We start from the raw sequence: 57,671 nt of genomic DNA, 5'->3' as shown, positions 1-57,671 counted from the left end.
CTCCGAAAGAAAAAGTGTCTTTTGAAAAAAAGGAAGCAAAACCTGTTGCCGAAATTAAAGTAGTAAAAGAAGCTCCAGCCAAACCAATAGAGGCTGTAACTCCTGCGGAAGCTCCGGTTGACGAAGCTTTTACTACACAATATCAAAAATTATCAGGGGCTACTTTAACAGGTCAAGTGATTGATTTATCTCAATTCAATAAACCGAAAAAGAAAAAAGAAGAACCTAAAATTACGCCAAATAAACCCGGAGCTCCTGGAGCAGCTGGTTCAGCGGCTAGTAATGCTAATAAAAACAAAAGAAAAAGAATTGCTCCAAAACCTGGAACTCCAAGACCTGGAGGAACTGCAACGCCTGGCGTACCTGGAGCAAGTAATCCAAATAAAATTACACCAAATGTTGGTGGTGGTTTCAATGCCAACAGAAGTGCAAGACCTGGTTTCGTAAAAGGAAACAGACCTGCTATTGTTGCCAAAGTGGAGCCAACCGAAGAAGAAGTTAAAAATCAAATCCGTGAAACTTTAGAGAAACTGCAAGGAAAAGGTGGAAAATCTAAAGCGGCAAAATACAGAAGAGACAAAAGAGATACACACCGTCAGAAATCTGATGATGAACAAAGATCTATCGAAGAAGGCAGTAAAACCATTAAGGTAACCGAGTTTGTTACTGTTGGTGAGATTGCCATAATGATGGATGTGCCGATTACGAAAGTTATCGGAACCTGTATGTCTTTAGGAATCATGGTTACCATGAACCAACGTTTGGACGCAGAAACCTTAACGATTGTTGCTGATGAATTTGGTTATGAAGTTGAATTTATCACTACTGAATTGGAAGATTCCATTCAACAGGATGAAGACAGACCGGAAGATCTTGTTTTCAGAGCGCCGATCGTAACTGTAATGGGTCACGTCGATCACGGTAAAACATCTTTGCTGGATTATATCCGTAAAGAAAATGTTATTGCAGGTGAGTCAGGTGGAATTACACAACATATTGGAGCTTACGGAGTAACTCTTGATAATGGTCAAAAAATCGCATTCTTAGATACACCGGGTCACGAAGCGTTTACAGCGATGCGTGCGCGTGGTGCTCAGGTTACCGATATCGCGATTATCGTGATTGCTGCTGATGATGACATCATGCCGCAAACCAAAGAGGCCATCAGTCATGCGCAAGCAGCGAATGTGCCGATTATTTTCGCCATCAATAAAGTGGATAAACCGAATGCCAACCCTGAGAAAATCAAGGAAAAATTGGCAGGAATGAATTTATTGGTTGAAGATTGGGGTGGTAAATTCCAATCGCATGATATCTCTGCAAAAACAGGTACTGGCGTAAAAGAATTGTTAGAAAAAGTATTATTGGAAGCTGAAGTCCTTGACTTGAAAGCGAATCCAAATAAGCCTGCATCAGGAACGGTTGTTGAAGCCTTCCTTGATAAAGGAAAAGGGTATGTTTCTACTATTTTAGTACAAAACGGAACTTTGAAAGTGGGTGATTATATGCTTGCCGGGAAAAATCACGGTAAGATTAAAGCCATGCATGACGAAAGAGGAAACATTGTTAAAGAAGCCGGACCATCGACACCAGTGTCAGTTCTTGGACTTGACGGATCGGCTACAGCCGGTGACAAATTCAATGTTTTTGAAGACGAGAAGGAAGCAAAAGCAATTGCTGCCAAACGTACACAGTTGATGCGTGAACAATCTGTTCGTGTACAACGTCATATTACGTTGGATGAAATTGGACGTCGTATTGCATTAGGTCAGTTTAAAGAATTGAACATTATCCTTAAAGGGGATGTGGATGGTTCTGTTGAAGCCTTATCTGATTCGTTCTCTAAATTATCTACTGAAGAAATTCAAATTAATATCATCCATAAAGGGGTTGGAGCGATTACTGAAACTGACGTAATGTTGGCTTCTGCTTCAGATGCAATCATTATCGGATTTAATGTTCGTCCTGCAGGAAATGCAAGACAATTGGCTGATAAAGAAGAAATCGATATCCGTTATTATTCTATTATCTACGCTGCTATCGATGATTTGAAAGATGCGATGGAAGGAATGTTAGCGCCAGTGATGAAAGAAGAAATTACCGGAACTGCAGAAGTAAGAGAGATTTTCAAAATCTCGAAAGTGGGAACTATTGCAGGATGTATGGTTATGGACGGAAAAATTGCCAGAGCTTCTAAAATTAGAGTGATCCGTGAAGGTGTTGTAGTGTTTACAGGCGAATTGCTGGCGCTGAAACGTTTCAAAGACGACGTGAAAGATGTTTCTAAAGGATACGATTGTGGTATTCAAATAAAAGGATATAACGATGTTGAAGAAAGAGATGTTATTGAAGCGTATCATGAAGTTGCAGTAAAAAAGAAACTTAAATAGTTTCAAGAAATATATTTAAAATAAAAAATCCCGATTCGTCGGGATTTTTTTATTTCTTTATGGAATCAAGTTGGATTGTGGAGTGATTTATAAGTTATTTTTTAGATTTGTTATAAAGTTACGGAGTGGGCACGGATTGCAAATTCGAACAATCGGGGTCAGATACTAATATATATTTACTCAAACTAAAAAGGGATATTATATTAAATCAAATTTTAATAGAATCTCATTTTAAAAGATAAATAACTATAAAAATTAATTTGTTGACTTAAAGTGATATGAAAATAAAAAAAACTTGTCTGATTTATTTTTAATAAAACCAATCGTTTCTATATTTTTCCCTTTATCATAATATGCAGTTACTTCAATTTTATACTCAATGTTCATATTTTCATCATTAAGTTTTTCATTGGAAGTTTCAATTTTATTAATATCCACTTTATTTAACAAACCTGAGGCTAAACTATTAATTTTTAATAAATCATAAAATTCAGATTTACTTATGGTCTTATCTAAGTAGCTATAAATTTTTAAAGCATCTTGTTTTGACAAATCTTCATAAAATTCTTTAGTTAGAGCTTCTGCATTTTCTATATCTTCTTTTGAATTTCTAACTATTTCCTTTTTTTGACAGGAAATAGTTAGAATAATCAAAATTATTAGGTATATTTTATCATTCATATTTTGATTGTGTCCGTTAAAAGCATTTCTTGGTTTTCTTGTTATTCTAATTAAGATTTTTAAAATAATAAAACTAATAGATTTTAACTTTCTCGTCTAAAAAAATCTCAGATGGCGCGTATATGTCCTCGGAACGATAGTTCGGATTTGCAATCGGCGCCCACACAAAAGCTCAAGTACTATAAGTAAAAAACAAAAAGCAACTCGTAAATGTGTTGCTTTTGTTTTTATAGGATTAAAACACATGCTTACGGATTATTGGAAAAGTAATTTAATATCGAATCTCATAATCACTTAATATGTAGTATCGGTCTACTTATTCGGCTTAATTAATAAAGCATTTGGATACCGTTGCTTTAATTCGGCTAAATTCCTTTCCGCATCAATTCTGGTCTTAAAATTCCCCACCCATACTTTATAAGCCGGAGTATAAAAAACGATGGTCCCGTCATAGTTTTTAAACTCGCGTTTAAACTCCATTAAGGTTTTTTTGGAAGTCTCGCTATCGCCATTATAAATTTGGATTTTATACCGCTCATTTACAGTGATGGAAGAGTTTATTTTTCTTTTTTCGTTTAATAATTGTTCAAATTTCGGGTCTTGATTAACCGTTACATTTCTAGCCTGGGCATATAAATTTGAGCCTGAAAGACATAAAATTGCAGAGCAGAAAAAAAGGGTTTTGAATGTTAAAATTCTCATAAAGCGGTGATTTTTATACAAATGTACTTATTAATGAATTAAGCAAAACGACATTTTTATTTAGAATTGATATAAATTGATATTTAAGACTATTTTAAGGTTTTGAGAATAGTTCTTAAATCGTATTTTTGTCCAAGTTTTAAAGAAAGTATCGGTTTTGCTGTATATGTTTATAGAAAAAACCATACCAATTTTTAGTCGATAATCATTATACTATATGAAAAAGGTGGGTAACCATAATTCGATTTCAAGGAATTTATTTTTTAGTCTGGCAGTACTGCTGACTTTCTCCTTATCTTCATTTGCTCAAACAGGAGATCCTGTAAAGGGTAAAGAACTATTCAATGCTCAATGTGCGGCTTGTCATAAGCTAGATGGAAAAGCAACAGGGCCTGCTCTAAGAGGGGTGGCTGCTAAGTACGACATGGCTTGGATTTACAAATGGGTTCGTAACAGTTCTGAATTAATTAAATCAGGAGATGCGCAAGCTGTAAAAGTTTTTGAAGAAAACAATAAGTTAGTAATGTCTGCTTTTCCTCAATTGTCTGAAGGGGATATTGACAATATTATTGCTTATACTTCTGAAGTAAAAGCTGAAGCTCCTGTTGCTACTGCCGGTACTGCCGGACCTCCGGGAACTAAAGCAGATTCTGGAATTTCCAACAATGTAATCCTTGCTGCCTTAGCGGTGGTGATGTTAATGTTGGTGGTGATGTTGTTTTTAGTAAATAGCGTTCTTGGTAAAGTTGCTAAAGCAAACGGTATTGAAGTAGCTAAAAAAGAGCCAACAACTCCAATCTGGAAAGCTTTCGCAAGAAATCAATTTTTAGTGTTGGTAACATCAATATTTTTATTGCTTGCGAGTGGTTATTTTGTTTATGGATTCTTTATGCAGGTTGGTGTGGATCAAAATTATGAGCCAATTCAACCAATTCATTTCTCACACAGAATTCACGCAGGAAGCAATGGTGTAGATTGTAAATATTGTCACTCTGCTGCTCGTGTAAGCAAAAATGCAGGTATTCCTTCAATGAATGTTTGTATGAACTGTCATAAAAGCATTTCTGAAGTGGCGGATACTACTGCTACGGCCGATCATTCAAAACCTTTTTATGATGGTGAGATTGATAAATTATATGCAGCCGTAGGTTGGGATAAAGTAGGTCAAAAATATACTGGTAAAACACAGCCGGTTAAGTGGGTTCGTATTCATAATTTACCAGATTTCGTTTATTTCAATCACTCTCAACACGTAACTGTTGCTGGTGTTGAATGTCAAACTTGTCACGGTCCGGTTCAAGGATATGAAATTCAAAAACAATTTGCTCCTTTAACAATGGGATGGTGTATCGATTGCCATAGAAAAACCGACGTTAAAATGGAAGGAAATGAATACTATACTAAAATTCACGAAGAGCTTTCCAAAAAATATGGTGTAGACAAATTGACTGCAGCGCAAATGGGAGGTTTAGAATGCGGTAAGTGCCACTACTAATTTGTGGATTTGTCATTCGGTTATCTGACCGAATTAACAAATAACCAAATTACCGATTAAACAAAAATAATTTAAGAAGCTAATATTTATATACATGTCATCAAACAAAAAATACTGGAAAAGTGTTGAAGAACTAAACGAAAATAGTTCTATTGTTGAGGCGCTTAGAAATAACGAATTTGTTGAAGAAATTCCTACAGATGAATTTTTGGGAGATAAAGCATCTTTATCCTCTTCATCAACAACCCGTCGTGATTTCTTGAAGTACGTTGGATTTTCTACTGCAGCAGCATCGCTTGCAGCTTGTGAAGGTCCTGTGCATAAGTCAATACCTTATATTTTACAACCAGAACAAATAATTCCAGGAGTTGCGGATTATTATGCAACATCTGTTTTTGATGGTTTTGATTTTGCGAACCTTTTAGTGAAAACACGTGAAGGCCGTCCAATCAAGATTGATAATAATACTATTGCCGGAGCAAAATTTGCTGCAAATGCGAGAGTTCACGCATCGATTTTATCTTTGTATGACAGTATGCGTTTGAAAGAGCCAAAAATTGCCCGTAAAAATGCAACTTGGGCAGATGTTGATACAAAAGTAAAAGCAAGTTTGGCTGATGCGAAAGCAAAAGGCGGTCAGGTTGTATTGTTGACTAGTACATTAGCAAGTCCGTCAACTGAAAAATTAATTGGGGAATTCATTGCAGTAAATCCAGGTGCAAAACACGTGGTTTATGATGCGGTTTCTTCTTCAGAAGCTTTAGATGCATTCGAAACCGTTTACGGAGAAAGAGCATTGGTTGATTATGATTTTTCAAAAGCATCTTTAATCGTTTCTGTCGGAGCAGATTTCTTAGGAGATTGGCAAGGTGGAAGCTATGATTCAGGTTATGCGCAAGGCAGAATCCCGAAAAACGGAAAAATGTCTCGTCATTTCCAAATGGAAGCGAATATGACATTGTCCGGAGCTGCTGCTGATAAGCGTATTCCGATGTCAACTGCAAATCAAAAACAAGCTTTAGTTAAAATATACAATGTAATTACAAATTCAGCTGTTGCCAGTAATCTGGACAAAGAATTTGATGCAGTAGTTACAAAAGCAGCCCAACAATTAAAAGCGGCTGGAAACAAAGGAGTATTGGTTTCTGGAATTCAGGACAAAAATGCTCAGGTGTTGGTTTTAGCAATCAATCAAGCCTTGGCTAGTGAAGCTTTCATAACAACTGGAACAAGACAAATCAGAAAAGGATCTAACGAAAAAGTGGCTCAGTTAATTAAGGATATGAATGCAGGAAGCGTTCATACTTTAATCATGAGTGGTGTTAATCCGGTTTATACTTTACCAAACAGCAAAGAATTTGTTGAAGGGTTGAAAAAAGTACAAACTTCTGTTGCTTTCTCATTAAAAGAAGATGAAACTGCTTCTGTTGCAACAATTGCAGCGGCAGTCCCTCATTATCTCGAATCTTGGGGAGATGTAAGTATCACAAAAGGATCTTACGCTTTGACTCAACCAACGATTCGTCCATTATTCAATACAAAACAATTTCAAGAAGCATTATTATCTTGGAATGGAAATACAGTTCCTTTTTACGATTATTTAAAAGCAAACGCATCAAGTATTACTTCAGGATCATCTTGGAATAAAATTTTACATGATGGTGTTTTTGTTTCTGCAATAGCTTCAGGAGTTTCTGCTGCTGGTGCTAATTATAGTGCTGCTGCAAATGCTTTGGCACAATCAAAAGCTGCAGAAGGATTTGAATTGGTTTTATATACAAAAACTGGTTTGGGTGATGGACAACAAGCAAACAATCCTTGGTTGCAAGAGTTTCCGGATCCAATCACGAGAGTTTCATGGGATAATTATGTTACAGTTTCAAAATCAGATGCTATTAAGTTAGGACTGTCAAATGAAATTGTTGCTAATGGAGGTCTTAACGGTAGCTATGCAACGCTTACTGTTGATGGAGTGAAATTAGACAATGTACCAGTTATAGTTCAACCGGGACAAGCTAAAGGAACTTTAGGTTTGGCTTTGGGTTATGGTAAAAAAGCGGCTTTAAAAGAAGAAATGCAAGTAGGTTTAAATGCTTACTCATTATATAAAGGTTTCAATGATGTTCAATCTGCAAAATTAACAAAAGCTTCTGGAGAACACGAATTTGCGTGTGTTCAAGGACAAAAAACGTTAATGGGTAGAGGGGATATTATCAAAGAAACGACTTTAGAAATATTCAATACCAAAGATGCTAAAGAATGGAATGTTGTTCCTATGGTATCTTTAGATCACAAAGAAGTGGAAGCAACATCAGTAGATTTATGGGATTCATTTGATCGTTCAGTAGGACATCATTTTAATCTTTCAGTCGATTTGAATGCTTGTACTGGTTGTGGTGCCTGTGTTATTGCCTGTCATGCGGAAAATAACGTGCCGGTTGTTGGAAAAATGGAAGTAAGAAGAAGTCGTGATATGCACTGGTTGCGTATTGACAGATATTATTCTTCTGAAGATACTTTTGCGCAAGACAACGAAAAGAAAGAAAATTTCGATGGATTGTTTGGTGAAAAAGGTTCTTTAGGTGGATTTGGAGACATGGAAATTGCTGCGGAAAATCCACAAGTATCTTTCCAGCCTGTAATGTGTCAGCACTGTAATCATGCTCCTTGTGAGACTGTTTGCCCAGTTGCTGCAACATCACACGGTCGTCAGGGTCAAAACCAAATGGCATACAACAGATGTGTGGGTACTCGTTATTGTGCAAACAACTGTCCTTATAAAGTACGTCGTTTTAACTGGTTCTTATATAACGGAAACAGCGAATTTGATTACAATATGAATGACGATTTAGGTCGTATGGTATTGAATCCGGATGTGAATGTTCGTTCAAGAGGGGTTATGGAAAAATGTTCTATGTGTATTCAAATGACACAAGCCACTATCCTGAAAGCAAAACGCGAGGGAAGAGCTATCGTTGATGGTGAATTCCAAACTGCTTGTTCAAATGCTTGTTCTACAGGAGCAATGGTATTTGGAGATGTAAATGATAAACAAAGTCATGTCGCTAAATTAGGCGAAGATGACAGAATGTATCACTTGTTAGAGCATGTTGGAACAAAACCAAATGTGATTTACCACGTAAAAGTTAGAAATACCTAGTATAAAAAAATTAAATAAGTAACAATTTAAAGGATTATGTCTCATATATACGACGCACCCATTAGAAAACCCTTAGTTATTGGTGATAAATCTTATCACGATGTAACAGTAGATGTAGCTGCACCGGTTGAGGGTAGAGCAAATAAACAATGGTGGATTGTATTTTCAATCGCATTAGCTGCATTCCTTTGGGGATTAGGCTGTATCATTTACACTGTTTCTACCGGTATCGGAACATGGGGATTAAACAAAACAGTTGGTTGGGCTTGGGATATTACTAACTTCGTTTGGTGGGTTGGTATTGGTCATGCAGGAACTCTGATTTCAGCAGTACTTTTATTATTCCGTCAAAGATGGAGAATGGCCATTAACCGTTCTGCGGAAGCCATGACTATTTTCTCGGTAATTCAAGCGGGTTTATTTCCAATTATTCACATGGGTCGTCCATGGTTAGCGTATTGGGTATTGCCAATTCCGAATCAATTTGGTTCGCTTTGGGTAAACTTTAACTCACCATTACTTTGGGACGTATTTGCAATTTCTACTTATCTTTCTGTATCATTGGTTTTCTGGTGGACAGGTTTATTACCGGATTTTGCGATGTTAAGAGACAGAGCTGTAACGCCATTCAACAAAAAAATATATTCTATTTTGAGTTTTGGTTGGAGCGGAAGAGCAAAAGACTGGCAACGTTTCGAAGAAGTATCTTTGGTTCTTGCAGGTTTAGCAACGCCACTTGTACTTTCTGTGCATACGATTGTATCTATGGACTTTGCTACCTCGGTTATACCGGGATGGCATACAACGATTTTCCCTCCGTACTTTGTTGCCGGAGCAGTTTTCTCTGGATTTGCAATGGTGAACACCTTGTTGATCATCATGAGAAAAGTGTCTAATCTAGAAGCTTATATCACTGTTCAGCATATCGAATTAATGAACATTGTAATCATGATTACGGGTTCTATAGTTGGTGTTGCTTATATCACAGAGCTTTTCGTAGCTTGGTATTCTGGTGTTGAATACGAACAATATGCATTTTTAAACAGAGCAACCGGACCTTACTGGTGGGCATACTGGGCAATGATGTCTTGTAACGTTTTCTCTCCGCAATTCATGTGGTTCAAAAAATTAAGAACAAGTATCATGTTCTCCTTCATTATTTCTATTGTTGTTAATATTGGTATGTGGTTCGAACGTTTCGTAATTATCGTAACTTCATTACATAGAGATTACCTTCCATCTTCATGGACGATGTTCTCACCAACATTCGTAGATATTGGAACATTCATTGGAACTATTGGTTTCTTCTTCGTTTTATTCTTATTATATGCCAGAACATTCCCAGTGATTGCTCAAGCAGAGGTAAAAACAATTTTGAAAGGAACTGGAGATAATTACATAAGAGAAAGAGAAGCAAATAAAGATTCACATCATGAGTAATAAAGTAATATACGCCATTTATAATGACGATGATATTTTGATGGATGCGGTTAAAAAAACACGTGCAGCTCATCATCATATTGAAGAAGTTTTCACTCCTTTTCCAGTTCACGGATTGGATAAGGCTATGGGAATTGCCCCAACAAGATTAGCAATTTGTGCTTTCATTTATGGTTGTATTGGTCTAGCGGTTGCTACAGCAATGATGAATTTCATAATGATTCAGGATTGGCCTCAGGATATTGGTGGAAAACCTAGTTTTAGTTATGTTGAAAACATGCCGGCTTTCGTGCCAATTATGTTTGAATTAACTGTGTTCTTTGCTGCGCATTTAATGGTTATTACTTTTTATATGAGAAGTAAGTTATGGCCTTTCAAGCAAGCAGAAAATCCAGATGTAAGAACTACCGACGATCATTTCCTAATGGAAGTTGCTGTAAATAATAACGAAGAAGAATTAATTTCTTTTTTCCAGAATACAGGTGCGGTAGAAGTAAAAGTAATCGAAAAGCATTAATTGAAGATATGAAAAGCGTATATAAAATAATGATTTTATTAGGTATGTCAGCATTAGTAACTTCTTGCCATGATAAAAAAAACCCTAACTACCAATACATGCCTAATATGTATGAAGGTGTAAGTTATGAAACCTATTCTGAGTCTAAAGCATTCAAAAATGGCAAAGAAGGTCAACTTCCTGCCAATGGATCAATAAACAGAGGTTTTGAAGTATATGAATATGAAAACTCAACGGCTGGTTATGAATTGGCAAAAGCGAATTTAAAATCACCACTAGATTCATTATCTACAACAGATATGGAATCAGCAAAAGGGCTGTTCGAAATATACTGTGCCATTTGTCATGGAAATTCTGGAGACGGTAAAGGAAAATTGGTTAAACAAGAGAAATTCCTGGGTGTACCGAGTTATAAAGACCGTGTAATAACAGAAGGAAGTATTTTTCATGTTGAAACTTATGGATTAAATTCAATGGGTTCACATGCCAATCAATTGAGCGCGCAGGAACGTTGGTTAGTAGCAGCTTATGTGCTGAAATTGAAAAGCGAATTATAATTGTAGAACAAACTCATCGTAATAGATATGTACACATTTTCAAGTAAATTAAAAACATTTTCTTTTATCCTAATGCTATTAGGTGCTCTTGGGATAGGATATGGTTTTTTAACTGCCCCGAAAGATATTCAAGAAGTAGAGAAAATTCTTGCTGCCGAATCGCATGGAAGTCATCATGCCGAAGCAGTAGGCACGGCTCACGAGGCTAAACCAGCAACAGCTGCAGCAGAAGTAGGTGCTGAACCACACGGAACTATCGTCGAAACAAAAGGATTAGATTCAATGCATGTTGATACAATTGCAGTTGCAGGAGCTCATACAACTACTGCAGCAGTAAATCATGATCAGGCAGATACCGCAGTACACAAAGTAAAAGCAGAAACTCATGATGCTCACGCGGAACATCAGGCACATTTGGAGCATGTTTTGCACCAATTGCAAAATAAACCATGGGCTGCATTATATGTTGCTTGTATCTTTTTCATGCTTGTTTCTATGGGAGTATTAGCTTTTTATGCGATACAACAAGTGGCACAAGCAGGATGGTCTCCGGTTTTGTTTAGAGTAATGCAAGGGATAACTGCTTATTTACTACCTGGATCAATCATATTTTTTATCATATTAGTTCTTTGCGGAATGCATTTCAATCATTTATTCATTTGGATGGATAAGGATGTGGTGGCTCATGATAAATTAATACAAGCTAAATCAGGTTATTTGAACTTTCCTTTTTGGATTATTAGAGCAGCAATATTTTTAATTGGATGGAATTTATACCGTCATTTTTCAAGAAAAAACTGTTTGGCACAAGACGAATCAAATGACAATAGTTTCTACAAAAAGAATTTCAACATATCTGCTATGTTTTTAGTATTCTTTATTGTTACAGAATCTATTATGTCTTGGGACTGGATTATGTCGGTAGACCCGCACTGGTTTAGTACCTTATTTGGATGGTATGTGTTTGCGAGTTTCTTCGTAAGCGGAATTACAACCATTGCTTTAGTTACTTTATATTTGAAATCAAAAGGATATTTAGAGCATGTAAATACAAGCCATATTCACGATTTAGCGAAATTCATGTTCGGTATCAGTGTTTTTTGGACCTACTTATGGTTCTCCCAATTTATGTTGATTTGGTATGCTAATATTCCGGAAGAGGTAACATATTTCATTACGAGAATTGAACAATATAACCTTCCATTCTTTGGTGCTGTAGTAATGAATTTTGTATTTCCGATTTTGATTTTAGTCAATACCGATTTCAAAAGAATTACATGGGTAATCGTTATGGCGGGAATTGTAATTTTGGCAGGACATTATATTGATTTCTTTATCATGATTATGCCAGGTACAGTTGGAGACCAATGGTTTATTGGCGTTGCTGAAATTGGATCAGTACTTTTCTTCCTTGGTTTATTTATTTTTGTTGTTTTCTCAGCATTGACTAAATCACCATTGTTGCCAAAAAGAAATCCTTTCATTGAAGAAAGCAAACATTTTCATTATTAATATAAAAAAGTAAAAACAGATGACAAGTTTGTTGGTAATTATAGTTCTAGTTTTATTATCTATTGCATTATGGCAGTTGACGAAGATATTTGATTTAACTCAAGTAGGCGAACACTCGGATAATTCTCAAGTTGCAACTGATAACGATAATAACATTCAAGGTTATTTGATGTTTGGATTCTTAGCGTTCATTTATATTTTTACAATCTATGGATTGTTTAAATGGGGACCTTTAGTTCTGCATACACCTGCTTCTGAGCATGGAGGTGAGGTAGATTATTTGATGAATATCACTTGGGTTTTAATATTTGTGGTTCAAGCCATTACACAAGGGTTGCTTTATTATTTTTCATTTAAATATAAAGGGAAAAAAGATCAAAAAGCATTATATTTTGCAGATAATAACAAACTTGAGTTTGTATGGAGCGTTATTCCTGCTGTTGTTCTTGCTGGTTTAATCCTTTATGGATTGTATGCATGGACTAATATTATGTTTGTTGATGAAGATGAAGAAACAATAGTTATTGAATTATATGCCAAACAGTTCAGCTGGGAAGCAAGATATGCAGGTAAAGACAATGTTTTAGGAAAAGCCAACGTAAGATACATCGAGGGTGTTAATACCATGGGTGTTGATTTAGCTGATCCAAATGCACAGGATGATATTACTGTAACGGAATTGCATATCCCGAAAGGGAAAAAAATTCATTTCAAAATGCGTTCGCAAGATGTATTACACTCAGCTTACATGCCGCATTTTAGAGCTCAAATGAACTGTGTTCCTGGTATGGTTACTGAATTTGCTTATACGCCGATTTATACTACTGCAGAATATAGAGAGATGCCTTATATGATTGAAAAAGTAGCCAACATTAATGCGCTCAGAGCAAAGAAAAGCATAGCCCTTGTTGCCAATGGTGAAACGGCTCTTGATCCTTATACTTTTGATTATTTATTGCTTTGTAATAAAATTTGTGGTGTTTCACATTACAATATGCAAATGAAAATTATTGTAGATACGCCAGAAGATTACAAGAAATGGTTGAGTGAAAAAGCAACATTAGTTCAGGTTTATAAAGAATCAACAGTAGTGCCTGCTGATGCAGCACCTGTAAAAATGGTTAAAGATTCTTCTAAAGCTAAAGACACAACTTCGGTTGCTTTAGTGGTGGAAAAAAAATAATTAAGAAAATTTAAAGTTAACATATATGTCAGCAGAAGGTCACGATCACGGACACGAACACGAACACGAACATCACCATAAAGATACTTTTATTACAAAATATATCTTTAGTATCGATCATAAAATGATTGCCAAACAATATCTTATTACAGGTATTATTATGGGAGTTATTGGAGTTGGTATGTCATTGCTTTTTAGAATGCAATTGGCTTGGCCAGAAGAATCTTTCAAAATATTCAATTTCCTATTAGGTGATAAATTTGCTCCCGATGGCGTAATGTCAAATGATATTTATTTAGCATTAGTTACCATTCACGGAACCATCATGGTCTTCTTTGTATTGACTGCCGGTTTAAGCGGAACTTTTAGTAATCTATTGATTCCACTTCAAATTGGAGCAAGAGATATGGCTTCCGGATTCATGAATATGATTTCCTATTGGTTGTTCTTTTTGTCTGCGGTTATTATGATCGGTTCATTATTTGTTGAAGCTGGACCAGCATCTGCAGGTTGGACAATCTACCCGCCATTAAGTGCATTGCCACAAGCAATCCCTGGATCAGGTTTAGGGATGACGTTATGGTTGGTTTCAATGGCTATTTTTATCGCATCTTCTTTGATGGGTTCTTTGAACTATATCGTTACAGTTATAAATTTAAGAACTAAAGGAATGTCTATGACTAGACTTCCATTAACAATCTGGACTTTCTTTGTAACGGCAATTATTGGTGTGGTTTCATTCCCGGTATTGTTATCAGCTGCTTTGTTATTGATTTTTGATAGAAGTTTTGGTACTTCTTTCTTCTTATCTGATATTTATATTGCTGGAGAAGTTTTGCATTATCAAGGTGGTTCACCAGTTTTGTTTGAACACTTATTCTGGTTCTTAGGCCATCCTGAAGTTTATATTGTAATCTTGCCTGCAATGGGTATTGTATCTGAAGTTATGGCTACGAATTCACGTAAACCTATTTTCGGATACAGAGCAATGATCATGTCAGTTTTAGCGATTGCCTTTTTATCAACTATTGTTTGGGGTCACCACATGTTTATATCAGGTATGAATCCTTTCTTAGGTTCCGTATTTACATTCACCACTTTGTTGATTGCAATTCCGTCTGCTGTAAAAGCGTTTAACTGGATTACAACTTTATGGAAAGGGAACTTACAGTTTAATCCTGCGATGTTGTTTTCAATCGGAATGGTTTCTACCTTTATTACAGGTGGTTTAACAGGAATTATTCTTGGAGACAGTACGTTAGATATTAATGTTCATGATACTTATTTCGTTATTGCTCACTTCCACTTAGTAATGGGTATTTCTGCTCTTTACGGAATGTTTGCCGGAATCTACCACTGGTTCCCTAAGATGTACGGTAAAATGCTTAATAAGAATTTAGGATATGTCCATTTTTGGGTAACTGCGGTTTGTGCTTATGGAGTATTTTTCCCAATGCACTTCATCGGTTTAGCTGGTTTGCCAAGACGTTATTATACCAATACAAACTTCCCATTATTTGATGATTTACAAAACGTAAATGTATTGATTACAATTTTCGCTTTAGTTGGAGGTGTTTTCCAATTGGTATTCTTGTACAACTTCTTCAGTAGTATTTTCTACGGTAAGAAAACGGTTCAAAATCCATGGAAATCGAATACATTAGAATGGACTGCGCCAATCGAACACATTCACGGTAACTGGCCAGGAGAAATTCCTCACGTTCACAGATGGCCTTACGATTACAGTAAGCCAGGACATGATACAGATTTCGTTCCTCAAAACGTTCCTATGAAAGAAGGTGAAGAAGTTTTACATCACTAATATTTCAAATGATATATAAAAAAGCCTTTCTAATCAGAAAGGCTTTTTTTATTACTACTATATGATGATATTTTTCTATATTTAGAGGAATTAATTGCAACAAGTATTACCATGGAAACTACAAAAGAATATTCAAACGGAGAAGTAACGATTGTATGGAAAGCCGAATTGTGCATCCATTCCGCAATTTGTGCCAAAGGCCTGCCAAATGTCTTTAAACCCAAAGAAAAACCTTGGGTAAATGCCAATGGAGCCAGTTCTGAAGAAATGATCAATCAGGTTAAAAAATGCCCTTCCGGAGCATTGTCATTTTATTATAACAAAAAAGAAAAAAAAGATGAGTAACGACTATTCCAATTGCGAATTGATAATGAATCAGGAAAAGAAATGCTTTGAATTGCAAGTAGCAGATCATACGGCTTTCATTGAATTCATACTTAATAATGAAAACATCCTTTTCCTTACCCATACCGAAGTGCCAAAAGCATTGGAAGGAAAAGGAGTCGGTTCTGCAATTGTAGAAAAAACATTGAATTACATCCAAGAACAGAATTATACGCTGGCGCCACTTTGTCCTTTTATCGCGAAATATCTGATTAGACATCCGGAATGGAAATCTATTTTAGCCAATGGATATCACGTTTAACATATCAAATCAACGAAACAACAAATCCACCACTAAACTTTTTCTATCTTTGTTCGATGAATGAAAATTTAGACCCAACAAATCAAAACTACAATCCCGAAGAACTGGATCTTGAAAAAAAGTTAAGACCCCTTTCTTTTGATGATTTTTCAGGTCAGGAACAAATATTAGAAAACCTAAAAGTTTTTGTTCAGGCTGCCAATCAACGTAATGAAGCGTTGGACCATACCCTTTTTCATGGACCTCCAGGATTAGGAAAAACCACTTTGGCTAATATCTTAGCCAATGAACTGGGCGTAGGTATCAAAATTACTTCAGGGCCAGTATTGGATAAACCCGGAGATTTAGCAGGATTGTTAACCAATCTCGAAGATCGTGATGTTTTATTTATAGACGAAATCCACCGTTTGAGTCCCATTGTCGAAGAATATTTATATTCCGCCATGGAAGACTTCAAAATCGACATCATGATTGAATCCGGACCCAATGCGAGAACGGTTCAAATCAACCTGAATCCGTTTACCTTAGTCGGCGCCACCACACGTTCCGGATTGCTGACAGCGCCAATGCGTGCTCGTTTCGGAATCCAAAGCCGTTTGCAATATTACACCACTGAACTTCTGACCACCATTGTCGAAAGAAGTGCCGCCATAATAAAAATGCCAATTACCATGGAAGCCGCCGTCGAAATTGCCGGCAGGAGCAGGGGAACACCGCGAATTGCCAACGCTTTGTTGCGACGTGTGCGTGATTTCGCCCAAATCAAAGGCAACGGAAAAATCGATATTGAGATTGCTCGTTATTCGCTGAAAGCTTTAAATGTAGATGCCCACGGTTTAGACGAAATGGACAATAAAATCTTAACGACCATTATCGATAAATTCAAAGGCGGACCGGTAGGCTTATCGACTTTGGCAACAGCCGTTTCCGAAAGTAGCGAAACCATCGAAGAAGTCTACGAGCCCTTCTTAATCCAGGAAGGTTTCATCATGCGAACGCCAAGAGGAAGAGAAGTAACCGAAAAAGCATACAAACATTTAGGGAGAGTAAAAGCCAATACCCAAGGCGGATTGTTTTAGGGCATTACCCAAGGGTCGGGCTATCCGCTAAATCTTTTTGAGGTTAAAAAACCTCAAAAAGGATACCGCTTCTATCCCTAATGCTATAGCTAAATAATAAACTATCCGTATTGTAAATTCAAATTTTCACACGAAATATCCGAGTATTGATTAACAACAAATCAAAATATACACAATTCATAAAATCCGAAGCCCAACGCCTCGGGTTTTTGTCTTGTGGGATATCACAAGCAGGATTTCTAGAACAAGAAGCACCGCGATTGGAAAATTGGCTGAACAAGAATAGGAACGGCCAAATGTCCTACATGGAAAACAATTTCGACAAACGATTAAACCCAACTTTATTGGTGGATGATGCCAAAAGCGTGGTTTCTCTTTTATTGAATTATTATCCTTCTGAATTGCAAAATCCAGATTCTTATAAAATCTCCAAATATGCCTATGGACAGGATTACCATTTTGTCATCAAAGAAAAACTCAAAGAATTGCTGTTCTCCATTCAGTCAACCATCGGGGAAGTTTCCGGTCGTGCTTTTGTAGATTCGGCACCCGTGCTAGATAAAGCCTGGGCAGCCAAAAGCGGTTTGGGTTGGATTGGCAAAAACAGCAATTTGCTAACCAAACAAGTAGGTTCTTTTTATTTTATAGCCGAACTGATTATCGATTTAGAATTAGAATACGATTACGCCACCACTGATCATTGCGGCAGTTGCACCGCCTGTATCGACGCCTGTCCCACCGAAGCCATTGTGGCGCCTTATGTCGTTGACGGTAGCAAATGCATTTCCTATTTCACGATAGAACTCAAAGAAAATATCCCACAGGAAATGAAAGGAAAGTTTGAAGACTGGGCTTTTGGCTGTGATATTTGTCAGGATGTTTGCCCTTGGAACAAATTCTCAAAAGCACACAACGAACCATTATTTAATCCCAATCCGGAAATTTTATCGATGTCCAAAAAAGACTGGGAGGAAATCACCGAAGAAACCTTCAAAGCCGTTTTCAAAAACTCCGCCGTAAAAAGAACCAAGTTCGAAGGTTTGAAACGGAATATACATTTTTTGAAATGAGTTTTTTGATAAAACTTACTTTGTCAATACCATACTATTATAGCCTCATGAATCGCTTATAGGGCAAATAAGTTAGAACTACTGTTATTATTCTTATAAGCCAATAGCAAAGCCAGTTTAAAAATTTTGAGAAATAATGTTGCTCTGTTATTAGAGATTCAGAAGTTACCCTTTGGCATTGCGAAATGATTTGATTCAAGTGCGATAAGTACGTTTTAGAAAATGTCGCAGAATTAATTTCAACATTCATTTCGATACTTCCATACGAACTCAAATTGTTCAGGTTGAAAGAGCCAATAGTGGTCCAGTGGCTATCAATTACCGCGGCTTTTCCATGCATGACAGATTTGTCCCATTCGTAGATTTCAATATTATAACGCAGAATTTTAGAATAAAAATGAAGGGAAGCACCTCTTAGCAAAGGAACGTCTGATATCCCGGACAGAATTAATTTAATCGTCACCTTGTTTTGAGAAGCTTTTTTCAAAGCACCAATTAATTTTCTTCCGGGTAAAAAATAACTGCCAACAATAATGATTTCCTTTTTGGAATTGCGAATGGATTTGATGTAGGCGTTATTAATCTCATTTTTCTTTTTCAGCCAGTCATTTTGAAGAATGCTAACATGGATTTCTTCTGTAGTATAAAAAACAGATTCTATTTTTTTTCTTCGGATTTGTCTTTTTTTATAATAAATATCCAGGCACAGTTCCTGAAGCGGTGCCGCAATTTGTTCATTATTTAACTGCACAGCATAATCGAGCCAGGGTGTAACAGTTGGAGTTCCGTGATATTTGTCGGCGATATTTATTCCTCCAATTAATACCACTTTTGCATCTGCAACAACAACCTTATGGTGTAATCTTCTGCCGATATAAAATGAACTTGCCGAAAATAAAGGAGCGAAAAGACGAACATTAATTCCATGGCGTCTGAAGTCCTCAATAAATTCTTCTGAAAGCGATTTAGATCCGAATCCATCCAGTAAAAGATAAATTTTTACATTTCGGGAAGCCGCATTTTTTAATGCTTCGGCGATTTTATTTCCTATAAAGTCGTCATCAAAAATATAAATCTGAATATGGATTTCAAATTGGGCATCCAAAATAATTCGTTCCAAACGGGAAAAATAGTCCTCACCACCATGAACAAGGGTTATGCTTTTGGAAGCAGAAAGAGTATCATTTAACATTATTTCTTCAGATTTTTATTGATTTCATTTTGCATGTTATTAATCGATAAAGAAATCATTTCGTCAATTTTAATTTTATTCGATTCATGCAAAATGGTGTTACAGGTAATCACTTCTTCAGCTCCGGCAGTAAGCAAATCTGAATAAGCATGGTTTGCAAATATTCCGTGAATACCGATGCAATTGGGTTTTTTCATTCCTGCTTTTTTTAAATGTCCAATAGTTACAATCATAGTCCTTGCAGTGGAGATGATGTCATCTACCAATACCGGCGTGTGATCTTTATACTTCTCCAGATGAGGAACAGATATTTCAACCTCTTCATCGCCTTTTCTTATTTTTTCAAGAATAATGAATGGAGCAGCTGCCTTATCTGCAACTTCAGAAACCCATTGTTCGCTTTCACTATCCGGACCGACTAATACTGGTTTTTTAATATTACTTCGAATCCATTCTGAAATGAGGTCCGCGGCATGAATTACAGTGGTCGGAATAGTATATATTTCGGACAGGGAATTTCTTCTGTGCAAATGAGGGTCAATAGTTATAAGTGAATCAGCGAATGACGAAATGAGTTTTGCGAAATAAACAGAAGTAATTCCTTCTCCTGGTTCAAAGCGCTTGTCTTGCCGCATATAAGCCAGATAAGGCGAAACGATACAGGTAGATTTTGCTCCTAATTCTTTTGAAGTCTTTGACAAATAATATAGTGGCAATAATTTTTTGTCAGGATGATCCAGGGTACAAATCAAAATTACTTGTTTATTCTTTACATCAGATTCGATTTTGATATAGGTTTCTCCATCAGGAAATTGCCGGATAATTGCCTTGCCCAATTCTGCGTGACATTTTCCTGCCAATGATTTTGCCAATACATCATTTCCTGGTAGAGCAAAAAATATTTTTTCCATGCTAGACAATTTTGATTATTGGATTCACGGATTTCAAATAATCTTCTGCGTAGAGCAGTTCTCCTTCCGATTCAGAATAAATAGTGAAGAGTGTCTGCCCTTTTTCTACTTTAGTTCCAATAGGGGAATTGAAGTAAATTCCTGCTGAAGGAGATTGCGGTGCTCCTGCGAGTTTGGCGACCTTGGCAAGCTTCCTGTTATCAATGAAAGTTACGGTTCCGGCACTTTCTGAATTAATATCGATTTTATATTTAGCAAAATTTGGTTCGGTGATTCTTCCTTGGGCCAGACATATTTTTTCAAACTTCTCATACGCTTTCCCGTTTTCCAAAATTTGTCTTGCTGCAGAAAGGCCTTTTCCTTTTTCGAATTTTGTTGATAATTCCAGCAGAACGCCCGCAATCATCAACGATTTTTCTTTTAAACTGTTTGGAGCATCTTTTTGATTTCTTAAGACCGAAAGAACATCCATTGCTTCCAATGAAGGGCCAATACCTCTTCCTATGGGTTGTGAGCCATCGGTAATCAATACTTCGACATTTAAATTTATAGCATCGCCAACGGCTCTAAAATAATATTGCAACTTCAATGCTTCATCACGCGTTCGCACTTTTGCCGTTTCACCGAAAGGAATTTCAATGACAACATGGGTTGAACCTACAGCCGCTTTTTTCGAAAGGACGGAGGCAATCATTTGCGCAGTACTATCAATATCCAAAGCCTTTTCAACCGAGATTAGTATATCATCAGCCGGACTCAGCCTTGCCAGGCGACCCCATGCAAAACAGCCTCCTTCCACATTCACCACTTCTTTAATCTTTTCAATGGACAGATTTACAATAGTTATGGTTTCCATTGTATCGGATGTTCCGGCTGGAGATGTAATGGCGCGTGAAGATGTTTTTGGAATGGTGAGTCCCGCTGCAGCCACGATTGCCACTACAATGGGCGTTGTACGGTTTCCGGGTAAGCCGCCAACGGAATGTTTATCCATAATTATTTTTTCGTCCCATGTTAATTTTGATCCGGAATCTATCATTGCTTTGGTGAGCCATATGATTTCTTCCAAATCGAGATTTTCACCTGCACATCCGGCAATGAAAGCAGCAATCTCAATATCCGAATAAAAGCCATTGGTGATATCATTGATGATTTTACGATATGCAGCTTCGTCGATTTTTTTGTGATATATTTTTGCACGAACAGCACTTAGTGATTCAATCGGTTTAAGATGGGAGACGGTAATTAAATCGCCATCTTTTACATTGAGACGCTTTAATGCCATGTCGGAAAGTGAAGCTTCATTTTTTTGTAATAATTCCGAATGGACTACGTTCAGAGTTGCAATTATACTTTTTTCATTGTGATGGACAACGAGTCTGGTGAGTGCCGTAAAACCTTCTGAACGACAAATGTGACAATCGCTTCGCATGAAAATATTATTTTCGAGGTACGTATCAATACCCAGTGATTTTATCTTTAACGCGTTTAAGTAACTAGGTTGTTCCATTATTATATCGATTGTTTTTCATTGTTTTTCATTGTTTTAATTCTTGCGGGATGCTCTCGGTAATTTCATTTTTCTTTAATTAAATCTCCTTTAATGATTTTTGTTTCCATAATATCGGATGTTAATTATGAGTTTTTTTTCAAAAAACTGTTATTGGCCGTAGGTCTGGCAAAGTATTGTAGAGGGGTAGTTTTTTCTTTACTAATTTACAAAATAAATCCTTCCAAATGGTTAAACGACAGAAGCCATTTTTTAATGCTTTTTTCACTAATTTGGATGTAATTGCTATCAGTTTTCTCTGTAAGATTAAACGCTAAACGTTACCATAAAAACTTTACAAAACTATTCTGATAAAACTTTACTTTTTACCCTCAGACTTTTATCTTTGTAAGTCGGAATAAAATCTACAAAATGAATAAGTACAGCAAAAGAAGAGAAGCACTATTATACCATGCCAAACCAACTCCTGGAAAAATTCAGGTCGTTCCAACAAAAAAATATGCCACACAAAGAGATTTGTCATTGGCCTATTCGCCCGGTGTTGCCGAGCCTTGTCTGGAAATTGCAAAAGACATTAACAACGTTTATAAATATACTGCCAAAGGCAATCTGGTTGCCGTAATTACTAATGGAACTGCCGTTTTAGGACTGGGTGACATTGGTCCGGAAGCTTCAAAACCTGTAATGGAAGGTAAAGCTTTGTTGTTTAAAATCTTTGCAGATATTGATGTTTTTGACATCGAGGTGGATGCGCGTGACATCGACAAATTCGTGGAAACGGTAAAAGCAATTGCTCCAACTTTTGGAGGAATCAACCTCGAAGACATTAAGGCACCCGAATCTTTTGAAATCGAAAGACGATTGGTCGAAGAACTGAACATTCCGGTGATGCATGATGACCAACACGGAACGGCGATTATATCCTCTGCAGCATTACTCAATGCATTGGAATTGGCTGGCAAAAAAATCCAAGATGTAAAAGTCGTTATTTCCGGAGCAGGTTCTGCAGCTTTGGCTTGTGCCAATCTTTATGTTTTGTTAGGCGTAAACCCAGACCAAATCATCATGTTTGATAAAGATGGTGTTTTGTCAAGCGACAGAACCGATTTATCACCCTTACAACAAATATATTCCAAAGGATTAAAAAATAGTACACTTGGCGAAGCGCTTCAGGAAGCGGATGTTTTCTTGGGACTTTCGGCAGGAAATATTCTTTCTTCAGAAATGTTACTTGGAATGGCCAATGACCCTATCGTTTTCGCGATGGCTAATCCAACTCCGGAGATTGATTACGATGTGGCAGTTGCTACCAGAAAAGATATTATTATGGCAACGGGGCGTTCTGATCATCCAAACCAAGTGAATAATGTGCTTGGATTTCCTTATATTTTTAGAGGCGCACTCGATGTTCGTGCCACAAAAATAAACGAAGCGATGAAAATGGCAGCCGTAAAAGCTTTAGCGGCTTTAGCCAAAGAATCCGTTCCTGAGCAGGTAAATATTGCTTACGGAGAAACCAAATTAATTTTCGGAAGAGATTATATTATTCCAAAACCATTTGATCCAAGATTAATTTCGACAGTGGCTCCTGCAGTTGCAAAAGCAGCGATGGAATCTGGTGTGGCATTAAATCCAATTACAGATTGGGGGAAATACGAGGAAGAATTACTGGAAAGATTAGGTTCTGATAATAAAATGGTTCGCCTTTTGGCCAATAGAGCTAAAACGGATCCAAAACGCGTCGTTTTTGCCGAAGCAGATCATTTAGATGTGTTGAAAGCAGCTCAAATCGCGTATGAAGATAAAATTGCTTTTCCAATCCTGTTAGGAAACCGGGAAACGATTTTAGAGCTTAAAGAAGAGATTGGTTTTGAAGCGGATGTGCCGATTATAGATCCAAAAACATACGAAGAAGACCAGAGAAGAAATCACTATGCAGATATTTACTGGAAATCGAGACAAAGAAGGGGAATCTCGCTTTTAGATGCTCAAAAATGGATGCGAGAACGTAATTATTTTGCTGCGATGATGGTCAATGAAGGGGATGCAGATGCCATGGTTTCTGGCTATTCGCGCAGTTATCCAACCGTTGTAAAACCGATTATGCAATTAATAGGGAAAGCGCCTGGCGTATCCCTAATTGCCTCAACCAACATGATGATGACCAATCGTGGCCCGATGTTTCTATCCGATACCGCGATTAACCCGAATCCAATGGCTGATGATTTGGCGAAAATTGCTTTAATGACAGCAAAAACGGTAAGGATGTTTGGTTTGGATCCGGTTATTGCGATGATTTCGTTTTCTAATTTTGGTTCATCAGGTTACGAAAGTGCAAATAAGGTTCGTGAAGCAGTAGCCTTTTTGCATAAAAATCATCCGGAGCTAATTGTTGATGGTGAATTGCAAGCCGATTTCGCTTTGAATCCGGAGATGCTGAAAAATAAATTCCCGTTTTCTAAATTAGCAGGGAAAAAAGTAAACACATTGATATTCCCTAATTTAGAAGCTGCCAATATTACCTATAAATTATTAAAAGAGCTGTACAAAGTTGATTCTATTGGACCAATATTGTTAGGGATGGAAAAACCGGTTCATATTTTTCAATTGGGTGCAAGTGTCGAAGAAATGGTGAATATGGTAGCAGTTTCCGTTGTAGATGCCCAAGAAAAAGAGAAAAGAAATAAACCAAAATAAATGCGCTGCAGAACGTATATTTCTGTAGATAATCCGGAAGAATATTTTCCATTGGAGATTTTTCTTATATTTGGAAACAACTAAACAAAATGATAGCACACTTACAAGGAAAATTAGTAGAAAAAACACCAACAGATGTCATTATTGACTGCAACGGCGTTGGATATCATGTGAATATTTCCTTGCATACGTACTCTTTGCTTCCGGCTTCTGATGCGATAAAATTGTTTACCTATCTTCAAATAAAAGAAGATTCCCATACCTTATTTGGATTTGTAGAAAAATCTGAGCGAGAAATATTTAAAATGCTGCTTTCAGTTTCTGGAATTGGAGCCAGTATTGCGAGAACCATGTTGTCATCATTAGATCCTAAACAGATTATTCATGCAATAGCTTCTGCGGATGTAGTTACAATTCAGTCCATAAAAGGAATTGGAAGTAAAACAGCCCAAAGAGTTATTCTGGATTTAAAAGACAAGGTGTTAAAATTGTACGATTTAGACGAAGTTTCGATGAGTCAAAGCAATACAAATAAAGATGAAGCGTTATCTGCTTTGGAAGTGTTAGGTTTTATTAGGAAATCAGCCGAAAAAGTAGTGGAAAAAATCGTTAAGGACAATCCAGACGCAACCGTAGAGACAATTATAAAACAAGCTTTAAAAAATTTATAGTACTTGAAAACATTTTATTTAAAAGGTTCGGGAGCCATTCTTAAAATTAGTATTTTCTTACTAGTTCTTCTTTCTAATTTCAGTTTGCACGCTCAGGTGGACGAAGAAGTTCAAGACACTACAAAAACAGGCTATTCTACCGGTAAGGTAGATATAAAAAATCCACCGAGTATTCTGGAGGCTTATACTTATGACCCTGTAACCGACCGGTATGTTTATACCAATACTGTGGATGGTTTTAACATTAATTACCCTATTATTCTTACTCCAAAAGAATACGATCAATTGGTGATGCGTGAATCCATGCGAGATTATTTCAAGAAAAAATCGGATGCAATAGATGGTAAAAAAGAAGGAAGTGAAGCCGCCAAAAAAGATTTGTTACCGCGTTATTATGTTAATTCCGGTTTTTTTGAAACTATTTTTGGTGGCAATACCATCGATGTAAAACCAACCGGTTCCGTAGAATTGGATTTGGGTGTACGTTATTCAAAACAAGACAATCCTTCGATTTCTCCAAGAAACAGATCCAGTACCAGTTTTGATTTTGATCAGAGAATCAGCATGAGTCTGATGGGAAAAGTAGGGACAAGACTTCAGGTAAATGCCAATTACGATACCGAATCTACCTTTGCATTTCAAAATTTGATAAAATTAGAATACACGCCAACGGAAGACGATATTATTCAAAAAATAGAAATAGGAAACGTGAGTTTGCCTTTGAACAGTTCCCTGATTCGCGGGGCACAAAGTTTGTTTGGTGTAAAAGCACAGCTTCAGTTTGGTAAAACGACCGTTACGGGAATTTTCTCGGAACAAAAATCACAAACCAAAACTGTAACGGCACAAGGCGGCGGAACGATTCAGGATTTTGAAATGTTTGCGTTGGATTACGATTCGGACAGACACTTTTTCTTATCCCAATATTTCAGAAGCAAATACGATACCTCGCTTAGAAATTATCCATATGTAGATAGCAGGGTTCAGATTACCCGAGTGGAAGCTTGGATAACCAACCGACAAAACAGAGTTACCACAACCAATAATAACCTTAGAAATATTATTGCGCTTCAGGATTTAGGGGAATCACAATTAACAGGTTTGAATGATGATGAAGTAGTGGTTGTAACGCCTACAACCAATTTTTTTATTGCTCCAATTAATACCCCATCAGATAATAAAAACAATAAATATGATCCTGCACTGATAGATGCGGGTGGATTTTTGAATGGAAATATTCGAGAAATTGTAACTGCAAATTCTGGTTTTACCGGAGTTACCGTTAGTGAAGGACAAGATTATTCAAAGTTGGAAAATGCCAGAAAATTAAATCCAAATGAATTTACTTTTCATCCCCAATTGGGTTATGTTTCCTTACAGCAGCGTTTAGCAAATGACGAAGTGCTTGCCATTGCCTATCAATATACCATTGGAGATCAGGTGTATCAGGTTGGAGAATTTGGTACAGACGGAGTCGATGCCACACAAACAGGGCCTACTGATCCAAATACTGGCCAGCCGACAACCGTTTCAACTCAGAGTCTGATATTGAAAATGCTGAAAAGCAGTTTGACAAGTGTGGAGGATCCGGTTTGGAACTTGATGATGAAAAATATTTATCAGATTCCGGGGGCATTTCAATTGCAACAGGAAGATTTTAAATTTAACATTCTTTATACAGATCCTTCGCCTTTAAATTACATTGATATCGTTCCGCCGTTACCACAACCTGAGGATTTAGTGACCAGCACGCCTTTGTTAAAAGTATTTAATGTCGATAAATTAAATTACAATAACGACCCACAAACGGGTGGTGATGGTTTCTTTGATTTTATTCCGGGACTTACTGTTGATGCGCAAAGCGGAAGATTAATATTTACAACCGTAGAGCCTTTTGGGCAACATTTGTTCGAAAAATTAAGAAGTAATCCGGGAGAGGATTATAATGAGGGTGAAAGTACCGGAGGTATTTATAATGCCAATCAGACAAAATATGTTTTTGGAAACATGTATCGCCTAACACAATCTGCGGCATTGCAGGACAGTGATAAAAACAAATTTCAGTTAAAAGGAAAATTCAAATCTTCCAGTGGGGACGGAATTCCAATCGGAGCTTTTAATGTGCCGAGAGGTTCTGTAGTGGTTACGGCAGGCGGAAGAGTTTTGGCAGAAGGTATTGATTATAGTGTAAATTATCAATTGGGAAGGGTTCAGATTTTGGATCCATCGCTTCAGGCATCTAACACGCCAATTGAAGTTTCTGTAGAAAACAACTCTGTTTTTGGTCAGCAAACCAGAAGATTTATGGGAGTTAATGTAGAACATAAAATTTCTGATAAGTTTTTAGTTGGTGCCACATTTTTAAAAATGACCGAAAAGCCATTTACTCAAAAATCAAATTACGGTCAGGAATCTGTCAACAATACTATTTTTGGTTTTAATACAAATTACTCTACTGAAGTCCCTTTCTTGACAAGACTGGTTAATAAATTACCATTCATGGATACGGATGTTCCTTCTAATATTTCCTTCAGAGGAGAGGTTGCTTTCTTGAAACCGGATACTCCAAAAGGAGATCAATTTGAAGGAGAATCTACCATTTATGTAGATGATTTTGAAGGTTCGCAGACCACAATAGACATGCGGGCACCTTCTGCCTGGAGTTTATCATCAACCCCGGTAACTCCATTGACTCCTTCGCCTTTTGGAAGCTATAATTTTAATGAAAATGCCGTTGGTTTGCCTTATGGTTTCAAAAGAGCTAAATTGTCATGGTACTCTATTGACCCTACATTTTATGCTTCAAGACCGACAGATATTTCTATTCAACAAATTTCCCTGAATGCAACCCGAAGAATTTATAGTGAAGAATTGTATCCGCTAACTGACATTGCTGTCGGACAAACTCAGGTTATTAATACATTAGATTTAACCTATGATCCACGAAAAAGAGGGCCTTATAATTTCAATACCGCTGCATCGGGAACTAATGACTTACCAAATCCTGAAGAGAATTTCGGTGGAATTATGCGTTCTATAAATTCAACAAATTTCGAGCAAGCCAATGTGGAGTATATCCAATTTTGGATGTTAGATCCTTATTATACTGGAGATCCGACCACTGTAGTAAATCCGGGTAAAATCTACTTTAACTTAGGTTCAATTTCTGAAGACGTGCTGAAAGATGGTAGAAAACAATTTGAAAACGGACTTGGACCAGATCAAATATTAGTGACACCACAACCAGATTGGGGAAATGTGCCAGCATCACAATCCCTAATTTATGCTTTTGATACCAATGCCGCAAACAGGGCAAATCAGGATATTGGTTTGGATGGATTAAATAATAACGATGAAGCAGTTAAGTTTCCTGGTTTTGCTGGTCTGGAAGATCCTGCAGCAGATGATTACCAATATTTTTTAAATGCTTCCGGAGACGTTCTGGAACGGTATGAAAAATATAACGGAACCGATGGAAACTCTCCGATAGAGGTTACGGATACCAATAGAGGTTCGTCTACAATTCCAGATGTTGAGGATATCAACAGAGACAATACCATGAACACCATTAATGCCTATTATGAATACAGCATTGATTTGTATGATGGTATGGGAATAGGGGATAGATATGTAACCGATGTAAGATTAACAACAGCTGTCAATTTGCCTCCCGGAGCTACTCCAACCGCTGCAAGATGGATACAATTCAAAATTCCTGTATTGGCCCCGGAAAATACTATAGGCAGTATTTCTGATTTCAGAAGTATCAGTTTTATGAGAATGTTTATGACCGGGTTCAATGATCAAATTACAGTTCGTTTTGGGGCTTTAGATTTGGTAAGAGGCGAGTGGAGAAGATATACCAATACGCTGGATGCTGACGATACAAATCCAAATGATGACGACACGGATTTCGATGTATTGGCTATTAATATTCAGGAAAACGGAGACAGAGAACCAATAAATTACGTTATTCCTCCAGGAGTAGTTAGAGAGGAATTGTATAATAACAATACCGTTATCAATCAAAATGAGCAGTCATTATCATTGAGAGCTTCTGGCGACGGATTAGAGCCAGGCGATTCAAGAGCAGTTTTTAAAAATGTAAGTGTAGATATGCGTCAGTTCAAAAACCTAAAAATGTTTTTACATGCCGAAGCACTTCCTGCACCAACTGATCCTACGCCATTGCAAGATGATCAGATGATTGGTTTTATCCGTTTTGGAAATGACTTTACGCAAAACTTTTATCAAATTGAAATTCCTTTAAAAGTTACTGCTGAAGGGGCTTTAGATCCAGAAGATATTTGGCCTGAAATGAATGAAATCGACTTGCCCTTGTCATTGTTAACCCAATTGAAAATTTTGTCGATGGGAACTGCGGCACCACCTGAAGATATTAATGGAATTCGTTTTATTGATGACGATGTGTTGGACCCATCATTAGCAAATAATACCAACAGAGGAAAACTGAGATTAGGGATTAGAGGAAATCCAAATTTTGGATTGGTGCGGACCTTAATGATTGGTATAAAAAATAAGGAAACAAACACTAGTGATATTCGCGGAGAAGTTTGGTTCAACGAGCTTCGTCTGTCAGACATGGACAACAAAGGCGGGATGGCCGCAGTAGTGAGTCTGGATTCGAATCTTGCTGATTTCGCAACGGTTTCTACTACCGGAAAAATGAGCACGATAGGTTTTGGAGCATTGGAACAAGGACCGAATGAAAGAAGCAGAGAAGATATCCAGCAATATAATATTGTTACGAATCTGAGTCTTGGTAAATTATTACCAAAAAAATGGGGTATTAATTTGCCATTCAACTATGCTGTTGGCGAAGAAATTATAACTCCGGAATACGATCCGTTTAATCAGGATATTAAGCTGCAACAGCTGTTGGATGTGACCACTGATGAAACCGAAAGAAATAATATCAGAGACAGAGCAATTGACTATACTAAGCGCAAAAGTATCAACTTTATTGGCGTTAAAAGAGAAAGAGCTCCGGAGCAAAAGCAACGTGTGTATGATCCTGAAAATTTAACCTTGTCGTATTCTTACAACCAGGTAGATCGTCATGATTTTGAAATTGAAGATTATATTGACCAGCAGGTAAATACCACTGTTGATTATGCCTTTAGTTTTCAGCCAAAATCTGTGGAACCTTTCAAGAAATCCAAAATACTCAAGAAAAGCGACTATTGGAAATTGTTAAGTGATTTTAATTTTAATTATTTGCCGTCTAATATTTCTTTTAGTTCTAATATAATAAGACAATACAACAAACAACAATTTAGACAGGTTGATGTTGCGGGAATTGGTCTGGATCCATTGTACAGAAGAAACTTCCTGTTTAATTATCAATACGGTTTCAATTATAATTTGACCAAAGCATTAAAATTAAATTATACGGCTTCATCAAATAATATTGTGAGAAATTATATGAATGAAGATAATGTACCTGATAACACCGTTACAATCTGGGATGATTACTGGAGTATTGGTGATCCAAACCAGCACATGCAACAACTGGTTGTGAATTATGAGTTGCCAATTAACAAAATACCTGTATTTTCTTTTATAAAATCGACCTATTCTTATACTGGAAATTATAGCTGGCAGCGTGCATCGATAGCATTAACAACCATCGAAGACGAAAACGGAACGCTTTTTAATCTGGGTAATACTATTCAAAATTCGGCATCACACAAATTGAACACCGCATTCAATATGGATAGCTTTTACAAATATGTAGGGTTAACTAAAAGAGCAAAAAAACCGGCAAAAGCAACACCGGCAACTGCGCCAAAACCGGGACAGAAAATCACCAATACACAGGCTCAGCAAACTGATACCGAGGGAAATATTTTTCTTGATGGATTGAGAGGGGTGCTGACTAGTGTAAAAAATATTCAGGTAAACTATTCCGAAAATAAAGGTACGGCTTTACCAGGATATCTTCCGGGGATCGGGTTTTTTGGTTCCTCGAAACCAACATTGGGATTTGTTTTCGGTTCTCAGGACGATATAAGATATGCTGCGGCACAAAACGGTTGGTTAAGCAACTATCCGGATTTTAATCAGAACTTCACTCAAGTGACCAACAGGGCTTTGAATATAACAGCAAACATGGATTTATTCCCGGATTTCAAAATTGATTTAAATGCGGACAGAGTTTATGCCAATAATTTCTCGGAGCAATATGATGTGATTGGAGACGAGTACCAATCGAGATCACCTTATAATTATGGTAATTTCTCGATTTCAACTGTAATGCTAAAAACATCCTTTAAGACAAGCGACGAGAACATATCTTCTGCATTTGATGATTTTAGAGAAAACAGAATAATTGTTGCCAATCGTTTGGCCACCAATCATTATGGCTCGTCGAGTTTTCCAACAGATGCTGAAGGTTATCCTGTAGGTTTTGGAAAAAATAGCCAAGCCGTGTTATTGCCGTCATTTATGGCTGCTTATACAGGTTTAATTAGTAAACCGTATGGCGAATCGGCGTCTGGTGTTTCACTGGAAGCTTTTAGAAATTTTCCAATCCCGAACTGGACTGCAAAATATAACGGATTGATGAGGTATAAATTATTCAAAGACACGTTCAAACGTTTTTCTGTGCAAAATAGTTACAGAGCTTCTTATACCATTAACTCGTTTAGGTCTAATCTTGATTATAACCAAAATCCAAATGGCACAGACACAGGCGGAAATTTCTATAACAAAACCATTATATCAAATATCAATTTAGTGGAACAGTTTAATCCATTGGTTAGGATAGATTTCGAAATGAAAAATGCGTTTAAATTCCTGGCCGAAATGAAGAAAGACAGGGCTTTATCAATGAGTTTCGATAATAATCTTTTAACGGAAGTAAAAGGAATAGAATATGTTGTTGGAGTAGGTTATCGATTTAAAGACGTCATTTTCTCTACTAAATTGGCAGAGGATCCGTCTGGAATCATAAAAAGCGATATCAATATCAAAACAGATTTCTCTTATCGCAACAACCAGACTATTGTTAGATATTTAGATTACGATAACAATCAATTGGCCGGTGGGCAAAATATCTGGTCAGCAAAATTAACGGCAGATTACTCTTTCAGTAAAAATCTAACGGCTATTTTCTATTATGACCATTCGTTTTCAAAAGCTGTAATATCAACTTCATTTCCAATGACAAACATCCGTGCCGGATTTACCTTGCGATATAATTTTGGAAATTAAGCGTTAAAACATTTTAAAAATATAATAGTAAACTTTACATTTGCTTTTTAAGAAGTGTAAACAACTGACAAATTAAATATAAACAAACAATTAGCAATACAATGAACATACCAGCAAATTTAAAATACACAAAAGACCACGAATGGGTTAGCATAGACGGAGAAATTGCAACTATAGGAATTACCGATTTTGCACAAAAAGAATTAGGTGATATCGTTTATGTTGAAGTGGAAACACTAGACCAAACGCTTAACAAAGACGAAGTTTTCGGGACAGTTGAGGCGGTGAAAACGGTTTCAGATTTGTTTCTTCCTTTATCAGGAGAAATTGTTGAATTCAATGATAGTCTTGAAAGCGATCCGGAAACAGTAAATTCAGATCCGTACGGAAAAGGTTGGATGGTAAAAGTGAAAATTGCTAATGTTGCTGAAATTGAAGAATTGCTCTCCAGCGAAGCATACAAAAAACTAATTGGTGCCTAAACAAATTTATTTTTGGGCAGCTTTATTTTGGACATTTGCTATCGCTTTTTTGTGTTTAGTGAGCATAGGTAATGTTGTGCCTCAAGTGAGTTTACAAAATGCAGATAAATACGTTCATTTTACGTTCCATTTTGTTTTTACCTGGCTTTGGTTTTTATATTTCAGCCATGAAAAAATCGAGTCGAGTAATGCCAAAACGATTCTAGCGGTTTTCTTGCTGTCGTTTATTTACGGAATTTCAGTAGAAATCATGCAAGGATTTTTTACGATAGCAAGAAAAGCAGATATTTACGATGTGCTAGCAAACACGACTGGAGCAGTAATGGCGGTAATTTCGATAAGGTTATATCAGAAATACATGCAAAAAAGAAAACTTTCCAATTAAAATTACAGAAAACAGTCCCACTTCGGTGGGATTTTTTTATTTTTATCCCTTGGTATGAGCTATTTGAAGATTTGTGTTCAAAACAAAATAGCAGATAGGGAATGTTGAGGTAATGTAAAAACAATAAAATGCATCAAATGAATATCAGACAATATTTAGATTCAACCTATTTGAAAACAGCTATTCAAGCTGGTATCAGCGAGAAAGAGAATGTCGAAATCGTAAAAGGTTTTATTCAGGAAGCTATCGATGAGCATTTCAAACTAATTATGATTCGTCCTGAAATGGTTTCTTTGGCTAAGAAAATGATTACAGAGGCCAATTCTAAAGTAGATATCGGAACTGTAATTGATTTTCCGGATGGGAATTCCAGTCTTGTTAAGAAACTTGAAGAAGCGAATCAGGCAATGCTTGATGGTGCTGATGATTTGGATTTTGTATGTAATTATGAAGCCTTTAAAAAAGGTGAAATTGATTTGGTAAAAGAAGAAATTCTAAAATGCACCCAACTCGGATTAAACCATCACAAAGTGGTAAAATGGATTATTGAAGTGGCGGCATTAAACAATCAGCAAATTATTCAATTATCTGCATTAATCAAGAATGTGATTATGTCTAATTTCAAAGAAGAAAGTTATGCATCGGTTTTTGTGAAGTCCTCTACCGGATTTTATAAAACAGAAAATAACCTTCCGAATGGCGCTACAATCCCAACGATAATTATGATGCTCGAAAACGCATCGCCACTTCCCGTGAAAGCCGCCGGAGGAGTGAGAACCTATGAAGAAGCATTAGATATGATTCGTCTTGGTGTAAAAAGAATTGGAACTTCCGGAGCAAAAACAATTGCCAATGGTGAAGTTTCCAAAAGCGAATATTAATTTTACAGTTCAAAACCATATATGAAAAAATATATTCCATTATTGCTTTTAGTACTTTGCTCTTCGCTTTCTAAGGCACAAGTTTCAGAAAAAAATGTAGAACAATTTCCGGTTTTTCCAAACTGCGTAAATTTGCAAAACAAGAATTTAGAAACCTGTTTTTACAATCAGGTTCAGGATTTTGTTTATTCGAATTTTAAAATACCCGAGAATTTACAATTAAGCAATTACAAAGGAACTGTAATTGTCCTTTTTGAAGTGGATGATAAAGGTAGCTTCAAAGTGCAATATGTTGATGCTATCGACGCGGCTTTAGTTGAAGAAAGCAAAAGGGTTTTTGGATTGTTTCCAAAGATTAATCCGCCAACACATAACGGTCAACCCACTTATTCACGATACACAATCAGAATCCCAATTCCATTAAAAACTGCTGCGGAAATGGCTGCTGAGGCTGAAGCCGAAAATAAAGCAACCGCTTTAACCAAAGATAGAAGCAAAGAATTGGCAGAATATGACAATATCATTAAAAAGAAATTCGATAATCCACAATTGGAAAGTCATTTAAATATTCCGCTTTCACACAGTTATTATTCACAATTTGATGCTTCGATGAATCAGGTCGGAACTAATAATCATACGGCTTCCAAGCCTTATACGTATGCTGAGGTTTCAAAATATTATAATCTGAAAGAAGCTAATAAGAAAATACGGAAAGACGCATCTAGTTGGTGGACCAGAAAATTTTGGAATGAAAACACCGTAGAAATTCAAGGCGATGGATATTGGTTTACGATGAACCCGATTTTTGATTTACAAATGGGTAAAAGCAATCCAAGTGTTTCAAAATCTACTTTTGTGAATACACGAGGAATTCAAATTCAGGGTGGTTTGGGAGAACAATTGAACTTTACCACAACAATATATGAAAGCCAAGGTCGTTTTGCTGATTATTTCAATCGGTATGCCGAATCCATAAAACCGTCAGGCGGGAATCCCGCTATTATTCCAGGAATCGGAATTGCAAAAGGATTTAAAGAAGATGCGTATGATTTTCCTTTGGCAGAAGCCAATTTGACTTATACGCCAAGTAAATTCATCAACTTGCAGATGGGTTACAGCAGAAATTTTATTGGTGATGGTTACCGTTCGTTGTTAGAAAGCGATGGCCCAAGTCCGTATCCGTATGTAAAAATCAACACCAGTTTTTGGAAAATAAAATATACGAATACCTATATGTGGCTGAAAGATGTTACTCCTGCAGCTACGGTAGATCGTACGTATTCGACCAAATACATGGCAAATCATTATTTGAGCTGGAATGTATCTAAAAGACTAAATATAGGAATGTTTGAATCCGTAGTTTGGGCAAATACAAATGACAGGGGTTTTGATATGAGTTTTATAAATCCTATTATTTTCTATCGTTCCGTGGAGTTTGCTTCTTCATCAAGAAGCGGAAATGCACTTCTGGGGCTTACGGCAAAATACAAATGGAACAATCAGATTAATTTGTACGGACAATTTCTTTTGGACGAATTTTCGCTTGGCGATATAAAAGCAATGGATAAAAGCTGGAAAAACAAATATGGGTATCAACTGGGAGCAAAGTATTTCAATGCATTTAATGTAGACAATCTGTTGGTGCAATTAGAGTACAATCATGTTCGTCCTTATGTGTATTCGCACAGTAATCCTTTGACTAATTATGGGCACAATAATCAAAGTGTCGGACATCAATGGGGAGGAAATTTCAAGGAGTTTATCGCTATTGGCCGTTATCATAAAGGAAGATATTTTGCGGATGCCAAAGTAACTTTCGGAACGCGCGGTTTGGATTTTGATACTGCTGAAGATAGTTTTAATTATGGCGGGAATATTTATAAAAGCTATGATGATGACAGGCCTTATGATAGAGGAGTTGAGGTTGGACAAGGAAACAAAACCACTATTTTTATTGCGGATTTACAAGCCGGCTATTTAGTGAATCCCGCAATGAACCTGAAATTTTTCGGAAGTATTATTTATAGAAATTTTGATCCGACACAAGATACAGCCACAACTTTCAAAGAAGATACCACTTGGTTTACTATTGGTTTAAGAGCGGATATTTTTAATTGGTACTTTGATTATTAGTAGATGGAATGCATAAATTTAACAATTAATTTTAAACAAATAAATCATGAATGTATTGAAAAAAATTTTATTATTTGTTCTGGGAGTCATTGCCGTACTGCTGATTATAGGATTTTTTGTTAAAAAAGACTATGCCGTGGAGCGGAAAATTGTAATTAATAAACCAAAAACAGAAGTGTTTGAATATATCAAACATCTTAAAAATCAGGATAATTTTTCGGTTTGGGCCAGAAAAGATCCGATGACCAAGAAAACATACAAGGGGAATGATGGAGAAGTAGGTTTTGTTGCTACTTGGGATAGTGAAAATGAAGAAGTTGGAAAAGGAGAACAAGAAATTGCTAAAATTATTGAGGGCGAGCGTATGGATGTCAAGCTGCGTTTTAAAATTCCGTTTGAAGCCGAACATGATGCCTATTTTCTAACAGAGTCCGTTTCTGATAATCAGACAAAAGTAAAATGGGGTTTTAAAGGCACTATGGATTATCCGATGAATCTGATGTTGCTTTTCATGGATATGGATGAGATGATAGGCGGAGATTTTGAAGGGGGTTTGAAAAATTTGAAAGAAGTTTTAGAGAAATAGATTATGACTTAAAAAAAGGCAGACAGATTGGTGTTTGCCTTTTTTTATTAAATCAATTTTCAGTCGTTCATTTTAAGGTTTTTCATTTTGATGTAATGTAAATTTTCAAGTATCTTTGCGCTAGTTTTGAAAAATCAAATAAGACCCCATTGAGCGCTACTACAAATTCCTTTTCCCTTAAAACGGTTTTTACTGATTTTAAAGAAATCACCAAAGCAGGACTTGCCATAAGTGTTTTGTTTTCTTCGATTGCCGGATATTTGCTGGGTTTTAATGATGAACATCCTTTTGAGTGGTCTGTTCTGATTATACTCGCTATTGGCGGATATTGTATGGTGGGTGCCTCCAATGCATTTAATCAAGTAATCGAAAAAGATCTGGATGCTTTAATGGACAGAACGAAAAACCGTCCTGTGCCCGCTGGGAGAATGTCTCCGAATATGGCTTTGTTTATAGCGAGTATTCTAACTATTATTGGAGTCACATTATTATATACAATCAATCCGAAATCGGCCATGTTTGGGGCGATTTCCATTTTTCTTTATACGAGTGTTTATACGCCTTTAAAAAGAATGACGCCGTTGTCAGTTTTTGTAGGTGCATTTCCGGGTGCGATTCCGTTTATGTTGGGTTGGGTTGCGGCAACAAATGATTTTGGAATAGAGGCAGGAACGCTTTTTTTAATTCAGTTTTTCTGGCAATTTCCACATTTTTGGGCTATCGGTTGGCTTTTGTATGAAGACTACGAAAAAGCTGGTTTTTTCATGTTGCCAACAGGGAAAAAGGACAAATCGACTGCTTTGCAAACTATTTTATATACGGTTTGGTTATTAATAGCATCGCTTTTGCCTGCTTTAGGTTATACAGGAAGGTTATACATTACGCCAATCTCGGCAGTTTTAGTGTTTTTACTTGGATTATGGATGTTGTTTTACGCCTTTAAATTATACAAATTAAGAACTTCAAAAGCAGCAAAAACATTGATGTTAGTGAGTGTTTCGTATATTACATTGCTACAAATAATTTATATATTAGATAAATTTTTACGATAATTATGGAAATGACAATTGAGGAACACAAAGAAAGAAAGGCAAGATCATACAAATTACTTTTGCTATTTGCTATGATAAGCATGTTTATGATGTTTGCTGGTTTAACAAGTGCTTTTGTGGTGAGTAAATCCAGAGTGGATTGGTTGAAGGATTTTCAATTGCCGACTGCATTTTACTATAGTACGGCAGTTATTATTGGCTGTAGCGTGACTTTTCATTTAGCAAAAAAAGCAATACAAAAAGACAATAGAAGTGCTACAACATCATTTCTTTTAATTACTTTAGCATTGGGAATTTTGTTTGTGATATTGCAGTTTGTCGGGTTTAGGCAAATCGTTGAAAACGGGTATTTTTTCACGGGAAGCGAAAGCTCAATCACGACAACTTTTTTGTACATTGTTACGATTGTGCACATGGCACACCTTTTTGGGGGATTAATTTCGCTTTTAATCATAATTTATAATCATTTTAAACAAAAATACAATTCAGGTCAAACCCTTGGTATAGAGCTCGGTGCAATGTATTGGCACTTTCTTGATTTCTTATGGGTTTATTTGTTTTTATTTTTATATTTCTTTAAATAAGAAAAAAACGTAAATTTGGGAACTTTTTAACGAATGACTATATATGGAATCGACAGTTACTACTGCAAATAGTGAAGACAGAAATTGGGGTGGCGGAAATGAGCCAATGGGAGCGAATTATGGTAAATTGATGATGTGGTTTTTTATCGTATCAGATGCTATAACGTTTTCAGGATTTCTAGGAGCCTATGGCTTTTCAAGATTTAAATTTATTGAAACCTGGCCCTTAGCCGATGAGGTTTTTACACACTTTCCATTCATGCACGGTGTTTCTGCGCCGATGTATTATGTGGCATTAATGACATTTATTTTGATTTTTTCATCGGTAACGATGGTTTTGGCTGTTGATGCAGGACATCATATGCAAAAAAGCAAAGTGGCATTCTACATGTTCCTAACCATTATTGGAGGTTTAATATTCGTAGGCTCACAAGCTTGGGAATGGAAGAACTTTATCAAAGGAGAATATGGCGCAGTTGAAACAAATGGAGGAAGTCTTCTTCAGTTTGTTGATAAAGAAGGTCACCGAGTAAAATTAGAGGATTTTGCAGCGACACTTCCAGAGGAAAGAACCCGTTTAGAAAGAAATAAAGGGAATTGGTTTATGGAAGAAAGTTCTTTACCAACTTATTCGGTTGCTGAAGTTCAGGCTGGTTTCAAAGCACATCCTGATCTTTTAGTCAGAACAGAAGTTATTTATGAAGATGACGCAGTATCTAAAAAAGATACCAAAATCAATCATGAGTTAACTAAAATCAAGCATAAAACAATATTGACCAGAGCTGAATCTGAAGTAAGATTAAGCCAGGCAAATCTTGTTGTTGAAGGTGCGAGTCTAAGTCATAATGAATACGGAAGTAAATTATTTGCCGATTTCTTTTTCTTCATCACAGGTTTTCACGGTTTCCACGTAATCTCTGGAGTCCTTATTAACATTATTATTTTCTTTAATGTTCTTATGGGAACTTATGAGAAAAGAAGAAGCTACGAAATGGTAGAAAAAGTGGGGTTATATTGGCACTTTGTCGATTTAGTTTGGGTATTCGTATTTACAGTTTTCTATCTAGTTTAATTTACTAAAAGTTATTATTATGTCACACGCACACGAGCATGTATCTAATACAAAAAGAATTTGGTTTGTTTTCGCTTTGTTATCTGTTGTAACAACGGTTGAGGTAATCCTGGGAATTCTTAAACCGGAATCATTACACTTGAACCACTTTCTAGGGATGAATTTGCTGAATTGGATATTTTATATCTTAACCATTTTCAAAGCTTATTACATTGTATGGGCGTTTATGCACATGGAAGGGGAAAAAGGAAGTCTTAGATGGGCAGTTGTTCTGCCTGTAATATTTTTAGTTATTTATTTATTATTCATCCTTTTAGTAGAAGGAAACTATATTTTTGAGGTTTTTAAAAATTCAACCATTAAATGGAATTTTTAACAACATATTAATTCAAAAAAAAGACGGTTTTACACCGTCTTTTTTTATTTTTGTACTTTAAATAATTTCATGTATAAAATGAAAAAAAATATTGTCCTTTTTACACTCTTTGTTTTACCTATTGTTGCCTATCTTTTCTTTGCTTCCGGAGTAAACAGTTTTACGAAATTACCTATATTGACCCCTAAAATTCCTGATTTTGAAAGCTGGACTTCTTTAAACGGAGAGAAAGTAACACTCAATAATAAAATTACCATCTTAGGTTTTTCAGGGTTGGATATGATGAAAAACAGGGGTAATTATTTTAATCTAAACCAGAAGATATACCAACGCTACCACGAGTTCGAAGATTTGCAGTTTGTGGTTCTATGTCCTTTAGGAACGGAAAAAGACGCTAAGTATATCGTGAATCAATTGTCTACCATAACTGATGTTTCTCAATGGCATTTTGTTTTTGCAAAAACAGATGAAATTCAAAACTATTACAATCAATTGAAATTAGTTGGAAAATTAAATGAGGATTTTGGCACGCCTAATGTTTTTATCGTTGACAAAGAAAGAAATTTAAGAGGACGTAAGGATAAGGAAGATTACAAAGAAGGATACAACACGTTTCATCTTTCGGAATTAAGCAACGAAATGTTAGATGATTTTAAAATCATTTTATATGAATATCGCGCAGCATTGAAAAAGAATAATAATGCTTCAAGAAAAATTTAATTTTCAGAATCATGTTTAAAAATAAATCATATATAGGAATTTCTTTGATTATTTTGATCTTTGGAATCTATGCTATCCCGAAAATTGTGGATAGAATAAAGAACAATGAGGTAGTTAAAGGCAATCGTTTAGACAATGTTTCTGATCAGACAAAAGATGATGGGAAACTGGTTAAAATTGGCCCGGCACCAAAATTTGAATTAACGAATCAAAACAACAAGATTATTTCCAATAAAGATTTTGAAGGGAAAGTTTATTTAGTTGAATTCTTTTTTACAACCTGTCCTACAATTTGTCCGAAAATGAATTTGAATATGATGGACATTCAAAATAAATTCTTTGGAAATCCAAACTTCGGAATTGCGTCCATTACCATAAATCCAGAAAACGACACGCCAGCAGTTTTAAAAATGCACGCAGATAAATTAGGTATAAAATCATCGAACTGGCACATGCTAACCGGAGATAAAGCCTATATTTTTGATATTGCGAACAAGGGTTTTAATGTCTATGTAGGAGAAAACAGCAAAGTGGCAGGTGGTTTCGAACACTCCGGATTGTTTGCTTTGATTGACAAAAAAGGGAATATTCGTTGTAGAAAAGACAATTACGGGAATCCGATTTTGTATTATGATGGTTTAGAAAAAGAAGGTGTAAAAGCAATTCAACAAGACATTGCGATTTTATTAAGAGAATAAGAAGTATGGAAAATAATTTGATTGAACAAAAATACAATAAATGGATCCTGGTGTTGTCTATTGCCATCCCGCTTGTTGTAGCTCTTTTATTTACAGTTAATCTGAGAAAACTTGGTTATGATGTTGCGCCAATGACATTTTTACCGCCCATTTATGCCACTATAAATGGTATAACGGCAATGGTTTTAGTGGCTGCGGTTTTAGCTATTAAAAACGGAAAAAGGCAGCTCCATGAAAATTTAATGAAAACGGCAATTGCACTTTCGGTTGCTTTTTTAGCCATGTATGTGGCTTATCACATGACTTCGGATTCCACAAAATTTGGTGGCGAAGGAACCATTAAATATGTTTACTTTTTTATTCTGTTAACACACATTCTTTTGTCCATTATTGTTATTCCGCTAGTGCTGATTACGTATGTAAGAGCATTGGCGAAAAAATTTGACAAGCATAAAAAAATTGCCAAAATCACTTTCCCGATTTGGTTGTATGTTGCGGTTACCGGAGTTATTGTTTATTTGATGATTTCGCCCTATTATGTTTAAGAGATACAAAATCCAAAAGTCAAAATTCAAAACCCAAAATGCATTTTTTGTGCTTTGTTTTTTGTTTTTATCTGTAACTTCTCAAGGGCAATGTGCGATGTGTCGTGCAGCTTTGGAGAGTGAAGGTAATGGCGTAAAAGCCGAAGCAGTAAATGACGGAATTGTATACTTAATGGCGATTCCGTATATTCTTGTCGGTGCAGTAGGCTACTACATTTATCGTATGAAAATGAAAAATAAATAGATCAGATCATTTTTGGTTTTAGCCTATTTTTTTCATTCTACTGAATCCCATCCACTGTAACATTCACATCGCCATTTACTTTGATAAAAGCAATGATGGCTTTATTCGTGAGCTGTATTTTTTGAAATTGGATATCATCGATAGTTCCATTTACAAAAACACCGGGCATAGGCGAATAATTTTTCAAGTATTTCATCATGCTTTGTTTGCCTTCGTCCAAATTTGGTCTAATAGAATAACGACAATTTTCCTGAATTTTTCTTAAAACATAACCTTGAGCCAGCCAGTTTGCGGTTTTTGTCAATTTGCTTTTGGTGTCAAGGGCATAATCCAGTTGGTCGAAATAGACTTCTTTTGTAGCTTCATTATATTGGGGATAACCAGTCAGATATATTGTTCCGTTCAGACTTCCCAACAAATCCAAGGCAATAACCATTTTGCCGTTTTTGTGCCAAAGTGCCACATTTTGAACGGTTACTTTTTTAGTCCCAGCTCCAAATTCCTGCCCGGAAAAATTCTTAGTAATTATTTTTGAAGCATCCTGATAACTGGAAACGGCAGCAATATTGGTTGTGATTCGTTCCGGCATTTGCATTACAGGCTTCAAAACGATTTTATTTTTATCGAATTTAGTAGCTGGTTTATGCCCGATTAAAGTTTCCATGGTACATTTCAAACCCATATCCATTGTAATCGTTTCTTTCTTGAATTTTGCATCGGTGGTGTATAATTCTATCGGAACCACACGAAGCCAGGTTTCGTAAGCTTCGTTCATTTGAAATGGCGTACAGATTTTTTCCAGCGCTTCGAGGACGTTAGGTTTGAAATCCATCGATTTGGCAATGGCTTCATCAATGTTTCGTTCAATTTTAGATCTAAAAAGACGAACTGTCGGATTGATTAAGTAAGTAATTGGGACTGTTTTTCCAAAAACGGTTGTTGTTGGAGTTTCATTCCAATCTAAAGATTTTAGTTCGGTAGCGGTGTTTAATTTCCAATTTGACAAACTGACATCACTTATCAAAGTAACGACTCCATTCAAATTAAATTCCCTTGTATTATAAAGTGAAACACCTAATTTGTCTGTTCCAATTCTGTATTTTATAAAGGCTTTTAAAGGCAAAACGGTTTTAATTTTCCCGTTCAGATTTTCGATTGCAATGGGTGCCAATTTCCATACTTTCATTTCAATATCATCGTCCTCAATATTGTTGTCTTCATAAATCAATCCATTCAAAGTTTTATTGGTCTGATTTTCTATATCTTTCAGTTTAATGAGTATTGGAATTTTGATAAATGAAGTAGTGGTTTCATAAACCAAAGGCTTCGCATCGTCCGGTTCCGGTTTTAAAGCGGTAATTTTTTGTGTGGACGAGCAGCTTGAAATTATAAAAAAAACCAGTAGAGACGTGATATGAAGTATTGTTTTCAAAAGCAATATAAGAGTTAAATTATCGGAGTAAATTTAATTCTAATTTCAATATAAATTTCATAAAAATCATGTAACAAAGTTTCGAGAGAATCGTCTTATAAGATTAATTTTATTTTTGTTAAAAAATTGACAAAAAAACATAAATTTGCATTTAGTAAATTATACCCTGTATTATAAATATCATATGAAAGAAACTGCAATTAGTAGAATCACATTGGTTTTTGTCCTTTTTTTCGGGTTGCTTTCTCAAGCACAATCCAAGAAATGGACTTTAGCAGAATGCGTAGATTATGCAATTAAAAATAACATTTCTATCAAACAATCGGATTTAGACAATCAAATCGCCTCTATTGACAGGAAAGGTGCGATTGGGAATTTCTTGCCAACCATAAATGCAAGCGCAAATCATTCCTGGAATATTGGTTTGAACCAAAATATCACGACTGGGCTTTTAGAGAATCAGACCACGCAATTTACTTCAGCAGGTCTGAATTCCAACATTGCAATATATAACGGCCTGCAAAACCAAAATCGTTTGCGAAGAGCCAATCTTTCCATTGTTTCGGCACAATATCAACTTGCAAAAATGAAAGATGATGTTTCATTGAATGTGGCTAATGCTTTTTTGCAAATCCTTTTCAATAAAGAGAATGTAAAAGTTCAAAAAGAACAATTGGCCAATAATGACAAACAGTTATTGCGTTCTCAGGAATTAGTAAATGCCGGAGTTGTGCCTCGCGGTGATTTATTAGATATTAAAGCGACTGTTGCCGCAAATAACCAAGCGATTGTAAATGCTGAAAATGCATTATTAATTTCTAAATTAAGCCTTGCGCAATTGTTACAATTGGAAGATTTTCAGGAATTCGATATTGCTGATAATGAAACTGATACTAAAGAAAGCTCCATCCTTATACAAACACCGTCCTCTATTTTCGAAAAAGCAAAAGAAGAAAGAGTAGAGTTGAAGATTGCAAAAACCAATATGGAAATCGCCGAAAAGGATATGAAGATTGCAAAAGGGGGTTATCAGCCGAGTTTGCAAGGATTTTATAGTTTCAGTACGAGAGCTGGTTATTCTGATAGAATTGTAGGTATTGATGGTAATGGAGATCCAATTCTTGCACCAGCATTACCCGTTTTTGAACAATTTGACGAAAACAAAGGACATTCTTTCGGAGTGCAATTAAGCGTACCGATCTTAAATGGGTTTTCTGCCAGAAATAATGTAGAACGTTCGAAAGTAGCTTTAGAGCGTTCCAAAATTGCCTTAAGCCAACAGGAATTGGATTTAGAAAGAAATGTTTATACAGCCTTTACCGATGCAAAAGGAGCAATGAAAGCACATGAATCTGCAATTATTGCGCTAGAAGCGAGACAGGAAGCTTATACTTATGCAAAAGAAAAATATGCTGTGGGAATGATGAATGCTTTCGATTTCAATCAATCTCAAACATTATTAGTTAATGCCCAATCAGAAGTGCTGCGCACTAAATACGATTATATTTTTAGAATAAAAGTACTAGAGTTTTATTTCGGAATCCCAATTATTCAATAACAAATACCATGTCAAAAAAAACGATTTATATTTTATTAGGTTCAGCAATAGCTTTAATCATTGCTTTATTAGTGCTTTCAAAAACGGGTGTTATTGGAAATAAAAAGGAGGGAACAGAAGTTGAAATTGCCAAAGTGGATGAAATCACTATTGTAGAAACCGTTTCGGCAACTGGAAAAATCCAACCGGAAGTGGAAGTTAAAATTTCATCGGAAGTATCAGGTGAAATAATCTCTTTGCCTGTAAAAGAAGGCCAAGTAGTAAAAAAAGGTGATTTATTGGTTAAGATAAATCCCGATTTATATACGTCAGGATTCAATCGTTCGGTTTCTAATTTATCAGGAACGAAAGCAGGTTTAAGTCAAGCTGACGCCTCTTTCAAAGAAGCCAAATCGAATTACGATAGAAACAAAACCTTATTCGAAAAAGGGATTATCTCCAGATCTGATTGGGACAAAGCCATCGCTTCTTTTGAAGTGGCTAAAGCCTCTAAACAATCCGCTTATTACAATGTACAAAGTGCTGCAGCAACCGTAAATGAAGCCAAAGACAACTTAGGCAGAACAACCATTTATGCACCGGCAGACGGAACCATTTCAATGCTGAATGTCGAATTAGGAGAAAGAGTTTTGGGAACACAACAAATGACCGGAACAGAAATCCTGCGTGTGGCCAACCTGAATAATATGGAAGTGGAAGTGGATGTGAATGAAAATGACATCGTAAAAATAAATGTGGGTGATTCTGCAAAAGTGGAAGTGGATGCCTATTTGAAAAAAGAATTCAAAGGCATTGTAACCAGTATTTCCAATTCGGCTAGTTCTGCTTTAACGGCAGATCAGGTGACTAATTTTAAGGTAAAAATTAGAATCCTAAAAGAATCTTATGAGGATTTAGTAGAAGGAAAACCGGTAAGTTATTCGCCATTTAGACCAGGGATGACTGCGACGGTAGATATCATCACTACCAGAAAAGAGAATATATTAGGCGTGCCAATTAGTTCGATTGTTGTAAAATCGGATACAACTGCCACTACAAAAATTGTAGTTGAAGATCCCGAAGCTAAAGAAAATAAAGTAACTCCTAAAAGTGATAAAAAATACGAATGTGTTTTTGTGAAAGTGGGTGATAAAGCGAAAATTAGAATTATCAAAACCGGAATTCAGGACGATACAAATATTGAAGTCACTTCGGGTCTTAAAAAAGGCGATGTTGTCATTGTTGGGCCTTACACAACCGTTACTAAAGAACTGAATTCTGGTGATAGGGTAACGATTAAAACAGAAGCTGACAAACTAAAAGAAAAAGAGAAAGAAAAGAAAAGTTAGATAAATTTCAGATAATACTATCCGGAAATCCACAATCCCCATGCCTTATATACTCAATATTGAAACCGCTACTAAGAATTGTTCAATTGCTGTCGCAAAAGAAGGAAAGACAATTCTGTGTAAAGAAATGGCGGAGCAGGGCTATTCCCATGCAGAAAAACTACATGTTTTTATAGAAGAAGCATTGCAGGAATCGCATTTGACATTTAAAGATTTATCAGCGATTGCTGTCAGTCAGGGCCCAGGCTCCTATACCGGATTGCGGATTGGCGTTTCGGCTGCAAAAGGACTATGTTTTGCGTTAGATATTCCATTGATTGCTATTGATACTTTGCAAATTTTAGCGTCACAGGTAACTGTTTCGGAAGGGATTATTATTCCGATGATAGATGCCAGAAGGATGGAGGTTTATAGTGCCATTTTTAATTCCGGATTTGAAAAAATTCGTGAAGTTCAGGCGGAAATAATTACCGAAAACTCTTTTGCGGACATTAAAGGAATAGTCAATTTTGTTGGGGATTGCAGCGAGAAATGTAAAACGGTATTAACCAAGGATAATTTTGTGTTTTTAGATGAAATCATTTATCCCTCTGCAAAAGAAATGGGTTCTTTGAGTTTTGACAAATTCTTAAATAATGATTTTGTCGATGTTGCTTATTTCGAACCTTATTACCTGAAAGATTTTATGATAACGACTTCCTCAAAATAAAAAAGGCCTTCTCATTGAGAAGGCCTTTTGTTTTATAATTCTAAAAAAATTAATCAGCTTCTTCTTCAAGTCGATTGTTGTCCTCTTTTTTTAATTCTTTGATTTCTTCCGAAACGTCCTCAGTAAAAGCATTTGTTTTTTCTTTTACCGTTTCTGCTGTCTGATCTGCCAATTCTTCTGCATTGTCTTTAGTGGCGGCTGTTTTTTCTTTGATACTTTCAACAACATCACTTAATTTTTCAGAAGCTTGTGCGGAGAATTCGCTTGCTTTTTCTTTTGCTTTTTCTGTGAAATCTTCCACTTTGTCAATATATGGTGCCGACTTTTCTTTAGCGGTTTCCATAAAATCTTCTAATTTTTCAGAAGCCTGAGCGGAGAATTCGCTTGCTTTCTCTTTTGCCTTTTCAGCAAAATCTTCTACTTTGTCTATAATTGGAGCAGCTTTTTCTTTAGCCGTCTCCATGAAATCTTCAAATTTTTCAGAAGCCTGAGCTGAGAATTCGCTTGCTTTTTCTTTTGCTTTTTCTGCAAAATCTTCTGCTTTATCCATAATTGGCGCTGATTTTTCTTTAGGAATTTCAGTGTAATTATCTATGGTTTCAGTTGCTTGAGCAGCATATTCCTCCGATTTTGCTTCTACTTTCTCTAAAATAGGCGCTGCGGATTCTTTTCCTTTTTCGATAGTGTCACTTGTTAAATTCTCTGCTTTATCAGCTAATTTACTAGTAGATTCTTTGGCTGAGCCAAATAAATTCTTAAAAAAACTTCCAATTCCCATAATTTTATGTTTTTTGATTAGAAAATAAATGTACGATATTTTTTCAAATCATCGACATAACTTCTTCGAAATTAGAACTTGGCATTAAACAGGCTTTGTTCTGGCAAACATAAAAAAGGGTTTCCTTTTCTGTAAATCGGTCTTCTAAAAACGGAAGACTGGAAGGCTTTTCTGCGCCAGCCAAAATCACATTTGGAAGATAAAGATTGTTTATTTTCGTGGCATATTCCAAAGCTTTTTCCCCGCAGCAAATAGCGAGTTCTTTATTTTGTTCGGAATAGTTTAAAAACACATTCAGCCAATTCGAAAAAGCCGATGGATAATCGATGTTTGGAATGATATTTTGCACCATCTGATGACACACTTTTTCGTAATAGGAATTATGAAAATAAATACTCAATTTGAATAAATTATTAGCCATCACGGAATTCGAAGCCGGAATCACATTGTCTTCGGTCTCAAAATGTTTGGTGATTAAAGCATCGTCGAGATTGGAAGTAAATGCAAAAAATTGTGTTTTTTCGTCATAAAAATGTTCAAAACAATAATCGGTTAATTGTTTGGCATTTTTCAGCCATTTTTCATCAAAGGTCACCTCATATAATGAGACGAAAGCGTCGATCACAAAGCAGTAATCTTCGAGATATCCATTAATGGTGCTTTTTTCATTTTTGTAATTGTGGAATAAATTACCTTCCGGAGTCCAAAGATTTTTAATAATGAAATTGGCGTTTTGTAGCGCGGTTTTCAAATAACTTTCATTGGCTAAAGCTTTGTAAGCATCAACATAGCCTTTGAGCATAATGGCGTTCCATGACGTCAAGGATTTATCGTCCAGTCTTGGTTTGCTTCGTTTTTCCCTTTCGGTAAAAAGAAGTTTTTCCCAGGATTTCTTTTTGGCTTGCAATTCGGAAACTTCCATATTGTTTTGACTGGCAATAATTTCTAAAGACTGATTTTGGATGAGAACAAAATTATTGTCTTCCCAAAAACCAAAATCATTGATATTGAAAATCTGACTAAATAATTCGAAATCTTCTTTTAGTAAAGTTTGCAATGCTTCCTTTTTCCAAACATAGAATGCGCCTTCTTCCAGATGGTTTTTTTCGTTTAAACTGTCTGCATCCAAGGCACAGAAAAAACCTCCGGCTTCATTGGTCAATTCTCTTGAAACGAATGCTAAAGTTTTCTGGATGACTTCTTTATATAATGGGTTTTTTGTGAGTTTGTAGGCATCAGCATATAAAGAAACCAACTGCCCGTTGTCATAAAGCATTTTTTCGAAATGAGGAACATGCCATTTCATATCGACGGAATAACGTGAAAATCCGCCATCAATGGTGTCGAATAGTCCGCCGTACGCCATTTTGGTTAACGTCAGATTGACGAAATCCAAGACTTCCTGGTTCTGTTTCTGATGTCCGTAGCGCATCAAAAACTGATAATTATTGGGCATCATGAATTTGGGTGCACGAGCCATTCCTCCGTATTCCAAATCGAAACTTTTGGTCCATTTTTCGATTAAGGGTCCGATTAGGTTTTGGTCTAATTGTTTATCGGAATTTTTATTTTCGACCAGACCGATACTTTCGATTCCCTGATGCAGTTTTTCGGCATAATCAATCATTTTTTCAGGATTGGATTGGTAGAGTTCCTGCAATTGTTCGAGCGTGTTGATCCATTCGTCTTTTCGGAAATAGGTGCCGCCCCAAACGGGTCTTCCGTCGGGAAGTGTGACTACGTTTAATGGCCAGCCGCCACGACCGGTCATGATTTGAACGGCTTTCATATAAACGGCATCGACATCGGGACGTTCTTCGCGATCGACTTTGATGTTGATGAAATTCCGGTTCATGGTTTGCGCCACTTCGTTGTCCTCGAAACTTTCGTGTTCCATGACGTGACACCAATGACAGGCGGAATAGCCGATGCTGACGATGATGAGTTTGTTGTTTTCTTTGGCCAAAGCCAGAGAATTATTGTTCCACGCTTGCCAATGCACGGGATTGTCAGCGTGTTGTAAAAGATAGGGACTGGTTTCTGATTTTAGCTCGTTCATTTAGGATGGGTTTAGCCCAGATAGCAGTGGAAATCCTTATGCTTTTTTTCTTTAAAAAAGGATAAGATTGCAACGTATAGCTGGATTAGCTTCTAAAAATAAAAAAAAGCGTCTCGAATGGAAACGCTTAAATGTATTGGAATTTCATGTATTAATCTAATTCGAAAGTCAGTTTTAGAGTCACTCTAAACTCAGTAACTTTCCCGTCTACAACTTCTGCACTATGGTCTTTTACATAGGCTGATTTGATGTTGTTTAATGTTTTTGATGCTTTGGCTACGGCTTTTCTTGTAGCATCTTCCCAACTAATTTCTGAGTTCGAAAGGACTTCGATTACTTTTAATACTGACATGGTTTCGTTGTTTTAAAAATTAGAAACCTAAAGTTAGTGAATTTTTGTAATAAAAAGCCGTTGTTTTTAAAAAAATAATTGGCTAAGCGTTTAAGGCTTCGACTTTTATGTCTTCGTCTTTCAGCATGTCTTTCAGCATATTTTCGATGCCGCTTTTTAAAGTGAAAGTAGAAGAGGGGCATCCGTTGCAGGCACCCTGAAGAATTACTTTTACTCTTTTTTCTTTTGGATCATAGGAATCGAAAAGGATATTTCCGCCGTCGGCTGCGACTGCCGGTTTCACGTATTCCTCCAGAATATTGATGATTTGCTGTGAAATGGTATCAAGCGAATCGAAGTTTTTGATTTGTTGTTTTTCCTGTTTGGTGTCGGCTGTGATTACGCTTTCGTCTAGCACTGTTCCTCCGTTTTCGATGAATTGCTTGATGAAAGAACGTAATTCGAGTGTGATTTCATTCCAGTCGTTGATTTCATATTTGGTTACCGAGATGTAATTTTCGTCGATGAAGACTTCTTTTACATATGGGAAACTGAATAGTTCTTTGGCTAAAGGCGAAGCGGCCGTGTCATCGATGTTTTTGAATTCGATGGCGTTTTTGGTCAGTATTCGGCTTACCACGAATTTTAATGCGGCTGGATTTGGCGTGGTTTCTCCGTAAACGGTTATCGGTTGTTTTTTGGATTTGTTTTCATCGACCGTAATGATGATTCCGCCATTGTCGACAAAGGTTTCAATTTGTTCTGCAACGGCATCCTGAACATCTTCCCATTCTACAATATTATATCTTTCAATGGCGATAAAATTCCCGGAAATATAGACTGTTTTTACGAATGGTAAATAGAACAATTGCTGGGCAAGCGGAGAGTTTTTGGCTTCGTCGATATTTTTAAATTCGAAGCTTTCGTTTTGTGTGATAAAATCGGGAAATTCAAATTTTAGAATTACAGGATTCTGTGTTGTTTTTATGGTGATTTTAGACATTTTTATATTTTTTGAGAAACAATATTATTGCTTCTGATTTTTGTGGAGCAAAGGTAAATAATTCTCGTTTAACTAACTCGATTTAAGTAGGCTGATTAGCGGTTTATAAAGGATTTCTGTAGTTTTTTTCAGGCTTACATTGCGTGCTTCTCAGGTTTTACAAAGGTTTAAAACAAAATGATAAAATTTTGTTAATTATTTTTTTGTAAAAATTTGTTTTAATGAATAAGTTTTGGATATTTGCTATTGCCAAATCTATATTTTTTTAATAAAATTTTTAATAAATCTCATGAAATCTCAGTACAATTTACCTACTATTACGTTAATTTTTCCTTTTTTAATCGATAGTCTGAATGAATTTTATGATTCTTTCAAAAAGGCTGTTGTCTATTAATTTTCACAAAAGCTATTCAGAAAAAATTTACTTGCTTGATTAATTTGTAAAGTTCTACTTCAAATTAATTAAACAAAAGAAAATATTAATTATTGAAACACATTGATTTTTTAACTACCATATACTCTGTTAATCAACACGAATTAAAAAGCACATTATGAAAACTACATTTATATTATTATTCTTTTTTATATCATTTTGCTCTTTTTCGCAAGTGGATAATTCAAAAGCAACCGGTACAAGCAACGGAAATAAAGATTCTCTGAGTGTTAAAGCAATCTCATTATCAAAAGATAGTAATGCTAATCCTCTGTTGGATAGGGTTCCATACCCAGTTAATCAAAAAGCCGGACCGGAAATTTTTTATGTTAAAAATGATAAACCAATTGAAAGGGCGCTTTCTAAGCCTGTAAAAGCTGCATCTTCAGAAAGAAGATAAGGAATTGGAAATATGCATAAAAAAAGAAATACCACAAAATATGAAACTTAATTATAATTTATTAATTGTTTTTTTAACATTAATTTGTTTTGGAACAAATGTATATGCACAACCGGCAAACAATACTTGCGCTACAGCAGAGCCTATAACTGTTGGAGTTGGAACCTGTTCGTCTATATTATACACCAATGTTGGAGCGACAACTGCGGGGAATCCTGCTACTCCGGCATGTTGGTCTCCGAATAGTATGAGTCATACAGTTTGGTTTTCCTTTGTTGCAACTTCAGTTTCTATTGAATTATCTACAAATTTTTCCGGAACTCTTGCAAATACTCAAATTGCGGTTTTTAGTGGTCTATGTGGTGGACTAACTCAAATAGCTTGTCAGGAAGATGTTAATACTGCAGGAGGGCTTTTACATACTAATGTTATAGTACATGGATTAACAATTGGTAACACTTATTACGTTGCTGTTGATGGAAATGGCAATACTACAGGAACTTTTGGAATTTGTGCTCAGCAAGCAATGCCTTTGGCGCCTCCAGCGCCGACGCAAGATTGTGCTACCGCACAGTTTTTATGTAATACGAGTAATATTGTCATTGGTGACGGTACTGGTGGACCAGGAGTTACCGATGAACCGGGGAGTTGTTTTCTTGGTGCGGAAAGAGCTTCATGGTGGTATTCTTTTACGGCTGCAACTACAGGAACTTTGGCATTTACAATAACACCTAATACCGCTATAGATTATGATTTTGCAGTTTTTAATACAACTGCAGGGTGTTTGGGTACTGAAGTGGCATGTAATTGGAGTGGTACAATTGGTACAACCGGACTTGGTTGCGCGGGTGCTCAATGTGAAGCAACAATAACCGTTACAGCTGGTCAAACTTATTCTATTTTGATTGATAGGTTTACAGCTTCATCTTCATCAGGATTTACATTAAATTTTGCAGGTACCACAGCGACCTTCGCTAGTCCGAATCCTACTTTTACTGCTACTACAGTTTGCGCAGGAACGGCAACGCAATTTACCAATACGACAAGCGGAAGTAATACATATAGCTGGAACTTTGGTGATGGCTTTACGTCTAATTTAGAAGATCCAACGCATACTTATGCTGTCGCGGGTACTTATAATGTAACGCTTTTGGTTACAACTGTACCTGGAGGTTGCCAAAATTCAATTATACAGCCGGTTACGGTAAATCCACAACCAAACGCTGGAGCAGATGGCGCTACAACAATTTGTGATTCCAATCTAGCAGTAATCAATTTATTTGGATTGATTACTGGAGAACAGGCAGGCGGGACTTGGACACAAACTTCTGGATCTGGCGGCACGTTTAATGCTGGAGCAGGAACGTTTACTCCGGCTGCAGGTGCAACGTCTAGTACTTTTACTTACACTTTAACAGGAACAGCACCATGTGTCAATGATGCCAGTGTAGCCACCATTACCATAAATCCACAGCCTAATGCAGGAACTGATGGAGGAACAATAGTTTGTGATTCCAGTTTAACGGCAATCAATTTATTTGGATTAATAACAGGTGAACAAGCAGGTGGAACTTGGACACGAACTTCAGGATCTGGCGGCACGTTTAATGCTGGAGCAGGAACGTTTACTCCGGCTGCAGGTGCAACGACAAGCTCTTTTACTTACACTTTAACAGGAACAGCACCCTGTATTGATGATGCCAGTGTAGCTACAATTACCATCAATGCACAACCTAATGCAGGAACAGATGGAAACACGACTATTTGTGATTCCAGTGTAACCACAATCAATTTATTTGGATTGATAACGGGTGAGCAGGTCGGCGGAACTTGGACACAAACTTCAGGATCAGGCGGTACTTTTAATGCTGGAGCAGGAACGTTTACCCCGGCTGTAGGCGCGACTTCAAGTACTTTTACTTACGCTTTATCGGGAACGGCACCATGTATCAATGATACTAGTATAGCTTCAATTACTGTAAATCCACAACCTATTGCAGGTACAGATGGAGGAACGACTGTTTGTGATTCTAGTTTGACAACGATAGATTTGTTTAACCTAATTACAGGCGAGCAGGCTGGAGGAACTTGGACACGAACTACAGGATTAGGCGGAACTTTTAATGCTGGAGCAGGAACATATACTCCAGCCGTAGGTGCGACCTCTAGTACTTTTACTTACACTTTAACAGGAATAGCTCCATGTATCAATGATAGTAGCATTGCTACAATTACGATAAATCCACAGCCTAATGCAGGTACAGATGGAGGAACGACAGTTTGTGATTCTAATGTTGCCACAATAAATTTGTTTAGCTTGATAACAGGAGAGCAAACGGGTGGAACTTGGACACAAGCTTCAGGATCCGGTGGAACGTTTAATGCTGGAGCAGGAACCTATACTCCGGCAGCAGGCGCAACATCAAGTACTTTTATTTATACATTAACAGGGACAGCCCCATGTATTGATGATATTAGTATAGCTTCAATTACGATAAATCCACAACCTAATGCTGGAGCAGATGGAGATACTACTATTTGTGATTCAAGTTTAGCCGCAATCAATTTATTTGGATTGATTACTGGCGAGCAAACGGGAGGGACTTGGACACGAACTTCAGGATCAGGAGGAACATTTAATGCGGGAACAGGAGCCTATACTCCGGCTGCAGGTGCGATCTCAAGCACTTTTGCTTACACTTTAACAGGGATAGCACCATGTATCAATGATGTTAGTGTAGCTACAATTACAATAAATGCACAGCCTAATGCAGGGACTGATGGAGGAACAACAGTTTGTGATTCCAGTTCAGCCACAATTAATTTATTTGGATTGATTGTCGGAGAGCAAGGGGGAGGAACCTGGACACAAACTTCAGGATCAGGTGGAATATTTAATGCCGGAACAGGAACGTTTACCCCGGCATCAGGAGCAACCTCAAGTACTTTTACTTACGCTTTGACAGGAACAGCCCCATGTATTAATGACACCAGTGTGGCTACAATTACAATAAATGCACAACCTAATGCAGGAGTTGATGGAGACACAGCAGTTTGTGATTCTAGTTTAACTACGATAGATTTGTTTAACCTGATTACAGGCGAGCAGTCTGGAGGAACTTGGACACGAACTTCAGGATCAGGAGGAACTTTTAATGCTGGAGCCGGAACTTTTACTCCATCAACAGGAGCTACCTCAAGTACATTCTCTTATATGGTAGCAGGAACGTTACCTTGTGCAAATGATACTAGTGTGGTTACAATAACTATTAATGCACAACCCAATGCAGGAACTGATGGGGCTGTTACTTTTTGTGATAGTTCCGGACCGGCAATACATGTGGCTGACTTGATTACTGGTGAAGATTCGGGTGGAACCTGGACACAAACTTCAGGACCAATTGGGAATTTTAATCCAATGTCAGCAATCTTTACCCCTCCGTCAGGTGCGTCATCTGCTACATTTGTCTATACGGTAACAGGAACGGCTCCTTGTATTGATGATTCAAGTGTGGCCACAATAACCATAATTGAACAACCTAACGCAGGAACGGATGGTGGTACCACTATTTGTGATTCCAATGTAGCAACAATAAATTTGTTTACCCTTATTACAGGTGGGCAATCGGGAGGAACTTGGACACAATCTTCAGGATCTGGCGGAACATTTAATGCCGGAGCGGGAACATTTACTCCGGCAGTCGGAGCGACTACAAGTACTTTTACTTATACATTAGCAGGAATAGCCCCATGTATTGATGACACAAGCGTGGCTACTATTACAATAAACCCGCAACCCAATGCAGGAACAGATGGAGGAACAACAGTTTGTGATTCGAGTCTAACAGCAATAAATTTGTTCGGATTGATTTCAGGCGAGCAGGCAGGCGGAATCTGGACACGAACTTCAGGATCGGGTGGAACATTTAATGCAGGTGCAGGAACTTATACTCCGTCAGCAGGTGCAACATCAAGTACTTTTGCTTATACTTTAGCAGGGACAGTACCATGTATCGATGATTCAAGTGTGGCTACAATCACTATAAATCCACAGCCTGATGCAGGATTGGATGGAAACACCACAGTTTGTGATTCTAGCTTAGCAGTAATCAATTTGTTTGACTTGATTACAGGCGAGCAGACAGGTGGAACTTGGACACAAACTTCAGGATCGGGTGGAACATTTAATGCAGGTGCAGGAACTTATACTCCATCATCAGATGCAACATCAAGTACTTTTGCTTATACATTAACTGGAATGGCACCATGTATCGATGATACAAGTGTGGCTACAATCACTATAAATGCACAGCCTGAAGCAGGAGCCGATGGAAACATAATAATTTGTGATTCTAGTTTGGTAACAATAGATCTGTTTAGTCTGATTACAGGCGAGCAATCTGGTGGGACTTGGACACAAACTTCAGGATTAGGTGGAATATTTAATGCAGTAGCAGGAACCTTTACTCCATCATCAGGTGCAACATCAAGTACTTTTGTTTATACTTTAATAGGTACGTCACCTTGTATCGATGATTCAAGTGTGGCTACAATTACGATAAATCCACAGCCTGATGCTGGAGTCGATGGAAACACAACAGTTTGTGATTCCAGTTTGACAACGATAGATTTGTTTAGCTTGATTACAGGTGAGCAGGCGGGTGGAACTTGGACACAAACATCAGGATCTGGCGGGACGTTTAATGCTTCAGCAGGAACGTATACTCCGGTAGCGGGCGCGATATCTAGCACTTTTACTTATACCCTAATTGGAACTGCACCATGTATTAATGACACAAGCGTAGCTACAATTACTATAAATGCACAACCTAGCGCAGGTACAGATGGTAACACTACTGTTTGTGATATGAGTGTAGTGGTAATTGATTTGTTCAACTTGATTGCTGGAGAACAAGCGAACGGAGTTTGGACTAGAACTACCGGTTCTGGTGGGACATTTAACGCAACAGCAGGAACATTTACTCCGGCAGCAGGAACGACCTCAAGTATATTTGCTTATACGTTGACCGGAACAGCACCTTGTTTAGATGATACAAGTTTAGCTACTGTTAATATAAACCCAGGGATTACTCCAACTTTTGATGCAGTTTCACCTATATGTACAGGAGCTACTCTTTTGGCTTTACCTACAACATCAAATAATGGTTATACTGGTACTTGGTCGCCCGCATTAAACAATACAGCTACAACTACGTATACTTTTACTCCTAGTGTAGGTCAGTGTGCTACAACTACGACAATGACTATCACTGTTAATCCATTACCAACGGCCAATACGCCAACGCCCTTAGAAGTTTGCGATCCGAACAGCGATGGATTCAGCGCCTTCAATTTAGAGAGCGCCAGCAATGAAATCGGCGGCGGTTCCGTACCGGCAGGAGTAACCATCA

General features: G+C 36.7%; 44 protein-coding genes (1 of these 44 running past the window's edge). 34 read left to right on the top strand and 10 right to left on the bottom strand.

Translation table 11 applies throughout. The features are described 5' to 3' along the window. On the top strand, positions 1-2,390 hold the 3' portion of the coding sequence (gene infB / locus VI621_RS13750) for a translation initiation factor IF-2 (protein WP_324218980.1). It extends 514 nt beyond the left edge of the window; 2,390 of the gene's 2,904 nt are visible here — the last part of the coding sequence; its start codon lies beyond the left edge, outside the window; the stop codon is at positions 2,388-2,390. A gap of 255 nt (positions 2,391-2,645) precedes the next feature. Here infB and VI621_RS13745 read toward each other — a convergent pair whose 3' ends face one another. Both VI621_RS13745 and VI621_RS13740 read right to left on the bottom strand, forming a co-directional pair. Further along, the gene (locus tag VI621_RS13745; RefSeq protein WP_324218979.1) at positions 2,646-3,071 is read right to left on the bottom strand and encodes a hypothetical protein; all 426 of its coding nucleotides are present in this window, start codon (positions 3,069-3,071) and stop codon (positions 2,646-2,648) included. A gap of 312 nt (positions 3,072-3,383) precedes the next feature. Further along, complete coding sequence (locus VI621_RS13740) at positions 3,384-3,773, bottom strand: SPOR domain-containing protein (RefSeq protein WP_324218978.1); 390 nt, start codon at positions 3,771-3,773, stop codon at positions 3,384-3,386. A gap of 217 nt (positions 3,774-3,990) precedes the next feature. Between VI621_RS13740 and VI621_RS13735 the strand changes: the two genes are divergently transcribed. The 12 genes from VI621_RS13735 (at position 3,991) to queG (ending at position 18,254) form a co-directional block, all read left to right on the top strand. Then, positions 3,991-5,268 carry a c-type cytochrome gene (locus tag VI621_RS13735; RefSeq protein ID WP_324218977.1) on the top strand — a complete coding sequence of 426 codons (1,278 nt, stop codon included), beginning with the start codon at positions 3,991-3,993 and terminating at the stop codon, positions 5,266-5,268. Positions 5,269-5,362: 94 nt separating this feature from the next. Continuing rightward, positions 5,363-8,428 carry a TAT-variant-translocated molybdopterin oxidoreductase gene (locus VI621_RS13730; protein WP_324218976.1) on the top strand — a complete coding sequence of 1,022 codons (3,066 nt, stop codon included), beginning with the start codon at positions 5,363-5,365 and terminating at the stop codon, positions 8,426-8,428. A 36-nt stretch (positions 8,429-8,464) separates the two neighbouring features. Continuing rightward, complete coding sequence (gene nrfD, locus VI621_RS13725; protein WP_324218975.1) at positions 8,465-9,868, top strand: NrfD/PsrC family molybdoenzyme membrane anchor subunit; 1,404 nt, start codon at positions 8,465-8,467, stop codon at positions 9,866-9,868. After that, positions 9,861-10,385, top strand: coding sequence for a DUF3341 domain-containing protein (locus tag VI621_RS13720; protein WP_324218974.1), 525 nt, complete (start codon positions 9,861-9,863; stop codon positions 10,383-10,385). Before nrfD ends, VI621_RS13720 begins: the two co-directional genes overlap by 8 nt. Before the next feature lie 8 nt (positions 10,386-10,393). Then, complete coding sequence (locus VI621_RS13715; protein ID WP_324218973.1) at positions 10,394-10,942, top strand: cytochrome c; 549 nt, start codon at positions 10,394-10,396, stop codon at positions 10,940-10,942. 27 nt (positions 10,943-10,969) lie between these two features. Beyond that, a complete protein-coding gene (locus VI621_RS13710; RefSeq protein ID WP_324218972.1) occupies positions 10,970-12,454 on the top strand; it encodes a quinol:cytochrome C oxidoreductase in 1,485 nt (494 codons plus the stop codon). 19 nt (positions 12,455-12,473) lie between these two features. After that, positions 12,474-13,637, top strand: coding sequence for a cytochrome c oxidase subunit II (locus VI621_RS13705; protein WP_324218971.1), 1,164 nt, complete (start codon positions 12,474-12,476; stop codon positions 13,635-13,637). A 25-nt stretch (positions 13,638-13,662) separates the two neighbouring features. After that, entirely contained in the window at positions 13,663-15,459 is a 1,797-nt protein-coding gene (locus VI621_RS13700) for a cytochrome c oxidase subunit I (RefSeq protein ID WP_324218970.1), read from the top strand. Positions 15,460-15,570: 111 nt separating this feature from the next. Next, on the top strand, positions 15,571-15,804 hold the full coding sequence (locus VI621_RS13695) for a (4Fe-4S)-binding protein (RefSeq protein WP_324218969.1): 234 nt from the start codon (positions 15,571-15,573) through the stop codon (positions 15,802-15,804). After that, a complete protein-coding gene (locus tag VI621_RS13690) occupies positions 15,797-16,105 on the top strand; it encodes a GNAT family N-acetyltransferase (RefSeq protein WP_324218968.1) in 309 nt (102 codons plus the stop codon). The genes VI621_RS13695 and VI621_RS13690 overlap by 8 nt, the downstream gene beginning before the upstream one ends. 56 nt (positions 16,106-16,161) lie before the next feature. Then, a complete protein-coding gene (gene ruvB, locus VI621_RS13685; protein ID WP_324219011.1) occupies positions 16,162-17,184 on the top strand; it encodes a Holliday junction branch migration DNA helicase RuvB in 1,023 nt (340 codons plus the stop codon). 146 nt (positions 17,185-17,330) lie between these two features. Beyond that, positions 17,331-18,254: a tRNA epoxyqueuosine(34) reductase QueG gene (gene queG, locus VI621_RS13680; protein ID WP_324218967.1), complete on the top strand. Its 924-nt coding sequence runs from the start codon at positions 17,331-17,333 to the stop codon at positions 18,252-18,254. 37 nt (positions 18,255-18,291) lie between these two features. Here the strand turns inward: queG and VI621_RS13675 are convergent, their stop codons facing one another. The 3 genes from VI621_RS13675 to VI621_RS13665 are packed head-to-tail and all read right to left on the bottom strand — an operon-like array spanning position 18,292 to position 21,867. Beyond that, complete coding sequence (locus VI621_RS13675; RefSeq protein ID WP_324218966.1) at positions 18,292-19,446, bottom strand: phospholipase D-like domain-containing protein; 1,155 nt, start codon at positions 19,444-19,446, stop codon at positions 18,292-18,294. Further along, positions 19,446-20,357 (bottom strand): ribose-phosphate pyrophosphokinase, encoded by a 912-nt coding sequence (locus tag VI621_RS13670; protein ID WP_324218965.1) that lies wholly within the window; start codon positions 20,355-20,357, stop codon positions 19,446-19,448. Before VI621_RS13670 ends, VI621_RS13675 begins: the two co-directional genes overlap by 1 nt. Before the next feature lies 1 nt (position 20,358). Continuing rightward, a complete protein-coding gene (locus VI621_RS13665; protein ID WP_324218964.1) occupies positions 20,359-21,867 on the bottom strand; it encodes a thymidine phosphorylase family protein in 1,509 nt (502 codons plus the stop codon). Between the two features lie 411 nt (positions 21,868-22,278). Between VI621_RS13665 and VI621_RS13660 the strand changes: the two genes are divergently transcribed. From VI621_RS13660 to VI621_RS13585, 16 genes are all read left to right on the top strand, one after another. Then, a complete protein-coding gene (locus VI621_RS13660; RefSeq protein ID WP_324218963.1) occupies positions 22,279-24,564 on the top strand; it encodes an NADP-dependent malic enzyme in 2,286 nt (761 codons plus the stop codon). 89 nt (positions 24,565-24,653) lie between these two features. Beyond that, positions 24,654-25,235, top strand: a complete 582-nt coding sequence (gene ruvA / locus VI621_RS13655) for a Holliday junction branch migration protein RuvA (protein WP_324218962.1) — start codon at positions 24,654-24,656, stop codon at positions 25,233-25,235. 3 nt (positions 25,236-25,238) lie between these two features. Next, on the top strand, positions 25,239-32,471 hold the full coding sequence (gene sprA, locus VI621_RS13650; RefSeq protein ID WP_414655497.1) for a cell surface protein SprA: 7,233 nt from the start codon (positions 25,239-25,241) through the stop codon (positions 32,469-32,471). Between the two features lie 101 nt (positions 32,472-32,572). Further along, complete coding sequence (gcvH, locus tag VI621_RS13645; protein WP_324218961.1) at positions 32,573-32,953, top strand: glycine cleavage system protein GcvH; 381 nt, start codon at positions 32,573-32,575, stop codon at positions 32,951-32,953. Continuing rightward, entirely contained in the window at positions 32,946-33,338 is a 393-nt protein-coding gene (locus VI621_RS13640) for a VanZ family protein (protein WP_324218960.1), read from the top strand. Before gcvH ends, VI621_RS13640 begins: the two co-directional genes overlap by 8 nt. Before the next feature lie 137 nt (positions 33,339-33,475). Beyond that, on the top strand, positions 33,476-34,219 hold the full coding sequence (deoC, locus tag VI621_RS13635; RefSeq protein ID WP_324218959.1) for a deoxyribose-phosphate aldolase: 744 nt from the start codon (positions 33,476-33,478) through the stop codon (positions 34,217-34,219). 21 nt (positions 34,220-34,240) lie between these two features. After that, the gene (locus VI621_RS13630; protein WP_324218958.1) at positions 34,241-36,352 is read left to right on the top strand and encodes a gliding motility protein RemB; all 2,112 of its coding nucleotides are present in this window, start codon (positions 34,241-34,243) and stop codon (positions 36,350-36,352) included. 46 nt (positions 36,353-36,398) lie between these two features. After that, positions 36,399-36,938: an SRPBCC family protein gene (locus tag VI621_RS13625; RefSeq protein WP_324218957.1), complete on the top strand. Its 540-nt coding sequence runs from the start codon at positions 36,399-36,401 to the stop codon at positions 36,936-36,938. Between the two features lie 149 nt (positions 36,939-37,087). Next, positions 37,088-37,990 carry a heme o synthase gene (gene cyoE, locus VI621_RS13620; protein ID WP_324218956.1) on the top strand — a complete coding sequence of 301 codons (903 nt, stop codon included), beginning with the start codon at positions 37,088-37,090 and terminating at the stop codon, positions 37,988-37,990. Between the two features lie 2 nt (positions 37,991-37,992). Continuing rightward, positions 37,993-38,574, top strand: a complete 582-nt coding sequence (locus tag VI621_RS13615; protein WP_324218955.1) for a cytochrome c oxidase subunit 3 — start codon at positions 37,993-37,995, stop codon at positions 38,572-38,574. A 43-nt stretch (positions 38,575-38,617) separates the two neighbouring features. Further along, positions 38,618-39,646 carry a cytochrome c oxidase subunit 3 gene (locus tag VI621_RS13610; RefSeq protein ID WP_324218954.1) on the top strand — a complete coding sequence of 343 codons (1,029 nt, stop codon included), beginning with the start codon at positions 38,618-38,620 and terminating at the stop codon, positions 39,644-39,646. Between the two features lie 19 nt (positions 39,647-39,665). Continuing rightward, positions 39,666-40,022 (top strand): cytochrome C oxidase subunit IV family protein, encoded by a 357-nt coding sequence (locus VI621_RS13605; RefSeq protein ID WP_324218953.1) that lies wholly within the window; start codon positions 39,666-39,668, stop codon positions 40,020-40,022. A 78-nt stretch (positions 40,023-40,100) separates the two neighbouring features. Then, entirely contained in the window at positions 40,101-40,742 is a 642-nt protein-coding gene (locus tag VI621_RS13600; RefSeq protein WP_324218952.1) for a hypothetical protein, read from the top strand. Between the two features lie 11 nt (positions 40,743-40,753). Then, complete coding sequence (locus tag VI621_RS13595) at positions 40,754-41,440, top strand: SCO family protein (RefSeq protein WP_324218951.1); 687 nt, start codon at positions 40,754-40,756, stop codon at positions 41,438-41,440. A gap of 5 nt (positions 41,441-41,445) precedes the next feature. Beyond that, entirely contained in the window at positions 41,446-41,985 is a 540-nt protein-coding gene (locus tag VI621_RS13590; RefSeq protein WP_324218950.1) for a DUF420 domain-containing protein, read from the top strand. Then, complete coding sequence (locus VI621_RS13585; RefSeq protein WP_324218949.1) at positions 41,978-42,229, top strand: hypothetical protein; 252 nt, start codon at positions 41,978-41,980, stop codon at positions 42,227-42,229. Before VI621_RS13590 ends, VI621_RS13585 begins: the two co-directional genes overlap by 8 nt. Before the next feature lie 37 nt (positions 42,230-42,266). Here the strand turns inward: VI621_RS13585 and VI621_RS13580 are convergent, their stop codons facing one another. Continuing rightward, on the bottom strand, positions 42,267-43,661 hold the full coding sequence (locus VI621_RS13580; protein ID WP_324218948.1) for a DUF4403 family protein: 1,395 nt from the start codon (positions 43,659-43,661) through the stop codon (positions 42,267-42,269). A gap of 184 nt (positions 43,662-43,845) precedes the next feature. Between VI621_RS13580 and VI621_RS13575 the strand changes: the two genes are divergently transcribed. From VI621_RS13575 to tsaB, 3 genes are read left to right on the top strand one after another with little or no spacing between them, the layout of a single operon-like run. Beyond that, the gene (locus VI621_RS13575) at positions 43,846-45,219 is read left to right on the top strand and encodes a TolC family protein (protein WP_324218947.1); all 1,374 of its coding nucleotides are present in this window, start codon (positions 43,846-43,848) and stop codon (positions 45,217-45,219) included. An 8-nt stretch (positions 45,220-45,227) separates the two neighbouring features. Beyond that, positions 45,228-46,547: an efflux RND transporter periplasmic adaptor subunit gene (locus tag VI621_RS13570; protein ID WP_324218946.1), complete on the top strand. Its 1,320-nt coding sequence runs from the start codon at positions 45,228-45,230 to the stop codon at positions 46,545-46,547. Between the two features lie 40 nt (positions 46,548-46,587). Then, positions 46,588-47,256, top strand: coding sequence for a tRNA (adenosine(37)-N6)-threonylcarbamoyltransferase complex dimerization subunit type 1 TsaB (gene tsaB / locus VI621_RS13565; RefSeq protein ID WP_324218945.1), 669 nt, complete (start codon positions 46,588-46,590; stop codon positions 47,254-47,256). Positions 47,257-47,305: 49 nt separating this feature from the next. On the opposite strand, the gene VI621_RS13560 is transcribed toward tsaB, so the two are convergent. The 4 genes from VI621_RS13560 to VI621_RS13545 form a co-directional block, all read right to left on the bottom strand. Further along, entirely contained in the window at positions 47,306-48,034 is a 729-nt protein-coding gene (locus tag VI621_RS13560) for a hypothetical protein (RefSeq protein WP_324218944.1), read from the bottom strand. Between the two features lie 43 nt (positions 48,035-48,077). Then, a complete protein-coding gene (locus VI621_RS13555; protein WP_324218943.1) occupies positions 48,078-50,093 on the bottom strand; it encodes a thioredoxin domain-containing protein in 2,016 nt (671 codons plus the stop codon). Positions 50,094-50,244: 151 nt separating this feature from the next. Further along, on the bottom strand, positions 50,245-50,445 hold the full coding sequence (locus VI621_RS13550; RefSeq protein ID WP_324218942.1) for a dodecin family protein: 201 nt from the start codon (positions 50,443-50,445) through the stop codon (positions 50,245-50,247). Between the two features lie 82 nt (positions 50,446-50,527). After that, positions 50,528-51,427, bottom strand: coding sequence for a NifU family protein (locus VI621_RS13545; RefSeq protein WP_324218941.1), 900 nt, complete (start codon positions 51,425-51,427; stop codon positions 50,528-50,530). A 551-nt stretch (positions 51,428-51,978) separates the two neighbouring features. Here VI621_RS13545 and VI621_RS13540 point away from each other — a divergent pair. After that, complete coding sequence (locus tag VI621_RS13540) at positions 51,979-52,260, top strand: hypothetical protein (RefSeq protein ID WP_324218940.1); 282 nt, start codon at positions 51,979-51,981, stop codon at positions 52,258-52,260. A gap of 40 nt (positions 52,261-52,300) precedes the next feature. Further along, on the top strand, positions 52,301-57,671 hold a 5,371-nt coding region (locus VI621_RS13535), incomplete at its 3' end, for a beta strand repeat-containing protein (RefSeq protein ID WP_324218939.1).

Source organism: Flavobacterium sp., from assembly GCF_035292545.1.
Classification (GTDB): domain Bacteria; phylum Bacteroidota; class Bacteroidia; order Flavobacteriales; family Flavobacteriaceae; genus Flavobacterium.
This window is presented reverse-complemented; position numbering and strand designations above follow the sequence as displayed.

Excerpts from the sequence above, each read along its gene's own strand:
- VI621_RS13745 (WP_324218979.1), bottom strand. The coding sequence starts at position 3,071 with ATGAATGATAAAATATACCTAATAATTTTGATTATTCTAACTATTTCC.
- VI621_RS13740 (WP_324218978.1), bottom strand. The coding sequence starts at position 3,773 with ATGAGAATTTTAACATTCAAAACCCTTTTTTTCTGCTCTGCAATTTTA.
- VI621_RS13735 (WP_324218977.1), top strand. The coding sequence starts at position 3,991 with ATGAAAAAGGTGGGTAACCATAATTCGATTTCAAGGAATTTATTTTTT.
- VI621_RS13730 (WP_324218976.1), top strand. The coding sequence starts at position 5,363 with ATGTCATCAAACAAAAAATACTGGAAAAGTGTTGAAGAACTAAACGAA.
- nrfD (WP_324218975.1), top strand. The coding sequence starts at position 8,465 with ATGTCTCATATATACGACGCACCCATTAGAAAACCCTTAGTTATTGGT.
- VI621_RS13720 (WP_324218974.1), top strand. The coding sequence starts at position 9,861 with ATGAGTAATAAAGTAATATACGCCATTTATAATGACGATGATATTTTG.
- VI621_RS13715 (WP_324218973.1), top strand. The coding sequence starts at position 10,394 with ATGAAAAGCGTATATAAAATAATGATTTTATTAGGTATGTCAGCATTA.
- VI621_RS13710 (WP_324218972.1), top strand. The coding sequence starts at position 10,970 with ATGTACACATTTTCAAGTAAATTAAAAACATTTTCTTTTATCCTAATG.
- VI621_RS13705 (WP_324218971.1), top strand. The coding sequence starts at position 12,474 with ATGACAAGTTTGTTGGTAATTATAGTTCTAGTTTTATTATCTATTGCA.
- VI621_RS13700 (WP_324218970.1), top strand. The coding sequence starts at position 13,663 with ATGTCAGCAGAAGGTCACGATCACGGACACGAACACGAACACGAACAT.
- VI621_RS13695 (WP_324218969.1), top strand. The coding sequence starts at position 15,571 with ATGGAAACTACAAAAGAATATTCAAACGGAGAAGTAACGATTGTATGG.
- VI621_RS13690 (WP_324218968.1), top strand. The coding sequence starts at position 15,797 with ATGAGTAACGACTATTCCAATTGCGAATTGATAATGAATCAGGAAAAG.
- ruvB (WP_324219011.1), top strand. The coding sequence starts at position 16,162 with ATGAATGAAAATTTAGACCCAACAAATCAAAACTACAATCCCGAAGAA.
- VI621_RS13675 (WP_324218966.1), bottom strand. The coding sequence starts at position 19,446 with ATGTTAAATGATACTCTTTCTGCTTCCAAAAGCATAACCCTTGTTCAT.
- VI621_RS13670 (WP_324218965.1), bottom strand. The coding sequence starts at position 20,357 with ATGGAAAAAATATTTTTTGCTCTACCAGGAAATGATGTATTGGCAAAA.
- VI621_RS13665 (WP_324218964.1), bottom strand. The coding sequence starts at position 21,867 with ATGGAACAACCTAGTTACTTAAACGCGTTAAAGATAAAATCACTGGGT.
- VI621_RS13660 (WP_324218963.1), top strand. The coding sequence starts at position 22,279 with ATGAATAAGTACAGCAAAAGAAGAGAAGCACTATTATACCATGCCAAA.
- ruvA (WP_324218962.1), top strand. The coding sequence starts at position 24,654 with ATGATAGCACACTTACAAGGAAAATTAGTAGAAAAAACACCAACAGAT.
- gcvH (WP_324218961.1), top strand. The coding sequence starts at position 32,573 with ATGAACATACCAGCAAATTTAAAATACACAAAAGACCACGAATGGGTT.
- deoC (WP_324218959.1), top strand. The coding sequence starts at position 33,476 with ATGAATATCAGACAATATTTAGATTCAACCTATTTGAAAACAGCTATT.
- VI621_RS13630 (WP_324218958.1), top strand. The coding sequence starts at position 34,241 with ATGAAAAAATATATTCCATTATTGCTTTTAGTACTTTGCTCTTCGCTT.
- VI621_RS13625 (WP_324218957.1), top strand. The coding sequence starts at position 36,399 with ATGAATGTATTGAAAAAAATTTTATTATTTGTTCTGGGAGTCATTGCC.
- VI621_RS13615 (WP_324218955.1), top strand. The coding sequence starts at position 37,993 with ATGGAAATGACAATTGAGGAACACAAAGAAAGAAAGGCAAGATCATAC.
- VI621_RS13610 (WP_324218954.1), top strand. The coding sequence starts at position 38,618 with ATGGAATCGACAGTTACTACTGCAAATAGTGAAGACAGAAATTGGGGT.
- VI621_RS13605 (WP_324218953.1), top strand. The coding sequence starts at position 39,666 with ATGTCACACGCACACGAGCATGTATCTAATACAAAAAGAATTTGGTTT.
- VI621_RS13600 (WP_324218952.1), top strand. The coding sequence starts at position 40,101 with ATGAAAAAAAATATTGTCCTTTTTACACTCTTTGTTTTACCTATTGTT.
- VI621_RS13595 (WP_324218951.1), top strand. The coding sequence starts at position 40,754 with ATGTTTAAAAATAAATCATATATAGGAATTTCTTTGATTATTTTGATC.
- VI621_RS13590 (WP_324218950.1), top strand. The coding sequence starts at position 41,446 with ATGGAAAATAATTTGATTGAACAAAAATACAATAAATGGATCCTGGTG.
- VI621_RS13585 (WP_324218949.1), top strand. The coding sequence starts at position 41,978 with ATGTTTAAGAGATACAAAATCCAAAAGTCAAAATTCAAAACCCAAAAT.
- VI621_RS13575 (WP_324218947.1), top strand. The coding sequence starts at position 43,846 with ATGAAAGAAACTGCAATTAGTAGAATCACATTGGTTTTTGTCCTTTTT.
- VI621_RS13570 (WP_324218946.1), top strand. The coding sequence starts at position 45,228 with ATGTCAAAAAAAACGATTTATATTTTATTAGGTTCAGCAATAGCTTTA.
- tsaB (WP_324218945.1), top strand. The coding sequence starts at position 46,588 with ATGCCTTATATACTCAATATTGAAACCGCTACTAAGAATTGTTCAATT.
- VI621_RS13560 (WP_324218944.1), bottom strand. The coding sequence starts at position 48,034 with ATGGGAATTGGAAGTTTTTTTAAGAATTTATTTGGCTCAGCCAAAGAA.
- VI621_RS13555 (WP_324218943.1), bottom strand. The coding sequence starts at position 50,093 with ATGAACGAGCTAAAATCAGAAACCAGTCCCTATCTTTTACAACACGCT.
- VI621_RS13550 (WP_324218942.1), bottom strand. The coding sequence starts at position 50,445 with ATGTCAGTATTAAAAGTAATCGAAGTCCTTTCGAACTCAGAAATTAGT.
- VI621_RS13545 (WP_324218941.1), bottom strand. The coding sequence starts at position 51,427 with ATGTCTAAAATCACCATAAAAACAACACAGAATCCTGTAATTCTAAAA.
- VI621_RS13540 (WP_324218940.1), top strand. The coding sequence starts at position 51,979 with ATGAAAACTACATTTATATTATTATTCTTTTTTATATCATTTTGCTCT.